Raw genomic sequence first — 57,671 nt, 5'->3', positions numbered from 1 at the left:
ACGGCTACCTGAAGGTGAATTCTCGGCAACGCGCGGCCGATGCCTTGATCTGACGCTTACGGAGCGCACGGCTCGTGCGCTTAGTCTGGTCGGCATGGACGTGAATGTGGCCGCCGCCGCTGCCTGCGCCATCGCCGGGCTCGGTGTCGGCCTCACGGCCTCCATCGCCTTCCGCTGGAGTGAACGTGAGCAGGGCCGCGGCGGGAACAGCGGCAACGGCAGAAGAAGTGGCGCGACAGCAGTGAACTCTCCCCTCCAGGACCCGGTCCTGCCACCCGGTGTGGACACGGTGCTCTCGGTGCTGCGGTCCTGCGCGATCGTGCTCGGCGACGGCGACGAGGTGGTCAAGGCCAGCTCCGTCGCGTACTCGATGGGCCTGGTCCGGGGCGGTGCGCTGGCCGTCGAGCCGATGCTCGCGCTGGCCCGGGCGACCCGCCGCGACGGCGAGATCCGCCAGGCCGAGCTGGAGGTCCCGCGCCCCGGCGTGGCACGGGCCGGCGAGCCGCTCGCGGTCTCGGTCCGGGTGGCGCCGCTGGGCTCGAGGCTGGTGCTGGTGCTGGTCGAGGACCAGACCGAGCGGCGCCGGATCGAGGCGGTCCGGCGGGACTTCGTGGCCAACGTCAGCCATGAGCTCAAGACCCCGGTCGGCGCGCTCTCGCTGCTCTCCGAGGCGGTGGCCGACGCGGCCGACGACCCGGAGGCGGTGCAGCGCTTCGCCGGCCGGATGCAGATCGAGGCGACCCGCCTCGCCAGCCTGGTCCAGGAGATCATCGACCTGTCCCGGGTCCAGGACGACCAGCTGATGATGGACCCCGAGCCGGTCGCGGTGGACGAGCTGATCGCCGAGGCGATCGACCGCTGCCGCCAGCAGGCCGCCGCGAAGCAGATCCACATCGCGTCGGGCGGCATTCCCGGCCTCTACCTGTACGGTGACCGGGGCCAGCTCGCCGCGGCACTGGGCAACCTGGTCGAGAACGCCGTCAACTACAGCCCGCCGCGGACCCGGGTGGCGATCGCCACCCGCCGGATAGCCAGCGCCGCCGCGATCGGCGAGGCCGACGGCGAGCTGATCGAGATCTCGGTGACCGACCAGGGCATCGGCATCTCGGAGAAGGACCGCGAGCGGATCTTCGAACGTTTCTACCGGGTGGACCCGGCTCGCTCCCGGGCGACCGGCGGCACCGGCCTGGGCCTGTCGATCGTCAAGCACGTGGCGGCCTCGCACGGCGGGACCGTCTCGGTCTGGAGCGTCGAGGGCCAGGGCTCCACCTTCACCGTCCGGCTGCCCGCCGGGCAGAACCCCGAGCCGGCCGAGCCGGTGACCAACGAACCCCCAACCGCAACCCCCCTTCCTGCCCCGGAGGCCCGATCGTGACCCGAGTACTGGTGGTCGAGGACGAGGAGTCGTTCAGCGACGCCCTGTCGTACATGCTTCGCAAGGAGGGATTCGAGGTGGCCGTCGCGGCCACCGGCCCGGACGCGCTGGAGCAGTTCGAACGGAACGGCGCCGACCTGGTGCTGCTCGACCTGATGCTGCCCGGGCTGCCCGGCACCGAGGTCTGCCGCCAGCTGCGGGTGCGTTCCAACGTGCCGGTGATCATGGTGACCGCCAAGGACAGCGAGATCGACAAGGTCGTCGGGCTGGAGATAGGCGCTGACGACTACGTCACCAAGCCGTACTCCACCCGTGAGCTGGTCGCCCGGATCCGCGCGGTGCTGCGGCGCCGCGGCGAGGACGGTGGCCAGGTCGGCGACGGCGGCGGGCCCGGCGCGCTGGAGGCCGGTCCGGTCCGGATGGACGTCGACCGGCACGTGGTGACGGTGGACGGCGCCAAGGTCGACCTGCCGCTCAAGGAGTTCGACCTGCTGGAGATGCTGCTGCGCAACGCGGGCCGGGTGCTCACCCGGATGCAGCTGATCGACCGGGTCTGGGGCGCCGACTACGTCGGTGACACCAAGACGCTGGACGTGCACGTGAAGCGGCTGCGGGCGAAGATCGAGCCGGACCCGGGCGCGCCGCGCTACCTGGTCACGGTCCGTGGCCTCGGCTACAAGTTCGAGCCGTAAACCCGGCTGCGGCAGCCACGCCGGCTGCCGGGTACGACTGAGGGCCGCCACCTCCCGGATTCGGGGGGCGGCGGCCCTCAGTCGTACGCCGGGTCTGCGGTCGAACGGCCGCGGTCGAACAGCAGTCCGGCCGCGGTCGAACGGGCGTCAGTGCGCGGAGGCGGACGCGGACGCGGAAGCCGAGGCGCCGGCGGAGGCGCTCGCCGAGCCGCCGGCCGGAGCCGAAGCAGCACCCGAGGCCGGGGCGGAGGCCGCCGAGCCGGAGGCCGGAGCCGATGCCGGGGCGGACGCAGAGGCGGAGCCCGAGGCAGCAGCGGAGGCGGAGGCGGAGCCGCTCGCGGAGGCCGAGGCGGCACCGGACGGCGCGGCCGAGCCCGAGGCGGATGCCGACGCGGAGGCGGCGGCCGGGGCGAACGACGAGTAGTAGCCGATCGCCGGGGTGACCTGGGCCTGGGCGCTGACCTTGCCGGCCGTCGCGAAGGAGAAGGAGGTCGGCTCGAAGCCGCCCACCGTCAGCGTCGCCGAGGTCAGGTGCGCGGCCGGCTGGCCCTCGCCGCCGAGCAGCACCGCGCCGCCGGCCGGGATCGTCACGCTGCTGAGCGGGGCGCCGGTCGGGTCGGTGAAGGTGGCCGTCGAGGAGTCCACGGTCAGCGACTGCAGCGTCTCGGCGGCGGAGCCCGTGTTGCTGATGTTGACGGTGACGTTGGCCGGGCCGGGCTGGCCGTTGGCCTGCATCGGGTCGGTGACGACCACGATGGCGTTGAGCTTGATGTTGCCCAGGGAGGTCGCCGGGCTGTTGGGCTTGATCTGCAGCGTCTCCGCGCTGGTTCCGGCAGAGCAGGCGGACAGCGAGACGGCTGCGAAGGCAAGAACGAGGGCGGCAGTGCCGCCGCGTCGAAGGCTGCGGCTCACGGCGGCGGCATCTCCTTGGTCACTTGTCGGATGGTCAGGGTCAGATTACCGACCACGCTTATCTGCTTCTCACGGGGTGCCCCCGTGTCGCGCCCGGACCGCTCGCCCGGCGCAGGCGCCGATCGAGCGGAGCGGCCCGGCCGGGGCTCGACCGGGGCTTGCGCGGGTCCGACCAGCGGCTATCCCGGAACAGCCGCCGGCACCCGGGTGCCCGGGGTGAACCAGGCCGGACCGATCGGGCCGTCGTACCGGGTCACTACGGGCAGAACCCGTCTTACAACCGGCGGGTTGGCCTCCGGAACACGCCCAAGATCAGATCACGATCGGGAAACGGTGAATATCCGGTAGTGACTTCAAGATCGAATCATGGTTTCCGGGGTGTTGCGGCAGGTTTCAACGCAACCGAGAAGGGCCTCCGACCTGCGAGAAGCCCGCCCAACGGGGTGGCCGCAGCACGTCGCAGGGGTCCTTGTCAAGCCCCGAGACCCGCCCTGACCTGCGAAAACGCCCTTCGGGTGGACGGAAAAGCGTGTTATTCTGGAAAGCCACGGAAGGGGTCCTGTCACATGACGTTCAAGGTTGGCGACACGGTGGTCTACCCCCATCACGGGGCTGCACTGATCGAGGCCATCGAAATTCGCCAGATCAAAGGTGTGGACAAGACCTACCTGGTGCTGAAGGTTCAGCAGGGTGACCTGACACTGCGCGTCCCCGCGGAGAACGCCGAGTTCGTCGGCGTGCGCGATGTGGTCGGCCAGGAGGGTCTGGACCGGGTCTTCGAGGTGCTGCGTGCACCGTACACCGAAGAGCCCACCAACTGGTCTCGCCGCTACAAGGCGAACCTGGAGAAGCTCGCGTCGGGTGACGTCATCAAGGTCGCCGAGGTCGTCCGCGACCTGTGGCGCCGCGAGCGCGAGCGCGGTCTGTCGGCCGGCGAGAAGCGGATGCTCGCCAAGGCGCGGCAGATCCTCGTCAGCGAACTCGCGCTGGCGGAGAACACCAACGAGGACAAGGCGGAGACGCTGCTCGACGAGGTGCTCGCCTCGTAGCGCGACCGTTTTGCCGTACACAACAGCGCCCGGTGCTGCGCAGGCACTCCGGGCGCTGTGGCATGCCCGGACACAGGTGAATCGGGTGACAGGTACGGTCGGGTGCTCGTAGCGTGGGGGCCCGCACACCGGTACCCGAGAGGCGGCGCCGGGTTGGAAGGGGTCCGGTGCACCGTCTGACGGGTACGCCTGGGCCATACCCACTTCGCCGAAGGAGTGAAACCTGAACACCACAGGAGTAGTCGCAGCGGCCGTGGTTCCGGCCGCGGGCCGGGGCGAGCGGCTCGGGCCCGGCGCGCCCAAGGCGCTGCGCGAACTTGGGGGCGCGCCGCTGCTGGTGCACGCCGTACGGGCGCTCGCGCGCAGCCGTGCGGTCGGCCTGGTCGTGGTCGCCGCACCGCCGCAGGGCGTCGCCGAGGTGATCGGTCTGCTGGACAGCCACGGCCTGGACGGCAAGGACATCCGGGTGGTGGCAGGCGGTGCGACCAGGCAGGAGTCGGTCCGCCTGGGCCTGGCGGTGATCCCGGAGGAGACCGAGGTCGTGCTGGTGCACGACGCGGCCCGCCCGCTGGTCCCGGTGGAGGTGGTGGACGCGGTGGCGGCCGCCGTGCGGGCCGGGGCCGACGCCGTGGTGCCGGCGGTGCCGCTGGCGGACACCGTGAAGCGGGTCGCGCCCGGCGGCCGGCCCGGCGAACCGGAGCCGGTGCTGGACACGCCCGATCGCTCGACACTGCGTGCGGTCCAGACCCCGCAGGGCTTCCGCCGCGCGGTGCTGGCCGAGGTGCACGCCAAGGCGCTCGCCGAGGAGGCCGCCGGCAGCGCGCCGGTGATCACCGACGACGCCGGGCTCGTCGAGCACTACGGCGGCCGGGTCGTCGTGGTGCCGGGCCATGAAGAGGCGTTCAAGGTGACCCGTCCGCTGGACCTCGTGCTCGCCGAGGCCGTACTCGCCCGCAGGAGGGCCTCCGATGGCTTCTGAGTCAGCTGACCGTCCGTCAGTCGTCATGCCCAGGGTCGGCATCGGCACCGATGTGCACGCCTTCGCGGACGGCGTGCCGCTCTGGGTCGCCGGGCTGCGCTGGGACGGCTACGAGCAGGGCCTGGCCGGCCACTCGGACGGCGACGTCGCCGCGCACGCCGCCTGCAACGCGATCTTCTCGGCCGCCGGAATCGGCGACCTCGGCACGCACTTCGGCACCGGCCGCCCCGAGTGGGCCGGCGCCGCGGGCGTGAAGCTGCTCTCCGAGGCGGCCCGGATCGTGCGCGAGGCCGGCTTCGAGATCGGCAACATCGCGGTGCAGGTGATCGGGCTGCGGCCGAAGATCGGCCCGCGCCGGGCCGAGGCGGAGGCGGTGCTCTCGGCCGCGGCCGGCGCGCCGGTCTCGCTCTCGGCGGCGACCACCGACGGCCTGGGCATGACCGGCCGCGGCGAGGGCCTGGTCGGCCTGGCCACCGCGCTGGTCTACCCGATCCACCGGGCGGGCTGAAGGCCACCCGCCACCGGGAAGCCGAAGGCCACCCGAAAGGCGGAACGGCGAGCCACCGACGGGTGATCACAGGAGTCGGTACGGGCTGCGCTGGGTAGGTCCCGGAGCATGCCCGTACCCCTCACCGAGCAGGCCAGAGCGCTGCTGGACGCCAAGACCTTCGCCACCGTCTCCACCCTGGGGCCGGACGGCAGACCGCACGCCTCGGTGGTGTGGATCAGACGGGACGGCGACGACCTGCTCTTCTCGACGCTGCAGGGCCGGCAGAAGTACCGGAACCTGGTCAGGGACCCGCGGATCAGCGTGCTGCTCAGCGCGTCCGACCAGCCGTACGTCTACGTAGAGGTGCGCGGTGAGGCGGAGCTGACCACCGAGGGCGGCCGGGAGCTGATCGACGAGCTGTCGAACAAGTACCTGGGGCAGGACTACAAGCAGGAGGGCCCGGACGACGTCCGCGTGGTGGTCAGGATCCGGCCGCGGAAGCTGACCGGCTGGCCGTAGGCTGCGGTCCCGGCCGGTCCCAGCCGGCCGTAAGCGCCGCCACAACTGCACGCCGAACCGAAATTCCTGGCAGCCCCGCGACGAAAACGTCGCGGGGCACTGCCGGTTTCCCACTACCCTGGTCGCTGTGAGCCTTCGTTTGTACGACACCAGCACCCGCCAGGTACGCGACTTCGTCCCGCTTGTACCGGGCTGTGTCTCGATCTACCTGTGCGGTGCGACCGTGCAGGCGCCGCCGCACATCGGGCACATCCGGTCCAACCTCAACTTCGACGTGCTGCGCCGCTGGTACGCCTACCGCGGCTACGACGTCACGTTCGTGCGCAACGTCACCGACATCGACGACAAGGTCATCAAGAAGGAGCACGAGCTCGGCGTGCCCTGGTGGCAGATCGCCTACGCCAACGAGCGTGCGTTCAACCAGGGTTACGAGGCCCTCGGCTGCCTGCCGGCGACCGTGGAGCCGCGCGCCACCGGCCACGTGCCGGAGATGATCGAGATGATGCAGGCGCTGATCGCCAAGGGCCACGCGTACGAGGCCGACGGGAACGTCTACTTCGACGTCAAGTCGTTCCCGGGCTACCTGGCGCTCTCCAACCAGAAGCTGGAGAACCTGCTCCAGCCCGAGGGCGAGGGCGAGACCGGCAAGCGCGACCCGCGCGACTTCGCGATGTGGAAGCGCGCGAAGGCCGGCGAGCCGAGCTGGAACACCCCGTGGGGTCCCGGCCGTCCCGGCTGGCACCTGGAGTGCTCCGCGATGGCGCACAAGTACCTGGGCAAGGCCTTCGACATCCACGGCGGCGGGCTGGACCTGATCTTCCCGCACCACGAGAACGAGATCGCGCAGTCCAAGGCGTTCGGCGACGACTTCGCGAACTTCTGGATGCACAACGCCTGGGTCACCATGAGCGGCGAGAAGATGAGCAAGTCGCTCGGCAACTCGGTGCTGATCTCCGAGATGGTGCAGCGCTGGCGGCCGATCGTGCTGCGCTACTACCTGGCCGGCCCGCACTACCGTTCCATGATCGAGTACAGCGAGGAGTCGCTGCGCGAGGCCGAGGCCGGCTTCGGCCGGATCGAGGGCTTCATCCAGCGGGTCATCGAGCGCTGCGGCCCGGTCGAGCCGACCGCCGAGGTGCCGCTCGCCTTCGCCGAGGCGATGGACGACGACCTGGGCGTGCCGCAGGCGCTGGCCGTCGTGCACACCGCGGTCCGGCAGGGCAACAGCGCGCTGACCGCGGACGACAAGGAGAACGCGGTAGCGCGTCTCGCCGAGGTCCGTGCGATGCTCGGAGTGCTGGGCATGGACCCGCTCGACCCGATGTGGGCCGGCGCGGAGCGCGGTGACGACCTGCACGGCGTCGTCGACTCGCTGGTCGGCCTGGTGCTGGAGCAGCGCCAGGCAGCCAGGGCCCGCAAGGACTTCGCGACCGCTGACACGATTCGCGACCAGCTCGGCCTGGCCGGGCTGGCGATCGAGGACACCCCGTCCGGCCCGCGCTGGACGATCAACAACCAGTAGCCCCGCGCTCGCGCGAGGGCGCCGGTGGGCCGTACTTTTGCGAGTACGGCCCTTCGGCATGACGCAGACAGCATTTTCGGCAAGAGACAGGAAGCCACACCCATGGCCGGCAACAGCGCCCGCAGGAACGCACGCAACCCCGGATCGAAGAAGGGCGCGAGTGTCGGCACCGGCGGACACAGCCGGAAGGCGCTCCAGGGCAAGGGCCCGACCCCGCCCGGCGAGGCCCGCAAGGGGCACCCGAAGCAGCGCCAGGCCAACGCCGCGCTCAAGCGCGAGCGTGACGCCAAGGCGCGCGCCGGCATGCGCCGCTCCGGCGGCGGCGGCCGGGGCGGGCGCGGCGGCGCGGGCGCTGCCGAGCTGGTGGTCGGTCGCAACTCGGTGGTCGAGGCGCTGAAGGGCGGCGTGCCCGCCACCGCGCTCTACGTGATGCAGTTCATCGACACCGACGACCGGGTCCGCGAGGCCTTCCAGGCCGCCAACGACCGCGGTGTCCCGCTGATGGAGGCGCCGCGCCCGCAGCTGGACCAGATGACCGGCGGCCTGAACCACCAGGGCCTGGTGCTGCAGGTCCCGCCGTACGAGTACGCGCACCCCGAGGACCTGCTGGCGGGCGCCGCCGACATGGGCGAGGACGCGCTGATCATGGCGCTGGACGGGGTCACCGACTCGCGCAACCTGGGCGCCGTGGTCCGGTCGGCCGCGGCCTTCGGGGCGCACGGCGTGGTGATCCCGGAGCGCCGGGCGGCCGGTATGACCGCCGGTGCCTGGAAGACCTCCTCGGGCGCGGCGGCCCGGCTGCCGGTGGCCCGGGCGACGAACCTGACCCGGGCGCTGGAGACGTACCAGAAGGCCGGTCTGCTGGTGGTCGGCCTGGCGGCCGACGGCGAGGCGGAGATCGGCGACCTGGAGGCGCTGACCGGTCCGGTGGTCATCGTGGCGGGCAGCGAGGGCAAGGGGCTCTCCCGGCTGGTCTCGGAGACCTGTGACATCCGGGTGCGGATCCCGATGCCCGGTGCGACCGAGTCGCTGAACGCCGGTGTGGCAGCGGGCATCGTGCTCTACGAGGCGGCACGGCTGCGGGCCAAGGCCTGAGACGCGCTCGGCGGGCCCGCCCGGGGACGGGCGGGCCCGTTCGTTCCGGCGCGAGCCGGGACCAGTGGGGCCGGCAGGGGTGAGGCGGGACGAGCCGGGGCGCTTGACCGGGTTGAGCCGGTCGGGGTGGCCGAGAGGCTGATCAGGTGACGAGATGATCGATGGTTGATCGACGTTGACCTGATCGGTCATCATCTCGCACGGATCTGACCGGATCCGTCAGCCACGCCAGGGAGTTGCACCCGGGAGAGTGTCCTAACCGGGTGTCACCCGGTTAGAGGGGTGTGGACACCAGAACACCTCGGCGCCCCGGGCAGGGCGGAGCAGCAGGGATAGACGCTGAGCCCGGCCTCAGCACCGTCAAGGTGCCGAGCGATCCGGCCCGCCTGAGCAGTACCCAGGTCAGTTTCCGGGTCAGACTGGCCGACCCGGTCGCCCCGATCATCGACGCCCCGCCGCCCGCCGCCCCGCCGTACGCGGACGCGTTCGGCCGGCCGTACTCCTCGCTCGCCTACGGCGGGCGGCCCGGACTGGTCCGCGGCGGCGCCGCGGACCGCCCGGCCGCCGGATCCGGCGGTGGCGGGCCGCGCCGCAAGGGCAGGGTCACCGCGGTGACCTGGAGCGGGCAGGCGATGCCCGGCGACCTGGCGGCCAGCCAGCTGCTCGACGCCGTGCGCCTGAACACCGTGCCGACACCGGCCGCCGCCTCGGCGGGATCGGTCGGCTCGGGCGCCGCCGGTGCCTCGGGGGCCCCGGCCGCCGCGGCCTCGGTGGGCCTGGTCGACCCCGACGAGGACACCCACCTGATGGAGTCGGTGCCCGGCTGGGACACCCCGGCCGGCGGCTCCCCGTACGGCGGGTCGCCCTACGGCGGCTCCTACGGTGGTGGGTCGTACGGCGGCGTGGGCCGGGCCGTGCCCCGTCAGCCGTACGGGCAGGGCGGGGCCAGGCCGACCGGCGCAGGATCGGGCATCGAGCCGGACCCACCGGTGCGGATCGGTGCGCCGGCCGGCTGGCAGCCCGCCGGCGAGCTGCCGGAGCATGCCGCCGCGGGCGAGCCGAGCCGGCACGCCTGGTACCCGGGCCGCCGGGTCGACCTCGGGCTGGTGCTGCTGCCACTGCGGCTGCTGCTCGGCTCGCTCTCCGTCTACGCCGGGTTCAGCAAGCTCTGCGACCCGGTCTACTTCGACGGCGGCGACCGTGGCTCGATGATGCGCTGGCTCTCCTCGCTGCACCCGTGGAAGGTGGCCCAGCCGCTGCTGGACCTCGCCATGGCGCACCCCGTCGGGGCCGGTCTCGGAGTCGCCTTCACCGAGGTCGTGGTCGGCGTGCTGACGCTGCTCGGGCTCTGGCAGCGGCTGGCCGCCACGGCCGCGATGGTGCTCGCGGCGGCGCTGCTCTTCACCGTCAGCTGGCGGGCGGTGCCGGTCTACGACACGCCTGACCTGATCTTCCTGGCGGCCTGGAGCCCCCTGCTGATCGCCGGCGCGCCGTTCGCCTCGCTGGACGGGCGGCTCGCGCTGGAGGCCTGGCGGCGGTACGGACCGAGCGCGCCGAAGGCGGTGCGCCGGCGGGTGCTGCGGCGCGGCACCGTGGTGGCCACGGTGGTGATCGGGCTGACCCTGCTGCTCGGTTCGCTGCTCGGCGCCGCGGTCCGGACCGGCGGGCGGATCCAGCCCGAGCCGCCGAAGCCGCCGACCGACTACGGATCGCCGGTCTGGCCGGCCACCACCGGCGGCTCCACCGCACCGCGCGGCTCCGCCTCGGGTGCGCCGGCGGGCAGCGGCACCGGCACCGGGGCCGGGGTTGCGCCGTCCCCGGCGGCATCGGTGGCGCCGTCGCCGTCCGCTCCGCCGTCGCCCTCCGCGGCACCGAGTCACACGGCCGTCAAGCCGCACCCCTCGGCCGCCCGGACCGGCACCGCGACCGGTGGTGGCCCGGCGCCCGAGTCCTCGGCGAACCAGCCTGCGCAGAACGGCGGTTCGAACGCCGGCGGGCAGAGCGCCAGTGGCTCCTCGGCGGGCGCCGGGGCGGGCAACGCGCCCGCCGCGAGCGCACCGCCGGCCTCGGCGGGCACGCCGAGTTCGGGCAACCGGGCACCGAAGCCCAGCCCGAGCGGTGGCGGGTTGATCGGCGGCGTGCTGGGCAGCGGTCCGCCGGACGTCCGGCTGCCCTCGCTGGGCATGCCGGCGCAGTCGGCGGCGGGTGGGAGCCGACAGCCGGTGGTGTGACGGGCGGCGGTAGCACGGCGCCAGGACGACAGTGAAGGCCCGCTTCTCGGAACGGACGAGAAGCGGGCCTTCGGCTTGCCTGGTCAGGCTTGTTCAAGCTTCTTCGGTGTGCCGGTGTGCCGGCACGCTGCTCCCTGCTCAGTCCTGGAGCATCTGCTGGGCGGCGGCCAGCTCCTTGGCGGCCTCGGTGAGGTCCTTGGCGGTGTCGATCGCCCGCCAGTACACGCCCTGCGGCAGCTGGTAGCCCGCGAGCCGCTTGGCACGGGCGAGTTGCGGGAACGTGGTGCGCTCGTGGTCGCCCACGTCGGGCAGCAGCTCGGCGAACTCGGGCGCGAAGACGTACAGCCCCGCGTTGATCAGGAAGGGGGAGGGCGGGGCCTCGATGAAGTCGAGCACGTTGCCGAACTGGTCGGTCTCCACGGCGCCCCACGGGATCCGGGGCCGGGCCAGCGCGAGCGTGGCGAGTGCGTCCCGCTCGTGGTGGAAGGCGGCCATCTCGCGCAGGCTGAACCTGGTCCAGATGTCGCCGTTGGTGGCGTACCAGGGCTCGGCGGGGCGCGGCAGCGCCTTCGCGGCGAACTTCAACCCGCCGCCACGGCCCAGTGGTTCGACCTCGACCACGGTGCTGACGCGGATCGGGAGGTCGGCCTGGTCCAGCCACTCCTGCAGGACTTCGGCCAGATGGCCGCAGGAGATCACCACGTCCGTCACGCCTTCGGCTGCGAGCCAGGCGAGTTGGTGTCCCACGATCGGCGTACCGGTGCCGGGGATCTCGACCAGCGGCTTGGGCCGGTCGTCGGTGTACGGGCGCAGCCGGGAGCCCTGGCCGCCGGCGAGGATCACGGCCTGGGTGACGGTCACGGGGACCTGTGGCGCGGAACCGGGGGCGCTGCCAGGGGTGTTGTCAGGGCTGCCGACGGGGTCACTGGCAGGGGCGCTGCCGGGGGCGCTGACAGGGGTGCTGTCAGCGGTGGCGTCGGCGGTGGGCGCGAGAGCGGGGTCGTAGCCGGTCATGGGCCTCAGGATAGGCCCGGCGGGCCGGAGTTGGGCTTCGCAGAAGATTAACCCTGGGAGTCCAACCGGCCCGGCGGCCGCCCGGAATTCGCTCGTCAGCCGTCCGGTGGCCGCGCGCCAGCCGCTCGTCAGCCGGTGATGCCCGCTGCGAACGACCCGTCACAGACCGGGCGCGCGAAGGACCGGGCGCGCTGCACGTCGCCGCCGTAGTGCTTCACCGCGGCCTGGCCCAACTCCCGCGCCAGCGTGGTGCAGTACGGCGTGAGTGCGGGCTGCTCGCGCATGGTGCGCTCCAGCAGGTCCAGCGCGGGTCCGGCGCCGTTGCCGGCCAGCTCGTTCAGCAGGTCGGCGCGCAGCGCGTCCTGCGGAGCCATGCCGGGGTGCGCGGTCGTCCCGGTGTTCTGGTTGGTGGGGAGGTTCCCGATGCCCGCGCCGTCGGAGCTGGCTGCGGCGACCACCTGCTGGTCGTCGGCGACCGGCGGCGCCCAGGCGACCCGGGTCACGGCGAGGGTGCCGGTGGTCACCAGGATCACGGGCAGGGTGAGGGCGATGGTCTGGCCGATGCGGCGAACGAGCTGCTTCACGCCAGTGAGGTTAGCGCCGAGTGAGGCCCCGGAGACACTCCGTCACACGGACGAGTGACGACACGGTGGAGCCCCGCCGGACGGATGTCCGACGGGGCTCGCTCTGTCCGAGTGGCTCGGCCGGCTCAGGCGCTCAGGCGGGCGCCGGTGCTGGTCGAGAAGACGTGGGTCTCGCCACCGGTCGGGACCACGTGGATGGTCTCGCCCTTGCTCGGGATCTGGCGGCCGTGGACCCGGACCACCAGGTCCTTGTCCTCGCCACCGATCTTGGTGGTGCCGTAGACGAAGCCGTCCGCGCCGAGCTCCTCGACGACGTTGACCTGCACGGCCACGCCCTCGATGCCGCCCTCGGCGACGATCTCGAAGTGCTCCGGGCGGATGCCGACGGTCACCGTCTTGTCGTTGCCGGCGCCGGCCAGGTGCTCGCGGTCGATGTTGATCACCGAGCCGCCGAACTTCACGCCGCCGTCCACCAGCGGGACGTCGATCAGGTTCATCGCGGGCGAGCCGATGAAGCCGGCCACGAAGACGTTGGCGGGCCGGTCGTACATCCGGCGCGGGGTGTCCACCTGCTGGAGCAGGCCGTCCTTGAGCACCGCGACGCGGTCGCCCATGGTCATGGCCTCGGTCTGGTCGTGCGTCACGTACACCGTGGTGATGCCCAGGCGGCGCTGCAGGCCGGCGATCTGGGTGCGGGTCGAGACGCGGAGCTTGGCGTCCAGGTTGGAGAGCGGCTCGTCCATCAGGAAGACCTGCGGCTCGCGGACGATCGCGCGGCCCATCGCGACACGCTGGCGCTGACCACCGGAGAGCGCCTTCGGCTTGCGGTCCAGGTACTCGGTGAGGTCGAGGATCTTCGCCGCCTCTTCGACCTTCTTGCGGATGTCCGCCTTGTTGACGCCGGCGATCTTGAGCGCGAAGCCCATGTTGTCCGCGACGGTCATGTGCGGGTAGAGCGCGTAGTTCTGGAACACCATCGCGATGTCCCGGTCCTTCGGCGGCAGGTGGGTGACGTCGCGGTCGCCGATCCGGATCGCGCCGCCGTTGACGTCCTCCAGACCGGCCAGCATGCGCAGGCTGGTCGACTTGCCGCAGCCGGACGGGCCGACCAGGACGAGGAACTCGCCGTCCTCGATGTGCAGGTCCAGCGCGTCCACGGCGGGCTTGGTGCCGCCGGGGTACAGCCGGGTCGCCTTGTCGTACGTGACAGTGGCCATGGTTGTGCGCTCCTTCACCGGCAGGAACGTGCCGGACGATCCGAGTAAAGGTTGGGTTGTCGGGCCGCCCCTCCAGTGGTCTGAACCACCAGGGAACCGGCTCCGGCTGAGGCTACCTGCCGATTCGTCCGATTGTCAGCCCCCGAATCCACCCAATCCCGCATCGTTCCGATCACGCCCCACCGCACACCCGCCATCCGCCCCCACAGCCACCCCCGTGCCCGGTAGACTGCCACTCGGTGCCGCCGTGGCCTTGCCGCGGACGGTATCCGTGCCTCCTTAGCTCAGCTGGCCAGAGCACCGCTCTTGTAAAGCGGGGGTCGTCGGTTCGAACCCGACAGGGGGCTCGGCACTTGAGGCGTCAGAAGGGCCGGCTCGCGGGGGTGATCCTCGTGGGCTGGCCCTTCGTCGTTCTCTGCGCAAAGGTGGAGCGACTCGGCATGGCTTGTTCCCCTCGGCTGAGTGGGCTGCCGCAGGCCGGCAGGGCGAGCGCGCTCTACGAGGCGGGAAGGCAGTACGCACATGGAGTACCTGAGCGGATGGGCAGCGAAGGGGTCGGACACGAGGCCTGGCCCGGAAGTCCCACGAGGCCCGAGGCACGCGTATCGCGCTGGTTCCGACAGAAGCCTTTGCGGGGTAGCCCTGGTCTTCTTCGCCGGCACTCCGTTCTACGACGACGGCGTTTCATGCGCCGACTGCCTTGAGCAGGCCGCGTGATTCGGCTACTCGGCGCTCAGTGCATCTGAGATCGCAGAGGAAGGCACCCCGGGTGGGCGGTGGAAAATGAGTTGCCTGCGGGTTGGGGGCTCGATGAAGATCGCCCGCATGGACCTGTAACGACTGCCACGTGGCACCAGCCGAACTGTCGCGCGATCGACCTCGGAGCCTGATGATCCGGCTCCTGGGGCGATGACTCGCGCCCTCGTGTGCATCCGTCAGATCCCGGGAGCCGCAGCCTCGTCTGCGAGAGCTCCTGCTCAGTGCTGAAAGCAATCACAACCATGAATACCAACCGCAAGGCCCTGTGGGCCGTGCGTCAGTCCGCGCTGCCCACCGTCGTACGGCGATGCCCGGACTGCTCCGGCAGCCGGCACCGTCCGTCGGGCAAGATCCGTGTCAACGCGAGCGGCAAGTTGCTCGACGTCTGGCTCCTGCTGAGCTGTGCCGGGTGCGACCGGACCTCGAAGGTGCCCGTGCATGAACGTGCTCACGTCTCGTCGTTGGAGCCCGCTCGCCTGGTGGCGTACGAGAACAACGACGCGGGCGTGGTGCGGGAGCTGACGATGAGTGCGTCGCTCGCCGCGAAGAACGGATACGGCCTCGACTGGACCGGGACGTGGGTGGTGGAGACCCGGACGCCGCTCTACGCGCTCGACGACCCGACGCCGCTCAGGGTGCTGGTCGGCTTCGAGCTGCCCGCGCCGGTCCGGGTCGAACGACTGCTCATGCTCGGGCTCGGTCTCAGCCGATCCCGGGTGCGACGCATGGTCGGCGACGGGCGCATCCGCCTGCCGCTGGCCCTGGACGCCAAGGCGCATCAGGACTTCGAGTTCAGCATCGACGGACCCGGTTCCGTCGACGCTGCGAAGCAGTCGGGGCAGTCGGGGCAGTCGGGGCACGCGGAGTACTTGGAGCTCCTCGGCGCGCCGGCCGAGGAGCGCGGCGACCTGAGAAAGGGAGCGTAGGAGTCGGAGCGCAGGGCCTCCCGCCAGGAGGCCCTGCGCTGCCGCGGCGCCCGTCAGAGCTTCAGGACGGGCGCCGCGGCCGGCGGCGGGTTTCGCCGCGGCCGGTGCCCGTGCGGGGTGGGGTGGGCAGGGCGGCGCGGTCGCACTTGCCGTTGGAGGTCAGGGGCAGTTCGGCGAGGGGGACGATGGTCGCCGGGACCGAGGCCGCGGGCAGCCGGTCGGCGAGGTGGGTGCGGAGCGCGGCGACCGACTCCGGGGTGAGTGCGGGGGCCACGTACAGGGCGAGTCGTGCGGAGCCGGGAGCGGTCTCCCTGACCACCGCGGCCGCGTTCTCCACGGCGGTCCAGCAGGATGCCCGCCGGGAGCACGTTCGGCGGGACGCCCCCCTCCCCGGCCGCCGCGAGGAAGGCGAACCACTCGTGGTGGCGCTCGGCCATGATGTCCGCGCAGAGTTCGATCTCGTCGGCTTCGAGCCCGTCCGCCCGCAGGTTCCGCTCGACCTGCTCGCGCAGCGCGGCGACGATGGAGGCCGTGTCGAGCGGGCCCTGGTAGCCGCCCGGTCCCGCGCCGCTCAACGCGTCCGCGTCCTGTCGGACGAGCTCCGGGGTCGGCCAGCTCGGCTCGACGAGGACGACGGGCGGGCGGCGGAGACCACGGCGCGCCAGGCCGGCGGCGATGTGCAGGGCGAGCCCGGCGGCGCTGCAGTAGCCGAAGACGACCTCGGGCTCGCAGCCGGAGGCGATCACTTGGTTCACGCAGTGGGCGGCGGCCGTTTCGAGTCCGGACCCGGACCCGGACCCGGACCCGGCGCGGGCGACGGCCGTGACGGCGTCGATGCGGCGGAGCGGCCGGTCCGGGTGGGCGGCGGCCAGGGCGGCGGAGAGTGTCACATTGGCTGAAGGCCGACAGGCAGCACCGGGAGCCAGCCGGCACTACGTCAACTCGGTCGGATACGGATCCAAGCCGCTCCTTCTCGGACTCGCCCGTCACCGATCGCCCACGCTTGATTCGGCGAACCTCTACTGAGAAGAAGAGGAATTATGAATTCCTGCGGGCCGGCGATCTTGGAATTTCGCGATCTTGCAATCCGGCGATCTTGTCGTCTGGCGATCCGGTGCGATTCGGTGCGGGCGGGTGTGCGAGCTGTGGCCGGTCGGTGGGTGCGGCCGGGGTGGCAGTGGGCGGCTGTGGGGAGGGTGCGACCGGTCGGGGTGCCGGGCGTGCTTGCTGTGCTTGCTGCGCCGGGTGCGTCAGTGTGCGCCCGTTGTGTTCCGGAGTTCATCCGGAGTTCCACTGGGGTGGGTTTGATTCACCCGGCTTCCACAGGCGCCATGAGTGCTGCGGATCGTGCCCGGAATCATTGCTCGCCCCTCACCGGCCGCCTGGGTATGCTGCGTCGAGCTGCATGCGAGATCGTTTATGGGGGGACACCATGGGCAAATCCGGCACTCCTGCGAGCGAATCCGAGGGGGATTTCGCGGCGCGGAGCTCCGAGCGGAGCTATGAGCAGTCGCGGTATGCCGTCCCGCATCACGTGCTGCGGTCCGAGGTCATCTACGGTGCGGGCTTCCAGAGTCCGGGCGGCCTGGCCGGCTTCCGCGAGATGCTGCTGAGCCGGATGGACGTCTCGCCGGGCATGCGGGTGCTGGACATCGGCTCCGGCCTGGGCGGTGCCGCCTTCTATCTGAGCGCGGCTGCCGAGGTCGAGGTGGTCGGGGTCGATCTGGCCGAGGTGATGGTCGGCATCGCCACCTCGCGCAAGCCCGAGCTCGACCCGAAGGACCGCGTCCGCTTCGTCCACGGCTCGGTCTACGCCGAGGAGTTGGCGCCGCGCTCGTTCGACATCGTCTACTCGCGCGACTCGCTGCTCTATGAGGCCGACAAGGCCGGTCTGCTCGCCCGCTGCCTGGAGCTGCTGAAGCCCGGCGGGGCGATTCACATCAGCGACTTCTGCCGAGGCCGTTCCACCCCCGCGTTCGAGAGCTACGTCGAGGTGTCCGGCTACCACCTGCCGACCATCGAGGAGTACACCGGGCTGTTCGGCGCGGCCGGCTTCGAGGCGGTCGAGGGCAGCGACCTCACCGAGCTGACCGGCCGCTACCTGCAGGGCGACCTCGACGACTACCGGGCCGGGCTCGACGACGGTCGCTACGACGTCGACCCGGACGATGCCGCGCACATCATCGAGCGGTGGCAGCGCAAGATCGACTTCGTCGCGGAGCGCTCGCTGACCCAGGGCCTCTTCTCGGCGCTCGCGCCGCGCACCGCTTCGGAGTTCGCTGCGCAGGAGGTCACGCCGTGACGCCCGTCGAGCACCCCGAGTTCCTCACCGTCGAGCTCCCCACCGGGCGGCAACTGCGGTTCCACTGGCTCTGGTTGCGCGACTCCTGCCAGTGCGCCGAGTGCTTCAACAGCTTCGCGAAGCAGAAGTACGCCGACTCCGCCGACCTGCCGCTGGACCTGCGGCCGGCCTCGCTGGAGCGGCTCGGCGACGCCGTCGAGATCGGCTGGCCGGATGGCCACCGGAGCAGCTACCCGCTGGACTGGCTGGCCGAGCGCGACTCCGAGCGGGAGCGGGCCGCCGGGGACGAGTCAGCTGCCGGGCGGGCCGCCGGGAAGGGCGCCGCGCGGGTCACCTGGCGCAGCCCGCAGGCCGTCACCGAGACCGTCTTCGGGTACGCCGACCTGCTGGCCGACGACGCGGTGCTGGGGCGGGCGCTGGAGCAGCTGTTCAGCCTCGGCATGCTGGTGATCAGCGGCCGTGGCGCGCCGCAGGCGGACCCGGACGAGCTCTGCGAGCGGCTGGCCGGCTTCGTCGACCGGTCCTACTTCGGTGAGTACTTCGACCTGGAGGTCAAGCCGGACGACCAGACCGACAGCATCTCGTTCAGCACCCGCGCGCTGCCGCTGCACACGGACATCCCGTACTACACGACGCCGCCGGACTACCAGTTCCTGTACGGCGTGCGGGTCAACGCGGCGGCGACCGCCGCGACCGGCGGCCGGACCAGGTTCGCCGACGGCCTGGCCGCCGCCCGGCTGCTGCGCGAGAGCGAGCCGGAGCTGTTCGACACGCTGGTCCGCACCACCGTGACGTACCGGGCGGAGTACCCGGGCGCCGGGAAGGTCTACCAGAACGAGACCGGCATCATCCGGCTCGACGAGCGGGGCGAGGTGGCCGGGCTGCTGAACAACCCGACGAAGATGTTCTTCGACCGGGTGCCGTTCGACTCGACCGTGGACCTCTACCGGGCGTACCGCACGCTCAAGGCGCTGATGACCGACGAGGTCTGCTACTTCCACTCCTGGCACCAGGGCGACATGATCGTCTTCGACAACCGGCGGATCTTCCACGGGCGCGAGGAGTTCAACGACCCGAGCATCACCCGGAAGCTGCGCGGCGGGTACTTCAGCGGGATCGAGTTGTCGGCCCGGGCCCGGTTCGTCGCGGAATCCGCCAAGTAGCCGCCAGCAGCCGCCAAGTAGCCGCGTCAAGAGATCCGTCGAGGAATAGAGCATCCGCATGTCGGTCGGTGTCGTCGGGCTCGTGCTGTTCGCGGCCGTGCTGCACGCCAGTTGGAACGCGCTGCTGCGCAGCGGCAGCGACCGGCTGTGGCTGGTCACCGTGATGAGCTTCGTGACCACCGCGATCGCGATCCCGTTCGCGCTCGTGGTGCCGCTGCCCGCCGCGGGGAGCTGGCCCTACCTGGGCTTCTCCGCGGCGGTGCAGGTGCTGTACGCGATCTTCCTGGTCAAGGCGTACCAGGTCGCCGATCTGGGATCGGTCTATCCGGTGATCCGCGGCTGCGTGCCGCTGCTGGTCACCCTGGGCGCCGCGCTGTTCGCCGGGCAGCGGCTGACCACGGCCACCCTGGCCGGGGTCGGCCTCGTCTCGATCGGCATCATGGCCACCGCGCTGGGCCGCGGCAGCGGTGGCGGCAAGGCGCTCGGGCTGGCGGCGGCGACCGGCGCGGTGATCGCGACGTACACCGTCACCGACGGCGTGGGGGTGCGGCACGCGGGCAACCCGTCCTCGTACACGGCGTGGATCTTCCTGATCTACGGCGTGCTGATGCCGCTCACCTACCGGCTGCTCCGCGGCCGGCTCGAACTGCGCGGCCGGGGGCCCGAGATGCGGGTCGCCGGCATCGCCGGTGCGGTGCAGATCCTGGTCTACGCGGTGGTGATGTGGGCGTTCAGCCTCAGCCCGATGGGACCGGTCTCGGCGCTGCGGGAGACCAGCGTCGTCTTCGCGACGCTGATCGGCTGGCGGTTCCTGGGGGAGCGGCTGACCACCGCCCGGCTGGGCGCCTGCTCGGCGATAGCCCTCGGCGCGTTCTGTCTGAGCTACTACGCGTAGCCGCCCAGCCCGTCCGGCGTCCGGCTACAGCGTCACGAAGTCGTACCCCTTGGACTTGAGCGCCGGCAGCACGCTGCGCAGCGACTCCAGCGTCTGCGAGCGGTCGCCGCCGCCGTCGTGGCAGAGCAGGATGTCGCCGGGCTTGGCGGCCATCAGCTTCTCGGTGATGTGGGCGACGCCCGGACGGGACCAGTCACGCGGGTCGACGTCCCAGTCGATCGGCGTCATACCGTACTTGGCCGCCGCCGCGAAGACGGCCGGGGACCAGTCACCGCCGGGCGAGCGGAACAGCGTCGGCGGCGTGGCGCCGGCGTCCACGATCACGGACTGGGCGTTCTCGATCTGCTGCTCGATCTGCGCGGCGCTGCGGTGCGAGAACGGCTGCGGGTGGGTCATCGTGTGATTGGCGATCATGTGACCGTCGGCGGCGATCTGCTTGATCAGGTCCTTGTACTTGTGCGCCTCGCTGCCGACCACCGAGAAGGTGGCGCGGATGTCGTACTTCCGCAGCAACTGGAGCATCTGCGGGGTGTAGAGCGGGCTCGGGCCGTCATCGATGGTGAGCGCGACGGCGTTGCTCGGGGCGCTCGGCAGCAGGTCGTGGACCTTGAAGACCGCCTTGCTGCGCACCGCCACCGGCGAGGCCGAGGCAGCACTGGGCAGCGCGGAGATCGCCTTGGGATCGACCGCCGCGCCGGGGGAGAACGAGTCGGACGGGCTGTCATCGGGCGTCTGCTTGCCGGCGTCCGCGCTGGTGTGGCTGCCACCGGAGTCCGAGCAGCCGGCCACCGCGGCCGCGGCGAGCGATGCGGCACCGAGGGTGGTCCAGGCGAGCAGGCGGCGACGGGAGGGCTGGGCGGCGGGATCCTGCGGCGATATCGGCATGACAGGCACCTTACGAGTCGGTGGGAAGACCATGAGAAGCGGGGAAGCGTCGTTCTGATCGACGCTGTGCGGACCCGAACGGTTGCGCGGGCGGCCGACTGTGGCCGACACGTGGTCGCACTGGCCGAGGTCGATGGTCGCCGTTCGCTGCTTGTCACTCAACTCGCCGGGCCGGACGCGTAATTGGCTCCATCGGGTGAGTGGCGCGGCGACACGCCGAGCGGTGCGGCGGGGCGGTGCCAGGATCGGTTCGGCGCCGCGCTCCGAGTGTCCGTTCGAGTCGAGGATCGTTCGAGTCGAGGACCGGTCGAGTCTCGCGGCGCCCGAGTCTCTGCCACCTGCTGCCCGCTGCCGTCGGCCTGCCCGACGGCTGGTGGGCCTGTCGTCGAGCAAGGAGTCGATGTGTCCCCTCTTGATGCGTCCGAGATCTCCCCTGAGACCTCCCCCGGCGCTTCGCCTGACGCTTCCCCCGATGCTTCGCCTGGCGCGCCGCCGACCGGCGAGGACCAGGAGGAGCTGCGCCTGCGGCCCCCCGGCGACAACTCCGAGGCGGTGGCCCACCGCATCACCACCGGCGCGATGCTGCGCCGGCTCCCGCAGCTGATGCGCCGCGCGTTCGCCCTCGGCCGGCAGGTGGACCGCCGCTCGCTGGCCGCGCTGGTCGGCTGCCAGCTGCTCGCGGGCCTGCTCGGCGCGTTCGGTCTGCTGGCCACCACCCGCACGCTGACCGCGCTGGTCGCCTCCGGCGCGGTCGGCGGCCGGCTGCGCGAGGCGATGCCGTCGCTGCTGGTGCTGGCGGCGGCGGCCGGCGCCCGGGCGGTGCTCGGGATCGCGGTCGGCAGCCTCTCGCAGCGGGTCGGCCCGAAGATCAGCCGGCAGGCCGAACTCCTGCTGCTGGACGCCGGTACCAACGCCGAGCTCGCCGCGTACGACCACCCCGGCTTCAACGACCGCTGGGACGCGGCCGACCGCGGCGCCGACGCGGCCCGCGACCTGCTGCCGCAGACCCAGAACGTGCTCGCCGCCCTGCTGTCGCTGACCGCGGCCGCCTCGGTGCTGACCGTGCTGCACCCCGTCCTGCTGCCGCTGCTGCTGGTCGGCGCGCTGCCGCGCGGCCTGGCCTCGGTGCGCGCCGCCAGGATCAACTACCTTGCGGTGCTGGCGACCCACCGGGACCGCCGGCTGCTCGCCATGCTGCGCTGGTACCTGATGGACAAGCAGGTGGCCGACCAGGTCCGTTCGGACACCGTCGCCGGCTACCTGCTGGAGCGCTATCGCGCGGCCGGGCGCCGGATCGACCGCACCAGCGACCGCGCCACCTGGCAGGCGGCCCGGATCTCGCTGCTCGGCTCGCTGCTGGCCGGCCTCGGCGCCGGCCTGCTCTGGCTCACGCTCGGCTGGCTGCTGGCGACCGGACGGCTCACCGCGGCCGCGGCCGGAACGGCGGTGATCGCGGTCGGCACCGCCGGGCAGGCCGTGCAGGGCATCGTCGGCTACGGCACCGACCTCTACCGCACCGGCCTCTACCTCGACGACTGGTCGGTCTTCGTCGACGAGGCGGCCGGCCGCCGGCTGGCCCGTGGCGCGATCCGGCCGGCGGCCCCGCGGGTGGTCGAGCTGCGCGAGGTGACGTTCCGCTACCCGGGCGGTGAGGCGCCGATCATCGACCGGCTGTCGCTGACCGTGCGGCGCGGCGAGATCGTCGCGATCGTCGGCGAGAACGGCGCGGGCAAGAGCACGCTGATGAAGCTGCTCTGTGGGCTCAACCTGGCCACCGAGGGCGCGGTGCTCTGGGACGGGGTGGACATGCGCGAGCTCGATCCGCAGGCCGTCTGGCAGCACACCGCCGTGGTGCCGCAGAAGTTCGCCGAATGGCCGGACAGCGCCCGGCAGAACATCCAGCTCGGCCAGCCGACCGCGCGCGGCGACGAGGACGTGCTCGCCGCGGCCCGCGCCTCCGGCGCGCACGAGGTGATCGAGCGGCTCCGCTCCGGCCTCGACACGCTGCTGGCGCGGGAGTGGTGGGGCGGGGTGGCGCTCTCCGGCGGGCAGTGGCAGCGGATCGCGGTGGGCCGGGCGTTCTTCCGTCCGGGCGGGCTGCTGGTGCTGGACGAGCCGACCAGTGACCTCGACCCGCGCGCCGAGCACCGGATCTTCACCGGCCTGCGCGAGCTGGCGGCGGATCGCGCGGTGGTGCTGGTCACGCACAACCTGGCCAACACCGTGGTGGCGGACCGGATCGTGGTGCTGCGGCGCGGTGCGGTCCTGCAGCAGGGGCCGTTCGATCGGCTGGTGCGCGAGCCGGGGCTGTTCCGCGAGCTCTGGCTGCTCTCCCAGGACCGCGGGGCGGTGCCGGCGGCGCGGGCGGCGGTGGTCCCGGAGCAGCGCGGGCGTCGCTGAGCCCAGCCCGGGGCGGGGCGAGACCGGGGTGGGGGGCGGGGCCGGGGCGAGGTCGGGGGATTTCGGCAGGTGGGAAATGGTTTGATCCCGGCGGCGCGGTCGACCAGACTGTCCCGGCGCTTTCGGCGCCATGACACCTTCTGACGATCCCCCGACCGACGGGCCGTCCGCTGCTCCCAGGCGGACGGCCCGCTCGGCGTGCTTCCCGACGGCAAGGAGAACTGCGGTGACCGCGCGGAGTTGGAGCCTGGGACGGGCGATGCGCCACGAGCCGAAGCGATCCGGTGAGGAGGTCGGCGACCCGCCCGATATCCGCTCGCCCGACCGGTTCCTGCTGTGGCTGCTGGCCCGCTTCAGGGTCTCGGTGGCCTGGGGGATCGGGCTCGGCGTGCTCAGCCTGCTCGCCCAGGCGCTGGTCCCGGCCGCGCTCGGGCGGGCCGTCGATCGCGGCATCGCCGGGCGGGACGAGGGGCAGCTGCTGCTCTGGGGCGGTGCCGTGCTGCTGCTGGGGCTGCTGGTGAACGCCGCCGCGATCCTGCGCGACCGGTGCAGCCTGATGGGTCAGCTCGGTGCCACCTACCTGGTCACCGAGTTGACCACCGCGCAGGCCGGCCGGCTCGGCGCGACGCTGCCGAAGCGGGTCTCGACCGGTGAGGTGCTGAGCGTCGGCCTCGGCGACATCGCCGCGCTGGGGCGGCTGATGGAGGTCACCTCGCGGGCCTGTGGCGCGGCGGTCTCCGCCGCCCTGGTCGCGGTGATCATGCTCGACCAGGCGCCGGAGCTCGGCCTGCTGGTGCTGGCCGGGGTGCCGCTGATGGCCTGGGTGGTCGGCCGGCTGATCCGCCCGCTGCACGGGCGGCAGGAGCGACTGCGCTCCCAGCAGGGCGAATTGACCGACCTCTCGGTGGACATCGTGGGCGGCCTGCGGGTGCTGCGGGGCATCGGCGGCGAGCGGCTCTTCCACTCCCGCTATCGCGAGCGGTCCCAGCAGGTGCGCGGGGCCGGTGTGCAACTGGCCGGGGTCGAAGCGCTGTTGGACGGCACGAAGCTGCTCCTCCCCAGGCTGCTGATGGCCGTCGTGATCTGGCTCGGCGCCCGCGAGGTGCTGGACGGCCGGCTCAGCATCGGCCAGTTGGTCGCGTTCTACGGCTTCGCGCTCTTCCTGTCGCCGCAGCTGCGCCGGGTGACCGAGGCGGTGGACAAGCTCACCCGGGCCCGGGTGGCGGCCGCGCGAGTGCTGCGCCTGTTGCAGCTGGAGCCGGAGCTGTCCGATGGCGAATCGGGCGAATGGCCGGACACCACAGGTGAGTTGACGGACCCGGCGAGCGGCCTGGTGCTGCGGCCCGGTCGGTTCACCGCCGCCGTCTGTGCCACCCCGGCCGACGCCGCCGACCTGGCCGACCGGCTGGGCCGCTACACCGACGGTGCCGAGCCGGTGCGCTACGGCGGCGTCCGGCTGGACGAACTGCCGCTGGACGAGGTGCGCCGGCGGATCCTGGTGCTGCGCAACGACGCGCGGCTCTTCGCCGGCCCGCTGCGCCGCGAACTCGACCCGGCCGACCGCGCGCTGACCGACCCCGAGGTGCTCCCGGCCGCGCTGTACGCCGCCTCGGCCGAGGACGTCGTGGACGCACTGCTGGGCGGTCTGGCCACCGGCGAGTCCGCCGAGTCCGGCCGCGAGTTCTCCGGCGGGCAGCAGCAACGCCTGCGACTGGCAAGGGCGTTGGCAATGGATCCGGAGGTGCTGCTGATGGTCGAGCCGACCAGCGCGGTGGACGCGCACACCGAGGCGCGGATCGCCGAACGCCTGCGCACCGCCCGGCGCGGCCGCACCACGCTCGCGTTCACGACGAGCCCGATCCTGCTGGCCCGGGTCGAGCACGTGCTGCTGCTCACCGACGGCAAGGTGACCGCCGAGGGCACGCACGCCGAGCTGCTCGCGGACCCGGCCTACCGCGCTGTCGTCACCCGTGGGGAGTCCCTGTGAGTACCGCCTCTGTGAGCACTGTTCCGGTGAGTACCGCCTCTGTGCCTACCGTCCTGCCGATCGCCTCGCCGAGCGAGGTGCGTTCCTACGCCCGCCGTCTGATGCTCCGCTACCCCGCCGAACTCGCCCGCGCCCTGGGCCTGCACGCGCTCGCCGCGGTCTGCGGGCTGGTCGCACCGCGACTGCTCGGCCAGCTGATCGAACAGGCCGCCCGGGGCGTCGACCACGCGGCCCGCATCGCGCTGCTGATCTGCGGCTGCACCGCGCTCCAGGCGGTGCTGCTGCGGTTCGCGGTGCACGCCTCGGCCCGCCTCGGCGAGAAGGTCCTGGCCGAGCTGCGCGAGGACTTCGTCGGCCGGGTGCTCGCGCTGCCGCTCGCCACCGTCGAGCAGGCCGGCACCGGCGACCTGCTGACCCGCTCCACCCGGGACGTCGACGCGCTCGCCCGTACCGTGCGCCAGGCCGTGCCGGACACGCTGATCGCCGTCAGCACGGTCCTGCTCACGCTCGGCGCGCTGCTGCTGCTCGGCCCGTTGCTGGCGCTGCCCTGTCTGGTGGCCGTCCCGCTGCTCTGGGGCGGCGGGCGCTGGTACGTGGCCCGGGCCCGGGCCGGCTACCTCGCGACGGGGGCCTCGTACGCCGAACTCACCGCCGGCCTCACCGAGACCGTGCAGGGCGCCCGCACCGTCGAGGCGCTGCGGATCGCCGACCGGCGCGCCGAGCGGGCCGAGCGCGACATCGCCCGCAACTACGCGGCCGAGCGGCACACGCTCTGGCTGCGCACGGTCTTCCTGCCGATCTCGGACACCGCGTACGTGCTGCCGGTGGTGGCCACGCTGATCATCGGCGGGCTCTACTACCAGCACGGGCTCGCCTCGCTGGCGGCCGTCACCTCGGCGGTGCTCTACGTGCAGCAGATCGCCGACCCGGTGGACCAGCTGATCGCGCAGCTGGACTCGCTGCAGGTCGGCGGGGCGTCGCTGGCCCGGCTGCTCGGGGTGGCCGGCGCCGCCGCTCAGCCCGCCGCCGCTCCCGCCACCACCCGGCCCGGGACCGGCGAAGGCCTGCGGGTGAACGGCCTGAGCTACTCCTACCGCGAAGGCCGTCCGGTGCTGCACGAGGTGGACCTGGCGGTCCGGCCGGGTGAACGGCTGGCCGTCGTCGGTGCCTCGGGAGCCGGCAAGTCCACGCTCGGCCGCCTGCTGGCCGGCATCCACACCCCCGACCACGGCACGGTCACCGTGGACGGCGTGCCGCTCGCCTCGCTCCCGCCGGACGAGCTGCGCGGCCGGGTCGCGCTGGTCACCCAGGAGCACCATGTCTTCCACGGCACGCTGCGCGACAACGTGCTGCTGGCCCGCCCGGACGCGGACGACGAGCACGTCACGGCCGCCCTGCGCGCGGTCGCCGCCTGGGACTGGGCCGCCGCACTCGGCCTGGACGCCCGGGTCGGCTCCGGTGGCGCCGAGCTCTCCGCCGCCCAGGCCCAGCAACTGGCGCTCGCCCGCCTGGTGCTGGCCGACCCGCAGATCCTGATCCTGGACGAGGCCACCTCACTGATCGACCCCCGCGAGGCCCGCCGGCTGGAGCGCTCGCTGGCCGCCGTGCTGGCCGGCCGCACCGTGATCGCCATCGCCCACCGGCTGCATACCGCCCGCGACGCCGACCGGGTCGCGGTGATGCGCGACGGCCGGATCGTCGAACTCGGCTCGCACGAGGAGCTCGTCGCGGCGGGCGGCGAGTACGCGCACCTGTGGGAGGTGACGGCGGCGGCGGAGACGGCGATTTGATGCGCACTCTCCGTGGCCAGATAGTAAGGCCCATGGAAAAGGAGCCGGAGCACCCGGAAGAGCAGCACCCGGAGCAGCCCCAGGTGTCGCGTCAGGAATCGGCGGAGGAGCGCGCCGACCGCAACATGGTCGAGCTGCTCCAGGAGCTGCGCGTCATCCAGACCGGCGTGCAGATCGTCTTCGCGTTCCTGCTCGGCCTGGCGTTCACCAGCCGCTTCCCCGAACTCGACGACTTCGAGACCGACACCTACATCTCCACGCTGCTCCTCACCGTGGTCGCCTCCGCCGTCCTCGCCACCCCGGTGGCCGTGCACCGGGGCCTGTTCCACCGGGGGGCCAAGCGCCGGATCGTGGACGTCTCCGCGAAGCTGACGCTCATCGGCCTGTTCTTCCTGGCCCTGGCACTCAACGGCGCGGTGCTGCTCGTGACGGACGTCGTCCTCGGGCACGCATGGGCGATCGTCATCACCGCTGCCACCGCCGTCATGTTCGCCGGGCTCTGGTTCGTGCTGCCGTGGCGGCTGCGCCGGCCCTGACCCGGGGCCGCCCGGCCGCTTGGCCTACCCCTTGGCGATCGGGCGGTAGGTGCTGACGTTCACGCCCGTCTTGGTGCTGATCACCGACGACACCAGCTCGAAGGCGCGCAGCGCACCATCGGCCGGGAAGATCGTCTTACCGCCGCCGAGCAGCACGGGCATCACGATCAGCCGCAGCTCATCGACCAGCCCCTGGTGCAGCAGCTCACGCACGAGCGTCGGGCTCCCCATCACCAGCAGGTCGCCGCCCTCGGCCGCGTGCAGCTCCCGGATCCGGGCGACGGCCTCGGCACCCGGGATGCGCTTGGTGTTGTCCCAGGTCAGCTCCGCATCGCCGAGCGTCCCCGTCACGACGTACTTCGGAATCGCGTTCATCCGATCGGCGAACGGATCCCCGGCCCGCTCGGGCCACGCCGCCGCCATCGTCTGCCAGGTCCGCCGCCCGAACAGCAGCGCCTCGGCCTGCGCCAGCGCATCGGTGAACGCCCCGCCGACCACCTCCGGATCGAAGAACGGATGCGACCAGCCGCCATGGGCGAACCCGCCGTCGGTGTCCTCCTCGGGACCACCAGGTGCCTGCACGACGCCGTCCAGGCTGATGAACTCACTGATCACAATGCGCACGGGTCTCGCTCCTCTACCACTACCGCACTTCGGGCCGGGCGCGTTCAGCCTTGCAGCTACCACTGACACTCACCCCGCACGACACGTGCTCACCCCACCCCCGGCACGACCCGCCGCCCGTCATGCACCCGCACCTGCGCCGCCACCCCGTCGAGCAGCGCATCCAACACGCGGACGGCGTACACCTCGCTCATCCGCTCCCGCACCTCGTCAGCGGACAGCCACTCCACAGCGGTGGACTCCTCACTCATCCGCTCCCGTCCACCCTCGACCCGGCACCGGAACACCAGCGCGACAACCCCGCGCGCCATGTTCTTGTAGACCCCGGTCAGCCGCCCGACCCGCACCTCGACCCCGGTCTCCTCGAACACCTCCCGCCGCACCCCCTCCTCGGGCGTCTCAGCGAGTTCGAGAACGCCGCCGGGCAGCTCCCAAGTCCCGTTGTCCGCCCGCCGGATCGCGAGCACCTGCCCGTCCTCGCGGACGACCACGCCGGCCACGGAGACGGAGTGGAGCGGTGCGGGTCGGTCTGCTGCGCTGCCGCTACTCATGTACCGGAGGATAGAAGAGTCGCGCTCCGGGCCGCAGCGCGCACGAAGCTTGCGAAGCGGCTGACCTGCCCGGCTACGCCACCACCCCTTGCCCGAGCCACTCCTCGATCCCCGCGACCGCAGCCGCGACCAGCTCGGCCGGTGCGTCGCTCGTCTCTACCGACGTGCGTGCGATGTCCGCAAGCTGATGATCGGTCAAGCCAAGTGTGTCCCGCGCGATCAGGTACTCGTCGGTGAGTGAGGCACCGAACATCAGCGGGTCGTCCGTTCCCAGCGAGCAGCGCACCCCGGCCGCCAATAGCGCCGGCAGCGGGTGATGGCGCAGGTCCGGGACCACGCCGAGTGCCCGGTTGGAGCTCAGGCAGACGTCCATCGAGACGCCCTGCTCGGCGAGTTGCCGCAGCAGGGCCGGGTCCTCGGCTGCCCGGATGCCGTGCGCGATGCGGGTCGCGCCCAGGTGCTCGACGGCCGCCCGGACGCTGTCCGGCCCGAGGAGCTCGCCCGCGTGCGGGGCCGAGGTCAGGCCGCCGGCCCGCGCGATCGCGAACGCCTCGGCGAACGGTTCGGCCGGGCAGGCGGCTTCGTCCCCGGTCAGCCCGAGTGCGTGGATGCCGCGCTCCGCGTGGCGGACGGCGAAGTGGGCCAGCCGCACCGCGTCCTCGGGGCTGCGATGCCGGGAGACTGCGATCGTGAGGCCGAACCCGACTCCGCAGCGCTCCCCGGCCTCACGGGCCGCGTCCAGCACCAGGTCCAGCACCGCCTCCGGCGCCCCGAACTGGTCATAGGTGTGCGGGTCGAAGTGCGGCTGCACCCAGACCCCGCCATCGGCGGCGACGTCCTCGACCAGCTCGGTCACCAGCCGCCGCAGGTTCTCCGGTCGGGCCGAACTGGCCTCGTACGCCGCGTTGAAGACCTGCTGGAACTCGCCGAACGTGCTGAAGCCGCGCGGATCCGGCGCCGTCCGCCCGGCCTCGGCCGCCAGCTCGGCGAGCGTCGTCGGCCGCATCGCCGCGAGGAGGTGCAGGTGCAGCTCCGCCTTGGGCAGGGTGCGCAGATCGCGCCCCGATATCGCCGCACCGTGTTGCTGCTCTGCCACTGTCCGCCCCCAGATGACCGGCAATCAGGTGCACGCGAAGCACCTTGGGAACAGCCTAATGCGGTTCGGCGGTGACGCGGCCGGATCCGTGCCCGCCCCCTCCGGGTCGCCGGGCGCGTCGTCCTCGGCGTCCCGAGATGGCCATGGTCTGCTGGACCGGAGTTCACCCGCGCCCTACGCCCCGTCCGGGACCATGGTCACAGCCTCGTCCCACCCGCAGCAGAGGAGCCCGTTGCCGATGCCCAGCCTCGCCCACGACAGCGATGGGTTCACCCTCGACGGGCGGCCGTACCGGATCCTGTCCGGCGCGCTGCACTACTTCCGGGTGCTCCCCGAGCAATGGGACGAGCGGCTGGGGCTGTTGCGCGCGATGGGGCTCAACACCGTCGAGACGTACGTCGCCTGGAACCTGCACGAGCCGCGCCCGGGGCAGTTCGACTTCACCGGCCGGCTGGACCTGGTGAAATTCATCGAGAGCGCCGCGCGGCACGGGCTCAAGGTGCTGCTGCGGCCCGGCCCGTACATCTGTGCGGAGTGGGAGTTCGGCGGGCTGCCCGGCTGGCTGCTCAAGGACCCGTCGATCCGGCTGCGCTGCTCGGAGCCGGGCTTTCTGGCCGCCGTGGACCGGTACTTCGACGCGCTGCTGCCGCTGGTGCTCCCGCTGCTCGCCGAGCGCGGCGGCCCGGTGATCGCCCTGCAGGTGGAGAACGAGTACGGCAGTTACGGCAACGACGCCGGCTACCTGCGCCACCTCGCCGACGGCCTGCGCCGGCGCGGCGCGCAGAGTCTGCTCTTCACCTCCGACGGTCCGGAGCACGCGATGCTGCAGGGCGGCACGCTGCCCGGGGTGCTGCCGACGGTCAACTTCGGCAACGGGCCGGCCGAGGCCTTCGGCATCCTGCGTGCGTACGCGCCGGACGGCCCGCCGGTCTGCATGGAGTACTGGAACGGCTGGTTCGACCACTGGGGCGCGCCGCACCACACCCGCGAGGCCGCCGACGCCGCGAAGGTGCTGGACGAGATGCTCGCGGCCGGTGCCTCGGTCAACCTCTACATGGCGCACGGCGGCACCAACTTCGGCTTCCTGAACGGCGCCAACCTGCAGGACGGCCGGCTGCTGCCGACCGTGACCAGCTACGACTACGACGCGGCGATCAGCGAATCCGGGCGCCCGACGGCCAAGTTCTGGGCGTTCCGCGAAGTGATCGGCCGCTACACCGAGTTGCCGCCGCTCCCGGCCTCGGCCGAGACCGAACCTGAGCTGCTCGCGCCGCGCACGCTGCCGCTCTCCGCGCCGCTGCCGCTGCTGGACCTCGCCGACGAACTGGCCGCCCCGGTCCGCGCGCCGATGCCGCTCGCGATGGAGGAACTCGACCAGTCCTACGGCTTCGTGCTCTACCGCACCTGGGTCACCGGACCGCGCGAGGCGGCGCCGCTCGTCGTGGACGGGCTCGGCGACCGGGCCCAGGTCTTCGTGGACGGCCGCCCGGCCGGCCTGCTGGACCGCAGTGCCGAGCCGGGGTCGCTGCCCCCGGTCGAGCTGGCGGTCCCGGCCGGCGGAGCCCGGATCGACCTGCTGGTGGAGAACCTCGGACGGGCCAACTACGGCCCGCAGCTCGCCGATCGCAAGGGGATCAGCGGGGGCGTGCGGCTCGGGCAGCAGCTGCTGATGGGGTGGCAGATGTACGGGCTGCCGCTGGAGGACCCCGGCGCCCCGGCCTTCCCCGAGACCGCCACGGACCGCGAACTCGCCGGCCTGCCGGTCTTCCGGCGCGCGGTGCTGGAGGTGGACCGCCCGGCCGATGGGTTCCTGCTCACCGAGGGGCACGGCAAGGGGCTCTGCTGGGTGAACGGCTTCCTGCTCGGCCGCTACTGGGACGTCGGGCCGCAGCAGACCCTCTACCTGCCGGGCCCGCTGCTGCGCGAGGGGCGCAACGAGGTCGTGCTGCTGGAGCTGCACGGCCCGGCGGGGGACGGGCTGGCGCTCGTCCGGGAACCGGTGCTGGACCGGCTCGGGGAGTGAGGCCGGCGGCGTGGCCGGGCTTGTGGCTGGGCTCGTGGACGGGCTTGTGGACGGGACCACCGGTGGGCCTGTCAGTGGGTCGACCTACGCTGGGTGCATGGAGCAGACGCGTGCGGCGGCCGGTTCGATCGAGGGCTCGATCGAGTGGATCACCGTGCCCACCCCGCTGCCCTCCGGTCCGCTCTCGGTGGGCGTGACGGCGCTCGGCGTGGCGCGGGTGCACTTCCTGCCCGCCGACGTGCCGGCCGGCCCGCGCTGCGCGGACGAGCGGCGCAGCTCCGCCGTCACCGCCCGGTTCGGCGAGTACTTCGCGGGCCGGCGGCGGGAGCTGGAGCTGCCGGTGGACTGGCGGCTGGCCACCGGGCCGCACCGGGTGGTGCTGGAGGCGCTCTACCGCACGGTGCCGTACGGCGAGACCATCACGTACGGCAGGCTGGCCGAGCGCAGCGGGGCGTTCGAGGACCTCGCGCAGAGTCCCGGCCTGGCGGCCCGCGCGGTCGGCCAGATGATGGGGGCGAACCCGCTGGCCGTGCTGGTGCCGTGCCACCGGGTGGTCGCGGCGGACGGGCTGGGCGGCTTCGGCAACGGGCGGATCGGGATGGACGTGAAGCGCTGGCTGCTGACCCTGGAGGGCTGGCTGCCGCCGACGCTGGACTGGAACGGCCCGAGCTGACGTCCTGGCCCTGAACACGGCGTCGAATAGTCCGCCGACTTTTCCCGAACAGGGAATCGAGCAGGATATCTGGTCGTACTAATTCCCCCACGCCTTCAATCACTCGTCCGAGTGATTGCGGATTCCCTCGTTCCGACTGCACTCTTATTCGCAGCAGTTGTGAATCTTCGCGTGGGGGAGGGCCCTGCAATGACCACCGAGACCAATCTCGGAATTCCCGCCCAAGGCGGCCAGTCGGACGATCAGCAGCAGCTGAGTCTCGGCACCGCCGCTGCCCGGAATCTTGCCACGACCACCAAGTCCGCGCCGCAGATGCAGGGCATCAGCTCCCGCTGGCTGCTCAAGATGCTGCCCTGGGTCGAGGTCTCCGGTGGCACGTACCGGGTGAACCGCCGCCTGAGCTACGCGGTCGGCCGTGGCCGGGTGAGCTTCGTCAAGACCGGCGCCGAGGTCCGGGTGGTCCCGCCCACACTGCGCGAGCTCCCGGTGCTGCGCGGCTTCGAGGACGATGCGCTGCTCGCCGAGCTGGCCGGCCGCTTCGCCCAGCGCGAGTTCGCCGCCGGTGAGACGGTCGTGGAGGCCGGGCAGCCGATCAGCGAGGTCTTCCTGATCGCGCACGGCAAGGTCAACAAGATCGGCAGCAGCAAGTACGGCGAGAGTGCCGTGGTCGGCGTGCTGGCTGACGGTGACCACCTCGGCGACGAGGCGCTGACCAGCGCGGACGGCAACTGGTCCTACACGGTCAAGGCCGCCACCGCCGGTACCGCGATGGTGCTCCCCTGGCCCGCGTTCCAGGAGCTGGCCGACCGCTCGGAGGCGCTGCGCGATCAGATCCTGCAGTTCCTGGCCGGCTCGCAGCAGTCGCAGAACCGTCATGGCGAGGCCGAGATCGAGCTGGCCGCCGGGCACGAGGGCGAGTTCGAGCTGCCGGGCACCTTCGTGGACTACGAACTCGCGCCGCGCGAGTTCGAGCTGAGCGTCGCGCAGACCGTGCTCCAGGTGCACAGCCGGGTCGCCGACCTCTACAACCAGCCGATGAACCAGATCGAGCAGCAGCTGCGGCTGACCATCGAGGCGCTGCGCGAGCGCCAGGAACACGAGCTGATCAACAACCCCGAGTTCGGCCTGCTGCAGAACGCCGAGTACGAGCAGCGGATCCAGACCCACTCCGGCCCGCCCACCCCGGACGACATGGACGATCTGCTCTGCCGCCGCCGGAGCACCAAGATGTTCCTCGCCCACCCCAGGGCGATCGCCGCCTTCGGCCGGGAGTGCAGCGCCCGCGGCCTCTACCCGGGCTCGATCGACGTGCAGGGCCACCAGGTGCCGTCCTGGCGCGGGGTGCCGATCTTCCCGTGCAACAAGATCCCGATCGTGGACGGCCACACCAGCTCGATCATCGCGCTGCGGGTCGGCGAGGACAATCAGGGCGTGGTCGGCCTGCACCAGACCGGGATCCCCGACGAGTACCAGCCGAGCCTCTCGGTCCGCTTCATGGGCATCAACGAGAAGGCGGTCATCTCCTACCTGGTGAGCGCCTACTACTCGGCGGCGATTCTGGTGCCCGATGCCATCGGTGTTCTGGAGAATGTCGAAATCGCTCGACCGCGGGGCTGAATCGCTGCGTCGCCGGGCGTTTCGGGACCGCTTTCGGGGCGCCCGGCGGTGGGCGGAGAATTCCACGGTTTTCGTGGATATCTGCGCATCGGCAGGTAGGAAAATCTTACGTCGGCCGGTCGGCCGCATGGTCGGATAATCGGTCGAAGGACCTGGGGGGATCAGCACGCATGGGCATCGAGACGCTCAGCCGGGACAACAACGACGAAGGTGACCGGTCGGCAGCCGAGGGGCGCGGCCTCGACACCGCGACACGGGTGCCGGGCGCCCGGGTCGAGTCGTCAGCCGGCGGCCCGGATCTGGCGGCAGCCGGTGCCGAGCCCGCCGGTGCCATCCTCGGCGGTGTCGGCGCTCCGAGCACAGCGTCCGCTGGTGAGGTGTGCAGCGATGAGGTGTCCAGCGATGAGGTGTCCACCGGCGAGGCGTCCGTCAGTGAGGTGACCGTCTCCGAGGATCCGGCCGCCGCCGAGATCCTCGGCCGGGCCCGGGCGATGGTGGACCCGGCGCTGCGGGTCGCCGTCGACTCGATGCCGAAGTCGATGGCCCGGGTCGCCGCCTACCACTTCGGCTGGCGTGAGGCCGACGGTTCGCCGTCCGCGTCCGACCCGGGCAAGGCGATCCGCCCGGCGCTCGTCCTCGCGGCCGCCCAGGCCTGTGCCGCCGCGCCGGCCACGGACCGCACAGCCGCCGTCGGCACCGGCGCTGCTCTCGTCAGCGGAACTTCCACCGGCAGCACGGTCGCGCGCGGTGCGACCGCCGCCGCGGCCGCCGTCGAGCTGGTGCACAACTTCACCCTGCTGCACGACGACGTGATCGACCGCGACGAAACCCGTCGCCACCGGCCCACCGCCTGGCGGGTGTTCGGTTCGACCGAGGCGATCCTGGCCGGCGACGCGCTGCACTCGCTCGCGCTGCGCACGCTCGCCGAGGACCAGCACCCGGCGGCCGGCAGCGCGATGCGCCGGCTCGCCCAGTGCGTGGTCGAGCTCTGCGACGGCCAGCAGGCGGACTGCGCGTTCGAACAGCGCAGCACCGTCTCGCTCGACGAGTGCCTCGCCATGGCCGAGGCCAAGACCGGTGCGCTGCTCGGCGCCGCCTGCGCGATCGGCGCGCTCTACGGCGGTGCCGACGAGAAGACGGCCGACGCGATGGACGCCTTCGGCCGGCAGATCGGTCTGGCCTTCCAGCTGATCGACGACCTGATCGGGATCTGGGGCGACCCCGCGGTGACCGGCAAGCCGGCCGGCGCGGACCTGCTGGTCCGCAAGAAGTCGCTGCCCGTGGTGGCCGCGCTCGGCTCGGGCACCGAGGCCGGTGCCGAGCTGGCGGAGATCTACGCGATCGACCGTCCGCTGACCGAGGCCGAGGTGCACCGGGCGGCGGAGGCGGTCGAGCGGGCCGGTGGCCGGGCCTGGGCCCAGGGCGCCTCGTGCGAGCGGATGGCCACCGCGATCGAGTACCTGTCCGTCGCGGTGCCCGAGCCGGCGGCAGCCGACGACCTGCTGGCGCTGGCCGAGCTGGTGACCCGCCGCAACCGCTGACCGCAGCCGCTGGCCTGCAGCCGTCATCTCCCGACCTGTGCGGCGAGCCGCCGCCACGGCCACGGCCAAGCGCTGCCCGAGCCGCGTTCCTGCCGTGTCCGTCCCGCGCCCGCGGTCGCTGCGTGCTGCCCTGCCACCGGCCGGTCGCAATCCCGTCCACGTCAGCCCCCTCTGCTCCCGTCCCCCTGTCCGCCCCGGCCATCCCGTCTACTCGCCAACAGGGAACCACCTCAAGGGAACTGCCTCGTGAGCTTTCAGGACATCGGCATCCTCGTCCTCGTCCTCGCCGTACTGGTCGTCCTACTCAAACTCCTGCAGCGCTACATCCCGCACCCGCTCCGAGAGAGCCACAACGACGTCGCCGGCTTCATCTTCGCCGCAGTCGGCGTGATGTACGCCGTTCTGCTCGGCTTCGTCGTGGTCGCCGTCTGGTCGGCCAACGACGCGGCCCGCAAGACCACCTTCGAGGAGGCGGACTCGGTGGCCGGGATCTACTGGATCTCCCGCGAACTTCCGCCCCCGCTCGGCCCGCAGCTGGAGCAGCAGACCCTCACCTACGCGCGGACCGTGATGGACACCGAGTGGCCGATGATGGCCAAGCACCAGAGCAGCCCGGAGGCCACCGATCTCGTCTACCAGATGCGCTCCAGCATCTTCGCGATCAACCCGAACGGCTCGCAGCAGCAGGTGCTCTACGACCACGCGGTGAGCCACCTGGAGGACCTCGCCACGCACCGGCGCGAGCGGTTGAACGAGGTGGACGACGACGTGCCGGTGCTGCTTTGGGTGGCGCTGATCGCGGGCGGCGTGCTGACGGTCGGCTTCACGTTCCTGTTCGGCCTCTCCAACACCCTCGCGCACACCCTGATGGTGCTCTCGCTCGGCGGGCTGGTGGTGATCTCACTGCTCATCATCAAGGAGATGAACTTCCCGTTCACCGGGGTCACCGCCGTCAAACCGACTGCCTTCGACGTCTTCCTGCAGCGGCTCCCCCCGCTGTGGGGAAGATACGTCGGAGCATCGCGCTGTTCTCGTCCTCCGGGGCCGGCGCGCTGTACGTCTCGCGACACATCTCGCGACACATCTCGCGACATCTCGCGCGCGTCGTGCGCTGGTGGTGCGTCAGATCCGGGACAGGATCTCGCGCTCCTTCTCCGGGTCGATACCCAGCGGCGTGCTGTGCTGGGCGTACGGCGTGTCGCGCGGGCCGCGCGCCTGGATCCAGGCCCAGGTGTTCCGCGCCGTCTCCTCGATCGCCCGGCAGTGCAGCCCGGCGGCCTGCGCCTTGCGACTGTCGGCCTGCCAGACGCCGGTGGGCTTGCCGTCCATGAACTCCGGCATCCAGAGCGGAAGTTCCGTCCACTCCTCGATGCCCTCGGCGATCAGTCGCTCGTCGTCCAGCCAGACCAGTTCGGCGTCCGAGCCGGTGGCGGCCTTGCAGGCCTCCAGCATGCCGCCGAAGGTGGTGTGGCCCGGCAGCGCGGTGGTGATGAAGCTTCCGTGCTGCTTCTGTTCGGCGAGGTCGAGGCCGAAGACGGCGAAGTCCTCGGCGTCGACCACCTGGATCGGCAGGTCCGGGCGGCCCGGCGCGAGCACCCGGCCGCCGAGCGCGATCCGCTCCAGCCACCAGGGCAGCCGCCCGACGTTCTCATACGCACCGACCAGCAGCCCGCAGTTGAGCACGATCGAGCGTTCGGCGCCGAACTGCTCCAGCACCGCCCGCTCGCAGCCGGCCTTGTTGGCGGTGGCGAACGGCAGATCGGGCGGCGAGTCGGCCGGGCGCGGGTGCAGCGGCGAGGACTCGTTCACCGGCTCCTCGGGCCACTGCTCGAAGGCGTGGACGGAGGAGACGAAGAGGTACCGCTCACTGAGGTCGCGCAGCAGCCGGGCCGACTGCCGGACGGCGTAGGGCTGTTGGCCGCTGGTGTCGATCACCAGATCCCAACCGCCCTCGGGTGCCTGTGCGACGAGCGCGGCGAGGTCGTCGGCCGAGTTCCGGTCGCCGCGCACGACGGTCACGCCGGGCAGGTCCGGTGCGGAGATGCCGCGGTTGAAGGAGGTCACCTGGTGGCCCCTGGACAGGGCCTGAAGAGCGAACGCCCGGCCCAGGAAGACCGAGCCGCCGAGTATGAGGATTCGCATGCCGTCGATACTGCTTCCCGCTGCCCGCCACGGCCAGGGCGTTTCGCCTTCGGCAGAGCGGTTACGCCCGGAGCGGACTGCACCGCCCGAACTGACTGCACCGCCCGAACTGACTGCACCCCCCCGAACGGACCGCACCCCCGAACGGATTGTGCTGTGCCGGCATCGGGAGGTTCGTCGGCGCCCGGGGTTTCCGCTCGGCTCGGCAAGGTGATTCTCATCTTGGTTCATGCAACACGGGCGGGGGTGTGCGGCGTCCTAGGGCTAGGGACCGGGCGGGTGTCAGCGGGTCGAGGACGAGGAGACTGACGTGGTGGCGGAGGGCGCAGCGGAGCCGGCCGGAGCACTCGGCGGGGTCGTGGCAGGTGCGGTGGACGGGCTCGGGTCGTTCGACGGGCTGCTCGGCTGGGCGGACGGTGCAGGCGTCGCGGACGGGCCGGACGTCGGGCTGGCGCTCGGGCTCACGCTGCTGCTCGGGGCGCTGCTGGCACTGCTGCCCGAGGTGGGGGTCTCCGAGGGGGTGCTGCTGGCGCTGCCACTCGGGTTCGCACTCGCGCTCGGCGAGGGCGCGGTCGACGGCGGTGCCGAGCTCGGGGCCGCGGTCGGTGTCGGGGAGGGAGCGGGCTGTGAGCCGCCCTCCAGGGTGACCACCGCGTCGGACGGCGGCAGCGAGATCTGCGCCGTCCAGTGACCCTGCGGCGCCCGCTGCTCGTCCACGGTGACGGTCACGGTGATCCGCTGGCCGGGCTCCAGGTGACCGGAGTCGCGGCTGAGCCGCAGCCAGTCGCAGGAGGGTACGGCCTGCCAGTCGACCGGTGCGTTCCCGCTGTCGGTCAGCGTGAGCACGGTGCGGTTGCCGTACGCGCCGGCCTCGACGTCCAGCCGGGCGCCGCTGCCTGACACCGTGCCGGATCCCGGCGGAGTTCCGGGCCAGGTCGGCGCCGGAACGGCCTGCAGCGCCGGGCTGGAGAGCGGGATGGCGTCCGGTACGGGCAACGCCACCAGGACGCCCTGAACGGCGGGCAGCAACGTTTCTGCACTCGACGGCGCAAAGGCGGGTGCGGCCACGCCGACCAGCTCGGCCGTCAGGCCGGTGACGCGTGGACTGCCGCCGGTCGCCGCCCCTGCCGCCGATCCCGCCGCGTTCGGTGAGCCGACCGGTGTGACGCCGCCGACCGACCCGTGCGGGCCGGTGGCCGGTCCGGTGCCGGTCTTGCCGTCCGGGCCCGTGCCGGGTGGCAGTTCGGTCCCGCCGTCCACCCGGACCGACGAGACCGCGGCCGTGGTGTCCGTTGCCGAGCCGTTCTGCTGCTGCGCGATCCAGAGCGCGGCCAGCGGCGTCGAGAGCACGGCCGCGAGCACGCCGGTGGTGACCGCCCGCTGCCGGACCAGGACGGCCCGCTCGTGCAGGTCACCGCCCGGCCGGTGCCGCTCCAGCAGGCTCGGCGCCCGGTGCCGGGGAAAGCCGCGCCGGTCGAACCGGACCCCCGGGCCGGGCGCGCCACCCGCCGCCGCTGCCCCGGTCCCGGTCCCGATCCCGCCCCTGGTCCCGACCCCGGCCCCCGGGGCCACCGCCGCCCGCCGCCCCGCGGCGGCCCCGGCCAGGAACGCCGCACCGGCCCCGCCGCCCCTGGGAACCGCCCGCCGCGGCGGAACGCCCGCCGCCGGCTCAGAGCCCACCGCAACCCCCGCCGCGAGCCGCACCCCGAGCGGCGCCGGCACCAGCGGCAGCCCGGCGGGCCGCGGCGCCTGCCCAGGCTCCTCCTCGCGCACCCGTTCCGCCGTGCCGCGGCAGGTCGGGCAGTCCACCACGTGCCGGACCAGCTCGCGGCGCAGCGCCGGCCCGAGCACCCAGGACCGCCAGTGCTCGGCACCGCTGCCCCCGAGCCGGGCGAGCTCGGGGCAGTTGCCCACGCCGAGCACGAGCAGCGCGAGCCTGGTCCGGGTGAGCTCGGCGGTCCCGTCCGCGAGCAGGTGTTCGGCGGCATCGAGCCCGAGGCCGAGCACCGCCGCGACCTCCGCCGGACCGAGCCGGTGCCGGACGGACAGCTCCAGCGCCTCCCGCTGCTCGGCCGTGGTCCCGGCCGCCTCCGGCCAGGCCAGCGAGGCCAGCTCACGCCGCCGCCGGGCCGGCCCGTCAGGATCACCCACCACACCCACCTCGCCCGCCACGCCTGGCCACGCCCGTCCGTCCGCCCGCGCCGGCGCGGCGTTCGACTGCGGCCCGGTCGACTGCGGCCCGGCGCTCGACCGCGGCGCCGGACCGGTGGCCGGCCCGTCCGCCAGCCGCCGCACGCAGGCCCAGCGGGCGAGCGAGTACAGCCAGGCCCGCAACAGCGCGGGATCGGCGAGCCGCTCGCCGTTGCGCTCCGCCAGCTCGCGCACCTCGGCGACCGCGGCCGCCGCCGCGTCCTGGGAGCACAGCACCGAGAGGCAGTAGGTGTACAGACCGTCCAGCAGTTGCTGGTAGGCGGGCAGCACGGCCGCGGCCGGGCGCTGCTCCGGTACGGCCTGCGGGACGCGCTGCGGCCGGGTGCTGTGGGTGCTGTGGGGGCTCACCCGACCGACGGTAGGGAGCCTCGGCCAGGCGGCCCAGCACATTCGGCTCGTTGTACTTCTTTCGGGTAACAACACCGCTCACCGGCTGACGCCATGCCCGACAATGCCGCCCCCACGGCCCCGATGCCGCCCCCAAGCCGCCCCACCCCGCGCGGCGCCGCGTTGTCGGACCCACCGGCTACCGTGGCCCCCATGGCAGCCCGCACCTCGAAGACCACCGCCAAGCCCCGTCCGGCCTACCGCTGCACGGAGTGCGGCAACCAGCTGCCCAAATGGGTCGGCCGGTGCCCGGAGTGCAACGCCTGGGGCACGGTCGAGGAGTACGGTGCGGTGCCGATCCGCACTACCGCTGCCGGCCCGGTGAGCTCCCCGGCCCGGCCGATCGGCCAGGTGGACGGCCAGGTGGCGACCGCCCGCTCCACCGGCGTCCCGGAGCTGGACCGGGTCCTCGGCGGCGGCCTGGTCCCGGGCGCCGTGGTGCTGCTCGCGGGCGAGCCGGGCGTCGGCAAGTCCACCCTGCTGCTCGACGTCGCCGCGAAGGCCGCGAGCTCCCAGCACCGCACGCTCTACGTCACCGGTGAGGAGTCGGCCGGTCAGGTGCGGCTGCGCGCCGACCGGATCAACGCGCTCTCCGACCACCTCTACCTGGCCGCCGAGTCGGACCTGGGCGCGGTGCTCGGCCACATCGAGGCGGTCAACCCGGGCCTGCTGATCCTGGACTCGGTGCAGACCATCGCCTCCGCCGAGCTGGACGGCGCGCCCGGTGGCCCGGCCCAGGTCCGCGAGGTGGCCGGTGCGCTGATCCGGGCCTCCAAGGACCGCGGCATGGCCACCCTGCTGGTCGGCCACGTCACCAAGGACGGCCAGATCGCCGGCCCCCGCCTGCTGGAGCACCTGGTCGACGTCGTGCTGAGCTTCGAGGGCGACCGGCACGCCCGGCTGCGGATCATCCGCGGCATCAAGAACCGCTACGGCGCGACCGACGAGGTCGGCTGCTTCGAGCTGCACGACGAGGGGATCGAGGGCCTGGCCGACCCGAGCGGCCTCTTCCTGACCCGCCGTGACAAGCCGGTGCCCGGCACCTGCCTGACCGTCACGCTGGAGGGCAAGCGGCCGCTGGTCGCCGAGGTGCAGGCCCTGATGGTGGATTCGCAGATCCCCTCGCCGCGCCGGACCACCTCGGGTCTGGAGTCGCCGCGGATCGCGATGATCCTGGCGGTGGTCGAGCGGCACGGCGGCGTCAAGCTCGGCAAGCAGGACATCTACACCGCGACCGTCGGCGGCGTGAAGCTCACCGAACCGTCCGCCGACCTGGCGATCGCACTCGCCGTGGCCAGCTCCTCCTCGGACACGCCGCTGCCGAGCAACCTGGTCGCGATCGGCGAGGTCGGACTCGCGGGCGAGGTGCGCCGGGTGACGGGCGTGCAGCGCCGGCTCGCCGAGGCGCACCGGCTCGGCTTCACCCACGCGCTGGTCCCGCCGGACCCGGGCAAGGTGCCGGCGGGCATGAAGGTGGTCGAGGTCGCCGACATCGGCGAGGCGCTGCGGGCGATCCCCGGCCGCCGCCGAGCCGCCGCCAAACCCCGTACGGAGCAGCGTTCGCAGGCCAACGGAGGGCCTGCCGGGGCGCCCTCGGTGCCCGCGCCGGCGGTCCGTCCGGCCGCGTACTCCGAGGAGCTGATGGCGGGGTGGGAACCGGTCGATTCGGACGAACTGCTCTGACGCAGGCTCCGTCGCCGCGCCCGCACCGTAGACTTTGCCCTGTCCAGTACCAAATCGGCCTGTCCGGACAACCGGACCGGTCAGTGCAGATCAGTGCAGAGCAGCAGCGAACGAGGGTCGCGACCGCCGCAGGCGGGCGGTCCGGGTCGGCCGGAGGAGTCACGTGGCAGCGAGCGACCGGGCGGATAAGTCCTCCCGTGAAGAGGCCCTGCTGCGCGCGTCGGTCCAGGCCATCGCGCCCGGCACGCCGCTGCGCGACGGCCTGGAGCGGGTGCTGCGCGCCAACACCGGCGGCCTGATCGTGCTCGGCTTCGACAAGACGGTCGAGTCCCTCTGCACCGGCGGCTTCGTGCTGGACGTCGAGTTCAGCGCGACCCGGCTGCGCGAGCTGTGCAAGCTGGACGGCGCGGTCGTGCTCGACAAGGACATCACCAAGATCGTCCGGGCCGGCGTGCACCTGATGCCGGACGCGAACATCCCCACCGACGAGACCGGCACCCGCCACCGCACCGCCGAGCGGGTGAACCGGCAGACCGGCTTCCCGGTCGTCGCGGTCTCGCACTCGATGCGGCTGATCGCGATGTACGTCAACGGCGCCCGCCGGGTCCTGGAGGACTCCACCACCGTGCTGTCCCGCGCCAACCAGGCGCTGGCCACGCTGGAGCGCTACAAGCTGCGGCTGGACGAGGTGGCCGGCACGCTCTCCGCACTGGAGATCGAGGACCTGGTCACGGTCCGGGACGTCACCGCGGTCGCCCAGCGGCTGGAGATGGTCCGGCTGATCGCGGCCGAGATCGCCGGCTACGTGCTGGAGCTCGGCACCGACGGCAGACTGCTCTCGCTCCAGCTGGACGAGCTGATCGCCGGCGTCGAGCCGGAGCGCGAGCTGGTCGCCCGCGACTACTTCCCCGAGCGGGCCGCCAAGCGCGGCCGCACCGTCGCGGAGGTGCTCGCCGATCTGGAGGCGCTGACCCACGCCGAGCTGCTCGACCTCCAGACGGTCGCGAAGGCGATCGGCTACTCCGGCTCGCCCGAGTCGCTGGACGCTGCGGTCTCCCCGCGCGGCTACCGCCTGCTGGCCAAGATCCCGCGGCTGCCGAACACCGTGATAGAGCGCCTGGTCGAGCACTTCGGCGGGCTGCAGAAGCTGCTCGCGGCCAGCATCGACGACCTGCAGACCGTCGAGGGCGTCGGCGAGACCCGGGCGCGATCGGTCCGCGAGGGGCTCTCCCGGCTCGCGGAGTCCTCGATCCTGGAACGCTACGTCTGAGCCACGTCTGAGCCACCGCACATGAGTTGACCCCCTGTCGGAGAACCGACAGGGGGTCAACTCATGTCCCACCCGCGCTAAGCGTCCAGCCGGGTCGAGGTGCGGGCCGGGACCGGGCCGCCGGACGGGCCGGTCAGCTCGGCCTGGACCAGGTAGTTGCCGGCCGGCGCGGGGGAGGTGTCGGTCGGGGTGGCGCACTGCGGCTTGCTGCGGGTGCGGTCCCAGACGAAGGTCTCGGTCAGCGCGGTCTCGGCCGAAACCTGCACCCAGCGGCCCTGCTTGTCGGTCACGCAGTCGGCCGAGGACCAGATCCGCTCCCCGCTCGCCGAGTTGACGGTGATCGCGGCGGCGGCCTGGCTCAGGTCCACCCGGCACGGGGAGTTCGAGGCGTTGCGCACCTTCAGCTCGAAGGTGGGCTTCTCCTTCGAGGTGTAGGAGTTCTGCGTGCCGGCCAGTTCCAGGGTGAGCTGGGAGGCGGTGCAGACCGGGAGGGCCAGGACCGGGGCGGTGTTGATCGGCGGCGTCCCGCCGGCTCCACCAGCACTGCCGTCACTGCCGCTGCCACCACTGCCACCCGCGCCGCCGCCGGTCCCGGCCGTGCCGCTACCGCCGCCCGCGCCGCCACCGGTGCCCGCCGTGCCACCCGAGCCGCCGGTGCCGCCGCTCGCGTCACCGCCGGTGGACCCGCCCGCCGCGCCGCCCGTACCGCCCGCACCACCGGGGTTCGGCGCGCCCGAGGCCGTCCCCGAGGCGCCGCCGCCCGGGCCGCCGCTCGGCTCGCCGGTGCCGCCGGGCCGGGTGCTGATCGCGGGGCCGGTCGGCGTCGCACCCGGCGTGATCGAGCTCGCGGCCGTCGGCGTCGGCGCGGCCTGCGCGGTCTTCTGCTTGGCGCCACCCTGACCGTTCGTCAGCCAGAGCACCACGGCCACCACCACCGCGAGCGCGACGAGCACAACAAGGCGCCGCCGCCAGTAGATCGAGGCGGGCAACGGTCCGACGGGCTGACGCAGAGAAGGCACGATCAAACTCTACGAGAGGCGGAGCACCGCTTGTCGCACCAACACCTGTCTCAGTACCTGATCTTTCACATCATCTGCCATTTCCGCCGTCCGAGGGAGCCGATCACGGGCCTCGCGGCTGCCGAGCACGCCTGCCGACTGCCCGTCGCCCGGGCCCCGACTGTGCGAGGATCGGAGACGCTATGCCGACGACAACCGCATCCCCGCGCACCCCAGCCCCGTTGCTGCACGCCCTCGTCCTGGACTGGTACCGGGAGAACGCCCGCGACCTGCCCTGGCGCACGCCGCAGGCCTCGCCGTGGGCCGTCATGGTGAGCGAGTTCATGCTCCAGCAGACCCCGGTCAAGCGGGTGCTGCCCGCCTACGCGGCCTGGCTGGAGCGCTGGCCCACCCCGGCCGCGCTGGCCGCCGACGCCCCGGGCGAAGCGGTCCGGATGTGGGGCCGGCTCGGCTACCCGCGCCGCGCGCTGCGGCTGCACGCCGCCGCCACCGCGATCACCGAGCAGCACGGCGGCGCCGTCCCGGACGACCACGCCGAACTGCTCGCGCTGCCCGGTGTCGGTGAGTACACCGCCGCCGCCGTCGCCTCCTTCGCGTTCCGGCAGCGGCATGCGGTGCTGGACACCAACGTCCGCCGGGTGCTCGCCCGCGCGGTGACCGGCGTCGAGTACCCGGCCACCGCGACCACCGCCGCCGAGCGCCGTACGGCCGTCGAGCTGCTCCCGGAGGACACCGCGACCGCCGCCGAGTGGGCGGTGGCCGTCATGGAGCTCGGCGCGCTGGTCTGCACCGCCCGCAGCCCCGAGTGCGGTGGCTGCCCGCTGCGTCGCCAGTGCGCCTGGCAGGCGGCCGGCTGCCCGCCGTACCAGGGCCCGGCCCGGCGCGGCCAGAGCTACGAGGGGACCGACCGCCAGGTCCGCGGCAAGCTGCTCGCGGTGCTGCGCGAGGCGCACGGCGAGGTCCCGCAGCACCGGCTGGACGCCGTCTGGCCGGAGCCGATCCAGCGGGCCCGGGCGCTGGACGGGCTGGTCAGCGACGGGCTGGTGGAGCCGCTCGCCGCGGGGATGTACCGACTGCCGGTCTGACGTCGACAGACGCGAAGAGGCGCCGCCGTCCCGGGATCCCTCCGGGACGGCGGCGCCTCTTCAGCTTCGGCGCCAGGCGCCAGGCGCTAGGGCAGGCGGGTCAGTGCGCCATCTCCAGCGAGGGCTCGGCCTGCTTGCCGGCCCCGCGCAGCGGGGTGCCCTTGAGGAAGAGCGCGGCGATGATCGCGATCACGCTGATCGCGGCGGCCCACAGGAAGACCGAGTGGATGCCGTTGGAGACCGCGTGGTGGAACGCGTCCTGGACCGGCGCCGGGAACGTGCGCAGCTTGGTCGGCGTCATCTGGTCGGCGCTGCCACCCGCTGCGCTGTGGCCGAGCCGCTCGGTGAGCGTCGAGCTGAGCCGGTGCGTGTAGATCGAACCGAACAGCGCGACACCGAACGAGCCGCCGATGGTCCGGAACAGCGTCGCCGTCGAGCTGGCCACGCCCATGTCCTTGAGGCCGACGCTGTTCTGCGCGACCAGCATGGTGATCTGCATCAGGAAGCCCATGCCCGCACCGAGGACGGCCATGAAGAGCCCGGAGGTGAAGCGGGTGGTGCCGACGCCCATGCCCGAGAGCAGCACCGCGCCGCCGCCCATCACGATGGTGCCGATGATCGGGAAGATCCGGTACTTGCCGGTCTTCGTGACGACCTGGCCGACCACCAGCGAGACCACCAGCATGCCGAGCATCATCGGCATCAGCAGCAGGCCGGAGTTGGTGGCCGACGCGCCCTGGACGATCTGCTGGTACTGCGGCAGGAAGGTGACGCCGCCGAACATCTGGAAGCCGACGATGAAGCCGACGATCGAGACGACGGTGAAGTCGCGGTTGCGGAACAGGCTCAGCGGCAGCATCGGCTCCTGGACCCGCGCCTCCACGTAGCAGAAGCCGATCAGCGAGGCGGCGGCCAGCACGATCAGGCCGATGATGTGCTTGGAGCCCCACGCGTACTGCGTGCCGCCCCAGGTCGTGATGAGCACCAGCGAGGTGATGCCGATGGTCAGCAGCGCGGCGCCGAGGTAGTCGACCTTCGCGTCCGAGCGGACCTTCGGCAGGTGCAGCGTGACCATGACGACGGCAAGTGCGACCAGGCCCAGCGGCAGGTTGATGTAGAAGATCCAGTGCCAGCTGAAGTGGTCGGTGATGAACCCGCCGAGCAGCGGGCCACCGATCGTGGCGAGCGCCATCACGGCTGCGAACATGCCCTGGTACTTGCCGCGCTCACGCGGCGAGACCAGTGCGCCCATGATCGACATCACGCCGACCATCAGACCGCCGGCGCCCAGACCCTGGAGCGCGCGGAAGGCGATCATCTCGTTCATGTTCTGCGACAGGCCGGCCAGGGCCGAGCCGATCAGGAAGATCACGATCGAGGTGAGGAAGGTGCCCTTGCGGCCGTAGAGGTCACCCAGCTTGCCCCAGATCGGGGTGGCTGCCGCGGTGGCCAGGGTGTACGACGTGACCACCCAGGAGAGGTGGTTCGCCCCGTGCAGATCGCCCACGATGGTGGGCATAGCCGTACCGACGATCAGGTTGTCGAGCATCGCCAGCATCATCGTGATGACCAGTCCGACCATCACCAGTCGGATCTCACGCGCGGACCGTACCGGACGTTGCTCGCCGGCCGCCCCCTCGACGGCTCCCGGCGGGGTGTCCGCCGTCGCCTCGACCTGCTGTTGTGCCATGGTGACTCTCCCGGAAAACGCTTCTGGTCCGCGGCTCGCGGCGCCTGCTGGATCGACCTTACTTGCCGACCGGCTAGTTATTGCTTCGTTGGCACGGTAAGGTCTGCATAAGGCGGGCGTCAAGCCAGATTCGGTCGCACGTCCAGTCGGCAGCGAGAATGTGCAACGTGACCGTTGATCAGGAGTGATCCACGCGGTCGGGACCGCTTAACCGAACAGCAGCTACCTAGGCAGGCCACGAAGCCATGAGTACGACGCAGAGCCCCCGCAGCGACACCCGGGCGCGCATCATCGCGGTCGCGCTCGAGCTCTTCTCCGAGCAGGGGTACGAGAAGACCTCGCTGCGCGAGATCGCCGACCGGCTGGGCGTCACCAAGGCCGCGCTGTACTACCACTTCAAGACGAAGGACGACATCGTCCACGGCATCGTCGAGACGATGGCCGCGCCGATCGACGAGACCATCGTCTGGGGCGAGCAGCAGAGCTGGTCGCCCGAGGTGCGCGACGAGCTGATCCGCCGGTTCGCGGCCGGCATGGCCGAACGCGCGCCGCTGCTCCGCTTCTTCCACGAGAACCAGCCCGCGCTGCGTGAGTCGGCGGCCGGGCTGGAGTTCAAGAACCGCATGATCAAGATGGTCCGGCTGGTGCACGGCCCCGGTGCCGCGTTCGACGACCGGCTGCGCGCGACCATGGCGCTCTTCTCGGTGAACTCGGCGTTCTTCCTGCTCAAGCACGACGAGGGCGAGCACGGCGTGGACGGGTGCGAGGACTCGGCGGACGGCGGCGGGGCGACGCTGGAGGAGGCGATGACCGCCGCGCTCGGCGTCGCGCTGGAGATCGCCACCCGGATCGAGCCGCGGCAGCCGGCCGTCCACTGACCGCCGTCATCCACTGATCGCAGGCTTCCCCGGCCGTCCGGCTCAGAAGTTCCCGGCGCCGTGCGCGGCCAGGTAGCCGATCGGGTCCACCACCGCGCCGTAGCTGTTGCTGGTGCGGATCTCGAAGTGCAGGTGCGGCCCGGTGCTGTTGCCGGTGGTGCCGGAGAGGCCGAGTGGCTGACCGGCGGTCACCTGGTCCCCCTCGCTGACGTCGAGCCGCGACATGTGCGCGTACAGCGCGAAGTGGCCGTCGGGTAGCCCGAGCACGATGGCGTTGCCGTACGCGCCCTGCCAGTCGGCCGAGACGACGGTGGCGTTGCCGACGGCGAGCAGCGGGGTGCCCGAGTTCACCGCGAAGTCCACGCCGGTGTGGTAGCCGGCGGCGTACTGCGAGTCCGGCACGCCGAACGGGCTGGTGATCGGCGCGCCGGGCGCGGGGGCCGACCAGGCGGGCTTCGGCGCGGGTGCCGGCGGCGGCGGCGGCGCCTGGACGGGCGCGCCGGGGGCCCCGGGCGCGGCCGGGGGAGCGCTCGGCGTCAGGTTGCCGGCCAGCGCGACGGCCTGCTGCGAGGCGTCCGCGCCGCCGGGCAGCCGGTACGGCACGGGCTGCGCGAGCTGCACCAGGTTGTCCACCGGCAGCGCGCCGTGCGCCGTGGTGAACGCCGACTTGCCCGGGGTGGTCGGGTGCACGGTCTGCGCGACGGCGCTGCCGGGCGCGGCCGCCAGCATGATCCCGAGCAGCAGCCCGCCCGCCCCGGCGGACACCGTGGCCTTGCGGCGGTGCGGGCCGCGGAAGACGGCGTACGGGTCCACCCGCGGCGTGCCGGCGTGCAACTGGGCGTGCCGAGCGCGCCCGGCGCGCAGGACGGGCACGCCGGCGGCAGGCTCGGGATTGCCGTCGCTATCGGTCTCGGCATCGGTATCGGTATCGGAGGGATGGGCGGACATCGGCGATCGACCTCGCAGCGGTTGGGGGCAGCTTCGGGGCAGTTCTGCGCAGCCGGGAGCGGTCGTGCGAGGGGCACCTGGCTGGGGGACCATCCAGGTGTAACCGTCGGTCAGGTGGTACCGAAATCCGATGAGCTACTACGGCGTGTAGTGCGGCGGGCCCGTTATTTTCAGGCGATCGGCGTATTGATCAGCTCAACTGATCTTCAGTACGGCCTTCGGGGCCACTGAGCCCCCGCCGGTGCTCCCCTTGTCGCCGCTGCCGAGGCCCGTCCGTCCCTTGGGATCGGGCTACTACCGCCGCTCGTACCGGCCGGAAACGCTGTGATCAGTACCACCCTCCCCACACGTTTCGACGGCGTTCTCCCCGTCGTCGGCTTCCCGTCGCCGGAGCCATTCCCGGATCCGGTCGCCTGATGGACCATCGAGGGATGACCGCTGAGTCGAACGTCTCGAACGTCCAATCGGATCCGGTCGCCACCTCGTCCCCGCCCCTGTCCCCTTCCTCGTCGCCGCTGGCGCCGCTGGCACCGCCCGTCACCCCGGCGGCCGCGGGCACCCCGTCCACCGCGTACGTGCAACCCGCGGCAGCGGCCGACCGGCGCTTCCTGCTCTGGCGCGGCGCCCGCCGGATCCTCTCCGGCCCGCGCCCCGTCACGCTGCACGAGCGGCTCGCCGAGCTCGGCGCCGACGCCCGCACGGCGGTCGCCCCGCTGGAGCGTCCCGACTTCTACGGCGACGGCGTCGTCGCGGTCCTCGAACAGCGGGTCGCCGACCTGCTCGGCAAGCCCGCCGCGGCCTTCTTCCCGACCGGCACGATGGCGCAGCAGGTGGCGCTGCGCTGCTGGGCCCGGCGGCGCGGCGACCACGTGGTGGCCTCCCACCCGCTCGCGCACCTGGAGACCCACGAGCGACGGGCCTTCGACCGGCTGAGCGGCCTGCAGTCGGTCTGGCCCACCGTCGCCCGCCGGCTGCCGACCGCTGCCGAACTGCACGACTTCGACGAGCCGTTCGGCGTCCTCTTCCTCGAACTGCCACTGCGCTCGGCCGGGTTCGTCCTGCCCTCCTGGAGCGACCTGACCGCTGCCGTCGCCACGGCGAGGGAGAGCGGCGCCGCGGTGCACCTGGACGGCGCCCGGCTCTGGGAGTCGGCCGTCCACTACGGCCGCCCGCCGGCCGAGCTCGCCGCACTGGGCGACTCGGTCTACGTCTCGTTCTACAAGGCGCTCGGCGGCCTGAGCGGCGCCGCGCTGGCCGGGCCGGCCGACCTGATCGGCGAGGCCCGCGCCTGGCGGCACCGCTACGGCGGCCTGCTCTACCAGCAGTGGCCCGCCGTGCTCGCGGCGATCGGCGGCCTGGAGCGCGAACTGCCGCGCCTGCACCGTTACCTGGACCAGGCGAAGGTGCTCGCGGACGGCCTGCGCGAGGCCCTGCGTGCCGTCCCGGCCGGCCGGATCCACCCCGACCCGCCGCACACCCACCAGTTCCAGCTCTGGCTGCCGTACTCACCGGAGCAGCTCACCGAGGCGGGCCTGCGGTACGGGGAGGAGAGCGGCGACGCGCTCTTCGGCACCTGGTGGGAGAGCGCGGTGCCGGGGCTGTCGATGACCGAGGTGACCGCCGTGACGCCGTCGCTGGCGTGGACGGCGGCGGAGGTGGCGGACTCGGTCGGGGCGTTCCTGGAGTTGCTGGCCAAGGAGTAGAGGAGGGCGTAGAGGTGACTGCCCATCGGTAAAGTCAGCTCATCCGACCAAGCGTGACCCAGGGGGGTACGTACCGTGAACGACCGCTTCGAGGACGTCGAGCTGGCCGAGGCCGTCGAAGCCGTCCGCCGTCAGCTGGCAGCGGCCGCCGAACGCGCCGAGGGCGAACGGTTCCAGTTCGAGGTCGGCACGGTGCAGCTGGAGTTCGGCGTCGAGCTGCGCCGGGACGCGAAGGGTTCGGGTGGCGTCAAGGCCTGGGTGCTGTCGGCGGGCGCGGAGGCCTCGGCGGGGCGCACCAGGACGCACAAGGTGACCGTCAGCCTCACGCCGAAGGACATGGCCACCGGCGCCGACGTCCGGATCGGCAACCGCGACCTGGGCAGCAAGGACGGCTGGGAGTGAGGGCAGCGCCTTCCCGGGCGGCGGCGGTCCGGGGGACGCGGCAGGGGAGCGGGGTGCTGCTGACGGAACGGCTGGTGCTGACAGCGGGCCACGTGGTGGAGGAGGGGACTGCCGAAGTCGCCGTGCCCAGGTATAGCGGTTGGGTTCACTGCGATGTGGTGTGGCGGTCGGCGACGGCGGACGTCGCGCTGCTGCGGGCTGGTGTCCCGCTGACCGCGCCGATTCCACCGCTGTCCTGCGGCAGTACCGATGACCTGGTGGCCCCGCTGCCGCTCTGCCACCTCACCGGGTTCCCGCGAGCGGCCCGGGACGATGCCGGGCGACTGGACAGCCACCAGCTGCTCGCCACGCTGATGCCGGGCAGCGGCGCGGTCTCCGGGCGCCATCTGCTCACCCTCGACCACCCGCCGGCCACCGGTCCGTCGCCGTGGCTCGGGCTCTCCGGTGCGGGCGTGTTCTTCCGCGATCGCCTGCTCGGCATCGCTGTGGCGGACACGCGACCGGACACCTGGTCGCACACGCAACTCGCTTTTGAGCCCATAGTGCCGCTGCTCGATGAACTCCCGGAGGGCTTCTCCGTCTCCGTGGGTGGGATCTCTGCGCAGGAAGTCGAAGATGCCGACTTTGAGGTGCGCTACCGGGAGTGGGTTGCCACTGCCCACGGCAAGCTCCGGATCTTCGGCCTGGACCTCTCCCGCACGCACTCCCGCTTCACCAGCCTTGATACTGCCTACCTGAGCCTGGAAGCCGACGCCGACGGCCCGCACGGCGTGCGCCGTCAGGATCGGGTCGAGCAGATGCTGGCCGGTCGCGACCGGGTGCTGCTGCGCGGCCGGGCCGGGTCCGGCAAGAGCACACTGGTGCAGTGGCTCGCGGTGCACACCGACCGGGTGCCGTTCGTGCTGCGCCTGCGCTCGATGTACCGCAAGGGCACGCTGAGCCCCGGTCCGGACGCGTTCCTTGAGCTCGAGGACTGCTGGCTCGCCGCCGAGCAGCCCACCGGCTGGGTCGGCCGGCTGCTCCGGGCCGGCCGCGCACTCATCCTGGTGGACGGCCTCGACGAGATCCCGGAGGCGGAACGCGAGGACGCCCGCGAGTGGCTCGGCAAGCTGCTGACGCACTACCCGCAGAACACCTGTCTCGCCACGGTCCGCCCATCCGCCGTGCCGACCGGATGGCTGGATGAGTACGGCTTCGATGAGCTCTCGCTCTGCCCGATGTCAGCCCCGGACCGCGAGCTGCTGGTCAGTCGTTGGCACGAGGCTGTCGTTGAGGAGGCGACGACCGACCAGGAAAGGCGCGAACTCCCTCAGCTCCGCGACCGGTTGCTCCGTACCCTGGCCAGCTCTTCTGAACTGTCCCAACTCGCCGACAGCCCACTGCTCTGCGCGATGCTCTGCGCGCTCAACCGCGAGTGGGACGGCGCGCTGCCGAAGCGCCGGATGGAGGTGTACGAGGCCGCGTTGAGCATGTTGCTGGTCCGCCGCGACCAGCAACGTGGCGTGGAGGCGGCCGTGGTGCTCGGAAAGGAGGAGCAACTGGCTGTCCTGCAAAGGATTGCGTACTGGCTTGTAGTCAACTCCCTAGTGGAGGGGGGAAAGAGCGACGCCGCGCACCAGATCAAGCGGTTGCTTCCCACGCTCTCCACCGAGGCCCAGGCGGTCAGTGCGGAACGAATCCTCGCGCAACTGATCGACCGCAGCGGCCTGCTCGCCGAGACCAGTACCGATGGCTTCGAGTTCGTGCACCGGACCTTCCAGGACTATTTGGCGGCCATGGAGTTCGCCGAGGAGCGCTCGTTCGGCCTGCTGGTCGGGCGGGCCACGGACGACCAGTGGTCCGAGGTCATCCGGCTCACCGTCGGCCATGCAAGCCCGGCCGATCGGGGTGCACTTCTCTCCCTCCTCCTGTCCTCCGAGCATGGCCAGAGTCGCGATGTCCGGATTCTCGCCGCGACCTGCCTGCCCTACGCCAAGCGCCTGCCCGAGGACGTTCGAGCCCGATTGTTGGCCACTACAAGGGATTTGGTGGTCGGAGAGCTCGGAGTTCTTACCAGTCGGCAACGGACGCGGCTGGCGGGCGCGGGGGACGAGATCGTGGCCTGGATTCCGGATGCGGTGTCGTTGCCCCACTACCCGTCGGCGGCGTTGTCCCTGCTCGCCGAGATCGGCAGCGACCTAGCCCTGCACTGCCTCGCCGACCTCGCCGCCCAGGTCGACCCGCGAGACCGCTCCAGGCTCTCCGACTTCTGGAGCCGGTTCGACTCCGAGTCCTTCGCTCGGCAGGTTCTTCAGCCGTTGGACCTCAGTGAGGCGGTGATCACCGTACGCAGCGAAGCGGCCCTCCTAATGGTCGCGACACTCGGACCGGTGCGGCGCCTGGTAATCAACGGAGTGCCTCGACTGAGCCCCAAGTCGCTGGAGGGTGTACGAGCCAGGGGGCTGAGCGTCTTCGGCGCTGCCGAGCTGACCGACCTGTCCGTACTGCTGGCACTACCGGAGCTCGACAATCTGGAACTCGTTGACTGCCGCGCACTCCTGGACCTGTCGGCGCTGAAAGGGCGCAAGATCGAGGCTCTGGCCCTCTACAGCATCCCGGGGGTGGCCACAGTTGAGCAACTTGCTTCCTTGGTAGGGGCATTGCCATGGCTACGCTTGCTGATGCTGGATGAGCCTTCGCTCTATTCACTCGGCTCGGAGGCTGTACTGCCGCCCCTGGAGATCCTTCAGGTGGGTATGGATGAGGGGGATCTGTCGGCCGCTGCGCTGTTCGCCGCTGTTTCGACGCTGGTCATTGAATTCTTCTGGGAACCGCTCGAGCCTGTTGATCTCTCAGGGTTCGCGGGCCTGTCCGGTCCGGCCATTGAGGTCGATCTGACCAAGACGAAGGAGCCCCGGATCAGCGACTACATCACCGGCTACCAGGACATCCCAAGCCACCGCCTCGCCATCCACACTTCCTCACCCCGGGAGGACTGACCCCTCCCGCATCGCCGCTCTCGCCATCGCCACCCCGCGCAGGTTCCGTGCCACGGCCGCCGCGTCCCGACTCGGCGTGCCTCCTGCGCCGCAGCCTCGGCAGGTCCCGGCGCTGCGCGTCGGTCGCCGGCAACTCACGCACTCGTGCAGCAGGTGGGTCGGCTCGGGAGCCAGCTCCTCCATCGGTGCCGGCATCTTGCGCTCCAGTCGGTCGCGGAGCAGCGCCATGGGGGAGAAGATCCGCCCGGACGGCAGCGTGTCCAGCAGCGCATGCCGCAGCCGGGCCTCGCTGCGGTCGGTGGCCAGCCACTGCGCCACCAAGGGTGCCAGTGCCGCAAGTTCGCGCACCCCGAGCGGCAAGCGGGTCTCGCGCGCCAGCAGGCGGCCCAACACCTTCGCCGCCACGGCTAGGGGCGATGAAGCATCAGGATCCGGATCAGCGTCAGCGGCGGGAGGGAGGGTCTTCCCCCTTCCTCTTTTCCCCGAAGGGGAAGTGCCGGCGCACCGACTCGCCGCTTGACCGACTGCCGGATTCTGGGCACTCGGCGGCGTGGCGTCGCCCGCCTCGCTCAACTTCCAGGCTTCGGCGATCTGTTCGGGCGTGGTCAGCGGCTCACTGCTGACCATCACCCGGGTGCTCCAGGTGCCTTTGGTCGGGTGCTGCCGCGACTTCGTGTGGAAGTAGCCCTCTTCGATCAGTTGCTCGCGCGCACGGGCGACGGCGCAGCGGCCCTCGGGCATCCGGGCGCCGATGGTGAGGATGGTGTCGTGGCTGCCGGGCGGCAGGGAGAGCGCCCACAGCAGCAGCGTCTTCGCCGTAGCCTTCAGCCTTGGGTGGCGAATGATGTCGTGGCTTGCCTGCAGGTAACGGGCAGGCGCGATAAAGTGACGGTGCATCGGAGGGTTTGCTCCTGTGCCGAGCCCCGGGGTGTTGGCGCACCGCCGGGGTATAACTTTTGCTTACGCGGCGGACGCTAGCACGCAGTGATCGTCTGATCACTGTCGGCTGTGGCATATTCACTCTTCCGAGTGGTGAGGTCCTGCCTCGGTCGCCCTGCCCGTGCAGGCCAGTTGTCCGGTGATTCGGTCATGGATCTGCCGCATCACCGCGAGCATCGCATCCAAGTTCGCCTCAGACGCGCCGTCCTGCGCCAGCTCGTCCAACAGCCGCCCGGCCGCCGCGAGGTCCAGATGCGCCGCCTCCAGGTCATAGGGCTCCGCCAGGCTCTCCCCGGGAATCGGCGCCGTCACGAGCTCTCCTCCTCGGGAGCCGGGCGAACGTCCCGGGGATGCCGCGTCCACTCCACGCCACCCCCGGGCCGCCGGAGGTAGACCCGACCCTGGTACACGTCACGCACGATGGCCCGCACCCCGGTCGGACCGTCGATCACCTCGGCACCGACTGCCGGCGCCGGCATCGCCGCGCTCACCGGAACTCGCTGACCGACGGGACCCACGGAAGGGCCGCGCGCCGTTCGCGGGATTGTTCCATCTCGAAGCAGAGGCACCGGGGTTCTGCGCAGGAGCAGTACACCCACACCCCGTTGTCAGCCTGCACATTGCCCGCGCACAGGTCGTGCCGGTCGCCGCCGCAGAAGCCGCTCACCATCACCGCAGGGACCGGCAGGAGCACGGGACGCGACTGCCGCGCGCTCACTGGCCGACCTCCGTGTACTCGGCTCGATCGGCTAGGGCATCCAGCGTGCGAACGTGTTCGATCACGGACGTCTTCTCCTGACTGAGTTCCTGTCAGTAGAAGCCTGCTGCTCGGGGGAGAGCCGAACTATCACAGCCCAGTGATATTCGATCGGCTACATGCCCCTGCGTTCCGCATAATTCGCGGCGCCTAGAGCATTGATTCGTGCTGTGGCCTGGGGAAATGCGGCTGGATACGCCGTGGGGGCGTGTCTCTAGGCGTGGGGGTTGTGGCTGGTCAGCGGGTTTCGGGGGTGAGTTCGACGATCTTCTTGGGTGCGGGGATGTCGAGCTTGCCCAGCAGGTCGCGCTGGGTGCGGGTGAGCTCGGTGAGCTGGCGGAAGGTGCCGGCGGGGCCGGTGAAGGTGCCCAGGTGGAGCCGGTCGAGTTCGCGGCGGATGGTGGGCCAGGTCGTCCCGGTGGTGGTCTCGGCGATGCGGATCAGCAGCAGGGCGAGCCAGCACAGGATGACGTGGGCGCGGATGCGTTCTTCGAGGCGGTGGTAGACCGGGCGGAGGTCGAGGATCTGCTTCATGTCCCGCCAGCCGCGCTCGACTTCGAGGAGTTGCTTGTAGCCCAGCGCGATGTCCTCGGCCGAGAGTTTCGGGTCGCTGCAGCGCAGGAGGTACTTGCCGTCGAGGTTCGCCTCGGCCTTGGCCTTGGTGGCGTCGATGCGGAGCTTGCCGGCCGGGGTGGTCCGCAGGTAGCGGTTCAGGCCGGGTTTGGCGGTGATCTTCCCGCGCAGTTCGCCGCGTTTGTAGTCCGACAGGGCGTCGCTGTCTTCGATCAGTTCGCTCAGCTGCGCGATCAGCTGGGTGCGGATCGCCGCGTCCCGGGTGGCGCCTTCGGGGTTGTGGCAGATCACGAAGCGTTCGGACTCGGAGACCTTCACCTCCTTGACACGCATGTTGTGCGCGATGTCCTGGTAGCGGCCCTGCCGCGAGAGTGCGGCCTTGATCTCGGGTGAGTTGGAGCGGAGTTTCTCGCCGATGATGTAGTGGTGGTCGCCGGAGCGGAGGTAGCGGCGGTTGGCCGCGGAGGCGAAGCCCCGGTCGGCGACCCACACGATCTTGGACAGGGTCCAGTCCCGCATCTCGTCCTTGACCTGGCGGATCAACGCGGAGTCGCCGGTGTTGCCCGGCCAGCACCACACCCGCACCGGGATCCCGTCACGGGTCACCGCCATCCCGATCACGATCTGCGGCAGGTCGTCGCGGGAGTCCTTCGACTTCCCCCAGGTCCGAAACCCGCGCATGCTCGCGCCGTCGCCGTCGCCGTCGCCGTCGCCGTCGCCGGTTTCGGGGAGGGGGACGCCGTGTTCGTCGCGGGCGACGGGCAGGTCGGCGTCCTCGAGTTCGAAGTAGGTGCTGGTGGTGTCGAAGAACAGCAGGTCGACTTCGAGGTTGAGCAGGTGGGCGGCGGAGTCGAAGACCTGCCGTTCCAGCTTCTCGCGTATCTGGTGAAGCCAGTCCATCGCCCGGTAGCAGGCGTCGTCGTCGATGCGGTCCAGGCTGTCGATGTGCACGTCGTGGTTGACCCACTCGGCGGCCGCCAGCTTCGAGGACGGGGCCAGCGCGCGGTTGGCGACCAGCGCGAACAGGGCACGTTCGGTGGCCTTGACGTTGCGTGGACGGCCCCGGCCACGGGTGCCCAACGCGGCCACGATGCCCGGGAGTTCCAGCCGGTGCCACAGCTGGTCCAGGAGATACGCGCCGCCGAAGGGACGGGACTCGACGAAGTCCAGCTCCGTGTTCGCCTCGGCGGTGGCCGCCAGCGCGGCAGCCGGATCGAGGAGCTTGGACAGCGAGCCGACCAGGCGGCGCACCGCGTCGGTGTCCAGCTGATCCTCACGGCCGAAGCCGTACAGCAGCTTCGGCACCGACCGCCCGGCCGCTGCGTCCCAGGTGTTGTGGGCCAGGTGCAGGTAGCGGACAGTACCGCTCTTGGTCTTCCGACTCGTCGTCTTCACATACATCGCTCTAGACCATACACGCCTGAGCCATGCAGTCAATGACTCTCAGATCGGATGCGTTTCTCTAGGAAGCTCCAGGCCGTGTGGCATCACCGGACCAGCTGACCAGGCACTTCACCACATCGGACCCTCTAGACCAGCCGAATTACGCGGAACGCAGG

Annotated in this window: 46 protein-coding genes, 1 tRNA gene and 1 pseudogene; 31 read left to right on the top strand and 17 right to left on the bottom strand. The window is 71.9% G+C overall.

What is annotated here, in order from left to right:
- Positions 1 to 94: 94 nt before the first annotated feature.
- Entirely contained in the window at positions 95 to 1,375 is a 1,281-nt protein-coding gene (gene phoR, locus AC060L_RS17985; protein WP_483799787.1) for a two-component system sensor histidine kinase PhoR, read from the top strand.
- On the top strand, positions 1,372 to 2,067 hold the full coding sequence (gene phoP / locus AC060L_RS17980) for a two-component system response regulator PhoP (RefSeq protein ID WP_483799786.1): 696 nt from the start codon (positions 1,372 to 1,374) through the stop codon (positions 2,065 to 2,067). Before phoR ends, phoP begins: the two co-directional genes overlap by 4 nt.
- A 147-nt stretch (positions 2,068 to 2,214) precedes the next feature.
- Here phoP and AC060L_RS17975 read toward each other — a convergent pair whose 3' ends face one another.
- Positions 2,215 to 2,979, bottom strand: a complete 765-nt coding sequence (locus AC060L_RS17975; protein WP_483799785.1) for a DUF461 domain-containing protein — start codon at positions 2,977 to 2,979, stop codon at positions 2,215 to 2,217.
- A 566-nt stretch (positions 2,980 to 3,545) separates the two neighbouring features.
- Between AC060L_RS17975 and AC060L_RS17970 the strand changes: the two genes are divergently transcribed.
- The 7 genes from AC060L_RS17970 to AC060L_RS17940 all read left to right on the top strand — a co-directional run bounded on the left by AC060L_RS17970 (position 3,546) and on the right by AC060L_RS17940 (position 10,864).
- Positions 3,546 to 4,028 (top strand): CarD family transcriptional regulator, encoded by a 483-nt coding sequence (locus AC060L_RS17970; protein ID WP_030244332.1) that lies wholly within the window; start codon positions 3,546 to 3,548, stop codon positions 4,026 to 4,028.
- Between the two features lie 223 nt (positions 4,029 to 4,251).
- Positions 4,252 to 5,007: a 2-C-methyl-D-erythritol 4-phosphate cytidylyltransferase gene (gene ispD / locus AC060L_RS17965; RefSeq protein WP_483799927.1), complete on the top strand. Its 756-nt coding sequence runs from the start codon at positions 4,252 to 4,254 to the stop codon at positions 5,005 to 5,007.
- Entirely contained in the window at positions 4,997 to 5,515 is a 519-nt protein-coding gene (ispF, locus tag AC060L_RS17960; RefSeq protein WP_483799784.1) for a 2-C-methyl-D-erythritol 2,4-cyclodiphosphate synthase, read from the top strand. The genes ispD and ispF overlap by 11 nt, the downstream gene beginning before the upstream one ends.
- A gap of 108 nt (positions 5,516 to 5,623) precedes the next feature.
- Positions 5,624 to 6,016, top strand: a complete 393-nt coding sequence (locus AC060L_RS17955; protein WP_483799783.1) for a PPOX class F420-dependent oxidoreductase — start codon at positions 5,624 to 5,626, stop codon at positions 6,014 to 6,016.
- A 127-nt stretch (positions 6,017 to 6,143) separates the two neighbouring features.
- Entirely contained in the window at positions 6,144 to 7,538 is a 1,395-nt protein-coding gene (gene cysS, locus AC060L_RS17950) for a cysteine--tRNA ligase (RefSeq protein ID WP_483799782.1), read from the top strand.
- A gap of 102 nt (positions 7,539 to 7,640) precedes the next feature.
- Positions 7,641 to 8,633, top strand: coding sequence for a 23S rRNA (guanosine(2251)-2'-O)-methyltransferase RlmB (rlmB, locus tag AC060L_RS17945; RefSeq protein WP_483799781.1), 993 nt, complete (start codon positions 7,641 to 7,643; stop codon positions 8,631 to 8,633).
- 365 nt (positions 8,634 to 8,998) lie between these two features.
- A complete protein-coding gene (locus AC060L_RS17940; RefSeq protein WP_483799780.1) occupies positions 8,999 to 10,864 on the top strand; it encodes a DoxX family membrane protein in 1,866 nt (621 codons plus the stop codon).
- 138 nt (positions 10,865 to 11,002) lie between these two features.
- On the opposite strand, the gene AC060L_RS17935 is transcribed toward AC060L_RS17940, so the two are convergent.
- The 3 genes from AC060L_RS17935 to AC060L_RS17925 all read right to left on the bottom strand — a co-directional run bounded on the left by AC060L_RS17935 (position 11,003) and on the right by AC060L_RS17925 (position 13,679).
- Positions 11,003 to 11,878 carry a nucleotidyltransferase family protein gene (locus AC060L_RS17935; protein ID WP_483799779.1) on the bottom strand — a complete coding sequence of 292 codons (876 nt, stop codon included), beginning with the start codon at positions 11,876 to 11,878 and terminating at the stop codon, positions 11,003 to 11,005.
- Between the two features lie 128 nt (positions 11,879 to 12,006).
- Positions 12,007 to 12,462 (bottom strand): hypothetical protein, encoded by a 456-nt coding sequence (locus tag AC060L_RS17930; protein WP_483799778.1) that lies wholly within the window; start codon positions 12,460 to 12,462, stop codon positions 12,007 to 12,009.
- Positions 12,463 to 12,587: 125 nt separating this feature from the next.
- Positions 12,588 to 13,679 carry an ABC transporter ATP-binding protein gene (locus AC060L_RS17925; RefSeq protein ID WP_483799777.1) on the bottom strand — a complete coding sequence of 364 codons (1,092 nt, stop codon included), beginning with the start codon at positions 13,677 to 13,679 and terminating at the stop codon, positions 12,588 to 12,590.
- Positions 13,680 to 13,952: 273 nt separating this feature from the next.
- On the opposite strand from AC060L_RS17925, the gene AC060L_RS17920 reads away from it, so the two are divergent.
- Positions 13,953 to 14,026 (top strand) — tRNA-Thr (locus AC060L_RS17920).
- A gap of 633 nt (positions 14,027 to 14,659) precedes the next feature.
- Complete coding sequence (locus AC060L_RS17915) at positions 14,660 to 15,364, top strand: DUF1062 domain-containing protein (protein WP_483799776.1); 705 nt, start codon at positions 14,660 to 14,662, stop codon at positions 15,362 to 15,364.
- Between the two features lie 61 nt (positions 15,365 to 15,425).
- Here AC060L_RS17915 and AC060L_RS17910 read toward each other — a convergent pair whose 3' ends face one another.
- The gene (locus tag AC060L_RS17910) at positions 15,426 to 15,701 is read right to left on the bottom strand and encodes an AMP-binding enzyme (protein WP_483799775.1); all 276 of its coding nucleotides are present in this window, start codon (positions 15,699 to 15,701) and stop codon (positions 15,426 to 15,428) included.
- Between the two features lie 82 nt (positions 15,702 to 15,783).
- Between AC060L_RS17910 and AC060L_RS17905 the strand changes: the two genes are divergently transcribed.
- From AC060L_RS17905 to AC060L_RS17890, 4 genes are all read left to right on the top strand, one after another.
- Positions 15,784 to 16,263 (top strand): hypothetical protein, encoded by a 480-nt coding sequence (locus tag AC060L_RS17905; RefSeq protein WP_483799774.1) that lies wholly within the window; start codon positions 15,784 to 15,786, stop codon positions 16,261 to 16,263.
- Between the two features lie 635 nt (positions 16,264 to 16,898).
- Entirely contained in the window at positions 16,899 to 17,666 is a 768-nt protein-coding gene (locus AC060L_RS17900; protein ID WP_483799773.1) for a methyltransferase domain-containing protein, read from the top strand.
- Positions 17,663 to 18,829, top strand: coding sequence for a TauD/TfdA family dioxygenase (locus AC060L_RS17895; RefSeq protein WP_483799772.1), 1,167 nt, complete (start codon positions 17,663 to 17,665; stop codon positions 18,827 to 18,829). Before AC060L_RS17900 ends, AC060L_RS17895 begins: the two co-directional genes overlap by 4 nt.
- A 58-nt stretch (positions 18,830 to 18,887) precedes the next feature.
- Positions 18,888 to 19,724, top strand: a complete 837-nt coding sequence (locus AC060L_RS17890; protein ID WP_483799771.1) for an EamA family transporter — start codon at positions 18,888 to 18,890, stop codon at positions 19,722 to 19,724.
- Positions 19,725 to 19,748: 24 nt separating this feature from the next.
- Here AC060L_RS17890 and AC060L_RS17885 read toward each other — a convergent pair whose 3' ends face one another.
- Positions 19,749 to 20,609, bottom strand: coding sequence for a polysaccharide deacetylase family protein (locus tag AC060L_RS17885; RefSeq protein WP_483799770.1), 861 nt, complete (start codon positions 20,607 to 20,609; stop codon positions 19,749 to 19,751).
- 402 nt (positions 20,610 to 21,011) lie between these two features.
- Between AC060L_RS17885 and AC060L_RS17880 the strand changes: the two genes are divergently transcribed.
- From AC060L_RS17880 to AC060L_RS17865, 4 genes are all read left to right on the top strand, one after another.
- The gene (locus AC060L_RS17880) at positions 21,012 to 23,009 is read left to right on the top strand and encodes an ATP-binding cassette domain-containing protein (RefSeq protein ID WP_483799769.1); all 1,998 of its coding nucleotides are present in this window, start codon (positions 21,012 to 21,014) and stop codon (positions 23,007 to 23,009) included.
- 226 nt (positions 23,010 to 23,235) lie between these two features.
- Entirely contained in the window at positions 23,236 to 24,996 is a 1,761-nt protein-coding gene (locus AC060L_RS17875) for an ABC transporter transmembrane domain-containing protein (RefSeq protein ID WP_483799768.1), read from the top strand.
- Between the two features lie 101 nt (positions 24,997 to 25,097).
- On the top strand, positions 25,098 to 26,786 hold the full coding sequence (locus tag AC060L_RS17870; protein WP_483799926.1) for an ABC transporter ATP-binding protein: 1,689 nt from the start codon (positions 25,098 to 25,100) through the stop codon (positions 26,784 to 26,786).
- Between the two features lie 32 nt (positions 26,787 to 26,818).
- Positions 26,819 to 27,322: a DUF6328 family protein gene (locus AC060L_RS17865; protein ID WP_483799767.1), complete on the top strand. Its 504-nt coding sequence runs from the start codon at positions 26,819 to 26,821 to the stop codon at positions 27,320 to 27,322.
- A 24-nt stretch (positions 27,323 to 27,346) separates the two neighbouring features.
- On the opposite strand, the gene AC060L_RS17860 is transcribed toward AC060L_RS17865, so the two are convergent.
- The 3 genes from AC060L_RS17860 to add form a co-directional block, all read right to left on the bottom strand.
- Positions 27,347 to 27,946 (bottom strand): dihydrofolate reductase family protein, encoded by a 600-nt coding sequence (locus AC060L_RS17860; protein ID WP_483799766.1) that lies wholly within the window; start codon positions 27,944 to 27,946, stop codon positions 27,347 to 27,349.
- An 89-nt stretch (positions 27,947 to 28,035) separates the two neighbouring features.
- Positions 28,036 to 28,509, bottom strand: a complete 474-nt coding sequence (locus AC060L_RS17855; RefSeq protein ID WP_483799925.1) for an NUDIX hydrolase — start codon at positions 28,507 to 28,509, stop codon at positions 28,036 to 28,038.
- Between the two features lie 61 nt (positions 28,510 to 28,570).
- A complete protein-coding gene (gene add / locus AC060L_RS17850; RefSeq protein WP_483799765.1) occupies positions 28,571 to 29,593 on the bottom strand; it encodes an adenosine deaminase in 1,023 nt (340 codons plus the stop codon).
- Between the two features lie 238 nt (positions 29,594 to 29,831).
- On the opposite strand from add, the gene AC060L_RS17845 reads away from it, so the two are divergent.
- From AC060L_RS17845 to AC060L_RS17825, 5 genes and pseudogenes are all read left to right on the top strand, one after another.
- Positions 29,832 to 31,616, top strand: coding sequence for a glycoside hydrolase family 35 protein (locus AC060L_RS17845; protein WP_483799764.1), 1,785 nt, complete (start codon positions 29,832 to 29,834; stop codon positions 31,614 to 31,616).
- Positions 31,617 to 31,713: 97 nt separating this feature from the next.
- Entirely contained in the window at positions 31,714 to 32,289 is a 576-nt protein-coding gene (locus tag AC060L_RS17840) for a methylated-DNA--[protein]-cysteine S-methyltransferase (protein ID WP_483799763.1), read from the top strand.
- A gap of 189 nt (positions 32,290 to 32,478) precedes the next feature.
- Positions 32,479 to 33,906: a family 2B encapsulin nanocompartment shell protein gene (locus AC060L_RS17835; protein ID WP_483799762.1), complete on the top strand. Its 1,428-nt coding sequence runs from the start codon at positions 32,479 to 32,481 to the stop codon at positions 33,904 to 33,906.
- Between the two features lie 491 nt (positions 33,907 to 34,397).
- On the top strand, positions 34,398 to 35,447 hold the full coding sequence (locus AC060L_RS17830; protein ID WP_483799924.1) for a family 2 encapsulin nanocompartment cargo protein polyprenyl transferase: 1,050 nt from the start codon (positions 34,398 to 34,400) through the stop codon (positions 35,445 to 35,447).
- A 246-nt stretch (positions 35,448 to 35,693) separates the two neighbouring features.
- A pseudogene (locus AC060L_RS17825) lies at positions 35,694 to 36,356 on the top strand (bestrophin-like domain); the annotation flags it as partial.
- Between the two features lie 213 nt (positions 36,357 to 36,569).
- Here AC060L_RS17825 and AC060L_RS17820 read toward each other — a convergent pair.
- Together AC060L_RS17820 and AC060L_RS17815 are read right to left on the bottom strand one after the other, a co-directional pair.
- Positions 36,570 to 37,589, bottom strand: coding sequence for an NAD-dependent epimerase/dehydratase family protein (locus AC060L_RS17820; RefSeq protein WP_483799761.1), 1,020 nt, complete (start codon positions 37,587 to 37,589; stop codon positions 36,570 to 36,572).
- 282 nt (positions 37,590 to 37,871) lie between these two features.
- A complete protein-coding gene (locus AC060L_RS17815) occupies positions 37,872 to 40,148 on the bottom strand; it encodes a BACON domain-containing protein (RefSeq protein ID WP_483799760.1) in 2,277 nt (758 codons plus the stop codon).
- Between the two features lie 192 nt (positions 40,149 to 40,340).
- Between AC060L_RS17815 and radA the strand changes: the two genes are divergently transcribed.
- A complete protein-coding gene (gene radA, locus AC060L_RS17810; protein WP_483799759.1) occupies positions 40,341 to 41,870 on the top strand; it encodes a DNA repair protein RadA in 1,530 nt (509 codons plus the stop codon).
- A gap of 163 nt (positions 41,871 to 42,033) precedes the next feature.
- Positions 42,034 to 43,140: a DNA integrity scanning diadenylate cyclase DisA gene (gene disA, locus AC060L_RS17805; RefSeq protein ID WP_483799758.1), complete on the top strand. Its 1,107-nt coding sequence runs from the start codon at positions 42,034 to 42,036 to the stop codon at positions 43,138 to 43,140.
- A gap of 77 nt (positions 43,141 to 43,217) precedes the next feature.
- On the opposite strand, the gene AC060L_RS17800 is transcribed toward disA, so the two are convergent.
- Positions 43,218 to 44,159, bottom strand: coding sequence for a hypothetical protein (locus AC060L_RS17800; protein WP_483799757.1), 942 nt, complete (start codon positions 44,157 to 44,159; stop codon positions 43,218 to 43,220).
- Positions 44,160 to 44,341: 182 nt separating this feature from the next.
- Here AC060L_RS17800 and AC060L_RS17795 point away from each other — a divergent pair, with 182 nt between their 5' ends.
- Positions 44,342 to 45,244, top strand: coding sequence for an HhH-GPD family protein (locus tag AC060L_RS17795; RefSeq protein WP_483799756.1), 903 nt, complete (start codon positions 44,342 to 44,344; stop codon positions 45,242 to 45,244).
- A 100-nt stretch (positions 45,245 to 45,344) separates the two neighbouring features.
- Here AC060L_RS17795 and AC060L_RS17790 read toward each other — a convergent pair whose 3' ends face one another.
- Positions 45,345 to 46,934 (bottom strand): MDR family MFS transporter, encoded by a 1,590-nt coding sequence (locus AC060L_RS17790; protein WP_483799755.1) that lies wholly within the window; start codon positions 46,932 to 46,934, stop codon positions 45,345 to 45,347.
- Positions 46,935 to 47,179: 245 nt separating this feature from the next.
- On the opposite strand from AC060L_RS17790, the gene AC060L_RS17785 reads away from it, so the two are divergent.
- Positions 47,180 to 47,812 carry a TetR/AcrR family transcriptional regulator gene (locus tag AC060L_RS17785; protein ID WP_483799754.1) on the top strand — a complete coding sequence of 211 codons (633 nt, stop codon included), beginning with the start codon at positions 47,180 to 47,182 and terminating at the stop codon, positions 47,810 to 47,812.
- Between the two features lie 42 nt (positions 47,813 to 47,854).
- Here the strand turns inward: AC060L_RS17785 and AC060L_RS17780 are convergent, their stop codons facing one another.
- The gene (locus AC060L_RS17780) at positions 47,855 to 48,760 is read right to left on the bottom strand and encodes a M23 family metallopeptidase (RefSeq protein WP_483799753.1); all 906 of its coding nucleotides are present in this window, start codon (positions 48,758 to 48,760) and stop codon (positions 47,855 to 47,857) included.
- 431 nt (positions 48,761 to 49,191) lie between these two features.
- Here AC060L_RS17780 and AC060L_RS17775 point away from each other — a divergent pair, with 431 nt between their 5' ends.
- The 3 genes from AC060L_RS17775 (at position 49,192) to AC060L_RS17765 (ending at position 53,843) form a co-directional block, all read left to right on the top strand.
- On the top strand, positions 49,192 to 50,463 hold the full coding sequence (locus AC060L_RS17775; RefSeq protein WP_483799752.1) for a threonine aldolase family protein: 1,272 nt from the start codon (positions 49,192 to 49,194) through the stop codon (positions 50,461 to 50,463).
- Between the two features lie 75 nt (positions 50,464 to 50,538).
- The gene (locus tag AC060L_RS17770; RefSeq protein ID WP_483799751.1) at positions 50,539 to 50,865 is read left to right on the top strand and encodes a trypco2 family protein; all 327 of its coding nucleotides are present in this window, start codon (positions 50,539 to 50,541) and stop codon (positions 50,863 to 50,865) included.
- Positions 50,866 to 50,918: 53 nt separating this feature from the next.
- Entirely contained in the window at positions 50,919 to 53,843 is a 2,925-nt protein-coding gene (locus AC060L_RS17765) for an NACHT domain-containing protein (protein ID WP_483799750.1), read from the top strand.
- Here AC060L_RS17765 and AC060L_RS17760 read toward each other — a convergent pair.
- The 3 genes from AC060L_RS17760 to AC060L_RS17750 form a co-directional block, all read right to left on the bottom strand.
- Positions 53,826 to 54,740, bottom strand: coding sequence for a hypothetical protein (locus AC060L_RS17760; RefSeq protein WP_483799749.1), 915 nt, complete (start codon positions 54,738 to 54,740; stop codon positions 53,826 to 53,828). The genes AC060L_RS17765 and AC060L_RS17760 overlap by 18 nt on opposite strands.
- Positions 54,741 to 54,860: 120 nt before the next feature.
- Positions 54,861 to 55,094, bottom strand: a complete 234-nt coding sequence (locus tag AC060L_RS17755) for a hypothetical protein (protein ID WP_483799748.1) — start codon at positions 55,092 to 55,094, stop codon at positions 54,861 to 54,863.
- Positions 55,095 to 55,776: 682 nt separating this feature from the next.
- Entirely contained in the window at positions 55,777 to 57,513 is a 1,737-nt protein-coding gene (locus AC060L_RS17750) for an IS1634 family transposase (RefSeq protein ID WP_483799747.1), read from the bottom strand.
- Between the last annotated feature and the right edge of the window lie 158 nt (positions 57,514 to 57,671).

It is taken from the genome of Kitasatospora sp. NEAU-69, from assembly GCF_057158765.1.
This window is presented reverse-complemented; position numbering and strand designations above follow the sequence as displayed.

Bases quoted from the DNA above. Each gene is read 5' to 3' on its own strand.
- phoR (WP_483799787.1), top strand. From the start codon at position 95: ATGGACGTGAATGTGGCCGCCGCCGCTGCCTGCGCCATCGCCGGGCTC.
- AC060L_RS17970 (WP_030244332.1), top strand. From the start codon at position 3,546: ATGACGTTCAAGGTTGGCGACACGGTGGTCTACCCCCATCACGGGGCT.
- ispF (WP_483799784.1), top strand. From the start codon at position 4,997: ATGGCTTCTGAGTCAGCTGACCGTCCGTCAGTCGTCATGCCCAGGGTC.
- AC060L_RS17955 (WP_483799783.1), top strand. From the start codon at position 5,624: ATGCCCGTACCCCTCACCGAGCAGGCCAGAGCGCTGCTGGACGCCAAG.
- rlmB (WP_483799781.1), top strand. From the start codon at position 7,641: ATGGCCGGCAACAGCGCCCGCAGGAACGCACGCAACCCCGGATCGAAG.
- AC060L_RS17935 (WP_483799779.1), bottom strand. From the start codon at position 11,878: ATGACCGGCTACGACCCCGCTCTCGCGCCCACCGCCGACGCCACCGCT.
- AC060L_RS17925 (WP_483799777.1), bottom strand. From the start codon at position 13,679: ATGGCCACTGTCACGTACGACAAGGCGACCCGGCTGTACCCCGGCGGC.
- AC060L_RS17890 (WP_483799771.1), top strand. From the start codon at position 18,888: ATGTCGGTCGGTGTCGTCGGGCTCGTGCTGTTCGCGGCCGTGCTGCAC.
- AC060L_RS17885 (WP_483799770.1), bottom strand. From the start codon at position 20,609: ATGCCGATATCGCCGCAGGATCCCGCCGCCCAGCCCTCCCGTCGCCGC.
- AC060L_RS17870 (WP_483799926.1), top strand. From the start codon at position 25,098: ATGCTCCGCTACCCCGCCGAACTCGCCCGCGCCCTGGGCCTGCACGCG.
- AC060L_RS17865 (WP_483799767.1), top strand. From the start codon at position 26,819: ATGGAAAAGGAGCCGGAGCACCCGGAAGAGCAGCACCCGGAGCAGCCC.
- AC060L_RS17845 (WP_483799764.1), top strand. From the start codon at position 29,832: ATGCCCAGCCTCGCCCACGACAGCGATGGGTTCACCCTCGACGGGCGG.
- AC060L_RS17840 (WP_483799763.1), top strand. From the start codon at position 31,714: ATGGAGCAGACGCGTGCGGCGGCCGGTTCGATCGAGGGCTCGATCGAG.
- AC060L_RS17835 (WP_483799762.1), top strand. From the start codon at position 32,479: ATGACCACCGAGACCAATCTCGGAATTCCCGCCCAAGGCGGCCAGTCG.
- AC060L_RS17830 (WP_483799924.1), top strand. From the start codon at position 34,398: ATGGTGGACCCGGCGCTGCGGGTCGCCGTCGACTCGATGCCGAAGTCG.
- AC060L_RS17820 (WP_483799761.1), bottom strand. From the start codon at position 37,589: ATGCGAATCCTCATACTCGGCGGCTCGGTCTTCCTGGGCCGGGCGTTC.
- radA (WP_483799759.1), top strand. From the start codon at position 40,341: ATGGCAGCCCGCACCTCGAAGACCACCGCCAAGCCCCGTCCGGCCTAC.
- AC060L_RS17795 (WP_483799756.1), top strand. From the start codon at position 44,342: ATGCCGACGACAACCGCATCCCCGCGCACCCCAGCCCCGTTGCTGCAC.
- AC060L_RS17790 (WP_483799755.1), bottom strand. From the start codon at position 46,934: ATGGCACAACAGCAGGTCGAGGCGACGGCGGACACCCCGCCGGGAGCC.
- AC060L_RS17785 (WP_483799754.1), top strand. From the start codon at position 47,180: ATGAGTACGACGCAGAGCCCCCGCAGCGACACCCGGGCGCGCATCATC.
- AC060L_RS17780 (WP_483799753.1), bottom strand. From the start codon at position 48,760: ATGTCCGCCCATCCCTCCGATACCGATACCGATGCCGAGACCGATAGC.
- AC060L_RS17775 (WP_483799752.1), top strand. From the start codon at position 49,192: ATGACCGCTGAGTCGAACGTCTCGAACGTCCAATCGGATCCGGTCGCC.
- AC060L_RS17760 (WP_483799749.1), bottom strand. From the start codon at position 54,740: ATGCACCGTCACTTTATCGCGCCTGCCCGTTACCTGCAGGCAAGCCAC.
- AC060L_RS17750 (WP_483799747.1), bottom strand. From the start codon at position 57,513: ATGTATGTGAAGACGACGAGTCGGAAGACCAAGAGCGGTACTGTCCGC.